At 56.6% G+C, this 48,699-nt stretch carries 48 protein-coding genes and 4 pseudogenes; 27 read left to right on the forward strand and 25 right to left on the reverse strand.

Annotated elements, in window-relative coordinates:
* Together GA0061101_RS31460 and GA0061101_RS31465 are read left to right on the forward strand one after the other, a co-directional pair.
* Nucleotides 1–231, forward strand: a 231-nt coding sequence (locus GA0061101_RS31460) for a transposase (RefSeq protein WP_208865046.1), incomplete at its 5' end; no start/stop codon positions are given.
* Between the two features lie 546 nt (nt 232–777).
* Nucleotides 778–1,095: an integration host factor subunit beta gene (locus GA0061101_RS31465; RefSeq protein ID WP_004119995.1), complete on the forward strand. Its 318-nt coding sequence runs from the start codon at nt 778–780 to the stop codon at nt 1,093–1,095.
* A 743-nt stretch (nt 1,096–1,838) separates the two neighbouring features.
* Here the strand turns inward: GA0061101_RS31465 and GA0061101_RS31475 are convergent.
* The gene (locus GA0061101_RS31475; RefSeq protein WP_120764172.1) at nt 1,839–2,090 is read right to left on the reverse strand and encodes a hypothetical protein; all 252 of its coding nucleotides are present in this window, start codon (nt 2,088–2,090) and stop codon (nt 1,839–1,841) included.
* A gap of 327 nt (nt 2,091–2,417) precedes the next feature.
* Between GA0061101_RS31475 and GA0061101_RS31480 the strand changes: the two genes are divergently transcribed.
* Nucleotides 2,418–3,800, forward strand: a complete 1,383-nt coding sequence (locus GA0061101_RS31480) for an IS701 family transposase (RefSeq protein ID WP_004126092.1) — start codon at nt 2,418–2,420, stop codon at nt 3,798–3,800.
* A 50-nt stretch (nt 3,801–3,850) separates the two neighbouring features.
* Here GA0061101_RS31480 and GA0061101_RS31485 read toward each other — a convergent pair whose 3' ends face one another.
* The 5 genes from GA0061101_RS31485 to GA0061101_RS31505 form a co-directional block, all read right to left on the reverse strand.
* Nucleotides 3,851–4,672: an IS5-like element ISRtr3 family transposase gene (locus tag GA0061101_RS31485; protein ID WP_004126090.1), complete on the reverse strand. Its 822-nt coding sequence runs from the start codon at nt 4,670–4,672 to the stop codon at nt 3,851–3,853.
* A 213-nt stretch (nt 4,673–4,885) separates the two neighbouring features.
* Nucleotides 4,886–5,941, reverse strand: a complete 1,056-nt coding sequence (locus GA0061101_RS31490) for an LLM class flavin-dependent oxidoreductase (RefSeq protein WP_004126087.1) — start codon at nt 5,939–5,941, stop codon at nt 4,886–4,888.
* 246 nt (nt 5,942–6,187) lie between these two features.
* Nucleotides 6,188–7,690 carry an SDR family oxidoreductase gene (locus tag GA0061101_RS31495; RefSeq protein ID WP_004126084.1) on the reverse strand — a complete coding sequence of 501 codons (1,503 nt, stop codon included), beginning with the start codon at nt 7,688–7,690 and terminating at the stop codon, nt 6,188–6,190.
* Between the two features lie 115 nt (nt 7,691–7,805).
* Nucleotides 7,806–8,372, reverse strand: coding sequence for a nuclear transport factor 2 family protein (locus GA0061101_RS31500; protein WP_004126081.1), 567 nt, complete (start codon nt 8,370–8,372; stop codon nt 7,806–7,808).
* A gap of 967 nt (nt 8,373–9,339) precedes the next feature.
* Nucleotides 9,340–10,539 (reverse strand): IS256 family transposase, encoded by a 1,200-nt coding sequence (locus GA0061101_RS31505; RefSeq protein WP_028755414.1) that lies wholly within the window; start codon nt 10,537–10,539, stop codon nt 9,340–9,342.
* A 56-nt stretch (nt 10,540–10,595) separates the two neighbouring features.
* Here GA0061101_RS31505 and GA0061101_RS31510 point away from each other — a divergent pair, with 56 nt between their 5' ends.
* Complete coding sequence (locus tag GA0061101_RS31510) at nt 10,596–11,474, forward strand: amino acid kinase family protein (RefSeq protein WP_245297614.1); 879 nt, start codon at nt 10,596–10,598, stop codon at nt 11,472–11,474.
* 76 nt (nt 11,475–11,550) lie between these two features.
* Here GA0061101_RS31510 and GA0061101_RS40445 read toward each other — a convergent pair.
* Both GA0061101_RS40445 and GA0061101_RS31520 read right to left on the reverse strand, forming a co-directional pair.
* Nucleotides 11,551–11,698 (reverse strand): annotated as a pseudogene (locus GA0061101_RS40445) (SOS response-associated peptidase); the annotation flags it as partial.
* A gap of 77 nt (nt 11,699–11,775) precedes the next feature.
* A complete protein-coding gene (locus GA0061101_RS31520; RefSeq protein ID WP_240535520.1) occupies nt 11,776–12,639 on the reverse strand; it encodes an isocitrate lyase/phosphoenolpyruvate mutase family protein in 864 nt (287 codons plus the stop codon).
* Between the two features lie 733 nt (nt 12,640–13,372).
* On the opposite strand from GA0061101_RS31520, the gene GA0061101_RS31525 reads away from it, so the two are divergent.
* Nucleotides 13,373–13,912 carry a peroxiredoxin gene (locus GA0061101_RS31525; protein WP_004126073.1) on the forward strand — a complete coding sequence of 180 codons (540 nt, stop codon included), beginning with the start codon at nt 13,373–13,375 and terminating at the stop codon, nt 13,910–13,912.
* 79 nt (nt 13,913–13,991) lie between these two features.
* The gene (rpoN, locus tag GA0061101_RS31530) at nt 13,992–15,434 is read left to right on the forward strand and encodes an RNA polymerase factor sigma-54 (protein ID WP_004126070.1); all 1,443 of its coding nucleotides are present in this window, start codon (nt 13,992–13,994) and stop codon (nt 15,432–15,434) included.
* 45 nt (nt 15,435–15,479) lie between these two features.
* Here the strand turns inward: rpoN and GA0061101_RS31535 are convergent, their stop codons facing one another.
* Nucleotides 15,480–16,136, reverse strand: a complete 657-nt coding sequence (locus GA0061101_RS31535; protein WP_004126068.1) for a nitrogen fixation protein NifQ — start codon at nt 16,134–16,136, stop codon at nt 15,480–15,482.
* Between the two features lie 484 nt (nt 16,137–16,620).
* Here GA0061101_RS31535 and GA0061101_RS31540 point away from each other — a divergent pair, with 484 nt between their 5' ends.
* The 14 genes from GA0061101_RS31540 to GA0061101_RS31605 all read left to right on the forward strand — a co-directional run bounded on the left by GA0061101_RS31540 (nt 16,621) and on the right by GA0061101_RS31605 (nt 28,658).
* Nucleotides 16,621–16,941, forward strand: a complete 321-nt coding sequence (locus tag GA0061101_RS31540; protein WP_004126065.1) for an iron-sulfur cluster assembly accessory protein — start codon at nt 16,621–16,623, stop codon at nt 16,939–16,941.
* A 25-nt stretch (nt 16,942–16,966) separates the two neighbouring features.
* Complete coding sequence (locus GA0061101_RS31545) at nt 16,967–17,608, forward strand: iron-sulfur cluster assembly scaffold protein (protein ID WP_004126062.1); 642 nt, start codon at nt 16,967–16,969, stop codon at nt 17,606–17,608.
* Nucleotides 17,609–17,655: 47 nt separating this feature from the next.
* On the forward strand, nt 17,656–18,882 hold the full coding sequence (gene nifS, locus GA0061101_RS31550; protein WP_004126059.1) for a cysteine desulfurase NifS: 1,227 nt from the start codon (nt 17,656–17,658) through the stop codon (nt 18,880–18,882).
* 195 nt (nt 18,883–19,077) lie between these two features.
* A complete protein-coding gene (gene nifW, locus GA0061101_RS31555) occupies nt 19,078–19,461 on the forward strand; it encodes a nitrogenase stabilizing/protective protein NifW (RefSeq protein WP_004126055.1) in 384 nt (127 codons plus the stop codon).
* A 181-nt stretch (nt 19,462–19,642) separates the two neighbouring features.
* Nucleotides 19,643–20,494 carry an electron transfer flavoprotein subunit beta/FixA family protein gene (locus GA0061101_RS31560; protein WP_004126051.1) on the forward strand — a complete coding sequence of 284 codons (852 nt, stop codon included), beginning with the start codon at nt 19,643–19,645 and terminating at the stop codon, nt 20,492–20,494.
* 12 nt (nt 20,495–20,506) lie between these two features.
* Nucleotides 20,507–21,619 (forward strand): electron transfer flavoprotein subunit alpha/FixB family protein, encoded by a 1,113-nt coding sequence (locus tag GA0061101_RS31565; protein ID WP_004126048.1) that lies wholly within the window; start codon nt 20,507–20,509, stop codon nt 21,617–21,619.
* 12 nt (nt 21,620–21,631) lie between these two features.
* The gene (locus GA0061101_RS31570; RefSeq protein ID WP_004126038.1) at nt 21,632–22,936 is read left to right on the forward strand and encodes an FAD-dependent oxidoreductase; all 1,305 of its coding nucleotides are present in this window, start codon (nt 21,632–21,634) and stop codon (nt 22,934–22,936) included.
* 12 nt (nt 22,937–22,948) lie between these two features.
* Nucleotides 22,949–23,248: a ferredoxin family protein gene (locus GA0061101_RS31575; RefSeq protein ID WP_004126035.1), complete on the forward strand. Its 300-nt coding sequence runs from the start codon at nt 22,949–22,951 to the stop codon at nt 23,246–23,248.
* Nucleotides 23,249–23,424: 176 nt separating this feature from the next.
* The gene (gene nifA / locus GA0061101_RS31580; protein ID WP_004126033.1) at nt 23,425–25,173 is read left to right on the forward strand and encodes a nif-specific transcriptional activator NifA; all 1,749 of its coding nucleotides are present in this window, start codon (nt 23,425–23,427) and stop codon (nt 25,171–25,173) included.
* Nucleotides 25,174–25,405: 232 nt separating this feature from the next.
* On the forward strand, nt 25,406–26,887 hold the full coding sequence (nifB, locus tag GA0061101_RS31585) for a nitrogenase cofactor biosynthesis protein NifB (protein ID WP_004126030.1): 1,482 nt from the start codon (nt 25,406–25,408) through the stop codon (nt 26,885–26,887).
* 34 nt (nt 26,888–26,921) lie between these two features.
* Nucleotides 26,922–27,116, forward strand: coding sequence for a 4Fe-4S binding protein (locus GA0061101_RS31590; RefSeq protein ID WP_004126027.1), 195 nt, complete (start codon nt 26,922–26,924; stop codon nt 27,114–27,116).
* A gap of 93 nt (nt 27,117–27,209) precedes the next feature.
* Complete coding sequence (locus GA0061101_RS31595; RefSeq protein WP_004126025.1) at nt 27,210–27,533, forward strand: nitrogen fixation protein NifZ; 324 nt, start codon at nt 27,210–27,212, stop codon at nt 27,531–27,533.
* Nucleotides 27,530–27,742, forward strand: a complete 213-nt coding sequence (gene nifT / locus GA0061101_RS31600; protein WP_004126022.1) for a putative nitrogen fixation protein NifT — start codon at nt 27,530–27,532, stop codon at nt 27,740–27,742. The genes GA0061101_RS31595 and nifT overlap by 4 nt, the downstream gene beginning before the upstream one ends.
* A 34-nt stretch (nt 27,743–27,776) precedes the next feature.
* Nucleotides 27,777–28,658 (forward strand): SIR2 family NAD-dependent protein deacylase, encoded by an 882-nt coding sequence (locus GA0061101_RS31605; RefSeq protein WP_004126018.1) that lies wholly within the window; start codon nt 27,777–27,779, stop codon nt 28,656–28,658.
* 198 nt (nt 28,659–28,856) lie between these two features.
* Here GA0061101_RS31605 and GA0061101_RS40810 read toward each other — a convergent pair whose 3' ends face one another.
* Nucleotides 28,857–28,985, reverse strand: a complete 129-nt coding sequence (locus GA0061101_RS40810; RefSeq protein WP_276307846.1) for a hypothetical protein — start codon at nt 28,983–28,985, stop codon at nt 28,857–28,859.
* 289 nt (nt 28,986–29,274) lie between these two features.
* Between GA0061101_RS40810 and GA0061101_RS31610 the strand changes: the two genes are divergently transcribed.
* The 4 genes and pseudogenes from GA0061101_RS31610 to GA0061101_RS31625 all read left to right on the forward strand — a co-directional run bounded on the left by GA0061101_RS31610 (nt 29,275) and on the right by GA0061101_RS31625 (nt 31,342).
* A complete protein-coding gene (locus GA0061101_RS31610) occupies nt 29,275–29,574 on the forward strand; it encodes a hypothetical protein (RefSeq protein WP_037136675.1) in 300 nt (99 codons plus the stop codon).
* Nucleotides 29,575–29,625: 51 nt separating this feature from the next.
* A complete protein-coding gene (locus tag GA0061101_RS31615) occupies nt 29,626–30,126 on the forward strand; it encodes a hypothetical protein (RefSeq protein ID WP_240535519.1) in 501 nt (166 codons plus the stop codon).
* A gap of 425 nt (nt 30,127–30,551) precedes the next feature.
* Nucleotides 30,552–30,881, forward strand: a complete 330-nt coding sequence (locus GA0061101_RS31620; protein WP_240535518.1) for a hypothetical protein — start codon at nt 30,552–30,554, stop codon at nt 30,879–30,881.
* A 250-nt stretch (nt 30,882–31,131) separates the two neighbouring features.
* A pseudogene (locus GA0061101_RS31625) lies at nt 31,132–31,342 on the forward strand (CsbD family protein).
* 492 nt (nt 31,343–31,834) lie between these two features.
* Here the strand turns inward: GA0061101_RS31625 and GA0061101_RS39615 are convergent.
* Complete coding sequence (locus tag GA0061101_RS39615) at nt 31,835–32,008, reverse strand: ribonuclease H family protein (RefSeq protein ID WP_154660803.1); 174 nt, start codon at nt 32,006–32,008, stop codon at nt 31,835–31,837.
* 267 nt (nt 32,009–32,275) lie between these two features.
* Between GA0061101_RS39615 and GA0061101_RS31630 the strand changes: the two genes are divergently transcribed.
* Both GA0061101_RS31630 and GA0061101_RS31635 read left to right on the forward strand, forming a co-directional pair.
* The gene (locus tag GA0061101_RS31630) at nt 32,276–33,613 is read left to right on the forward strand and encodes an ISNCY-like element ISRtr6 family transposase (RefSeq protein WP_004126005.1); all 1,338 of its coding nucleotides are present in this window, start codon (nt 32,276–32,278) and stop codon (nt 33,611–33,613) included.
* Between the two features lie 597 nt (nt 33,614–34,210).
* On the forward strand, nt 34,211–34,465 hold the full coding sequence (locus GA0061101_RS31635) for a DUF982 domain-containing protein (protein WP_004126001.1): 255 nt from the start codon (nt 34,211–34,213) through the stop codon (nt 34,463–34,465).
* A 50-nt stretch (nt 34,466–34,515) separates the two neighbouring features.
* Here GA0061101_RS31635 and GA0061101_RS31640 read toward each other — a convergent pair whose 3' ends face one another.
* From GA0061101_RS31640 to GA0061101_RS31695, 13 genes and pseudogenes are all read right to left on the reverse strand, one after another.
* Entirely contained in the window at nt 34,516–34,836 is a 321-nt protein-coding gene (locus tag GA0061101_RS31640; protein WP_004125998.1) for a hypothetical protein, read from the reverse strand.
* Between the two features lie 144 nt (nt 34,837–34,980).
* A pseudogene (gene nodQ, locus GA0061101_RS31645) lies at nt 34,981–36,878 on the reverse strand (bifunctional sulfate adenylyltransferase/adenylyl-sulfate kinase NodQ).
* Complete coding sequence (gene cysD, locus GA0061101_RS31650; protein WP_004125988.1) at nt 36,878–37,777, reverse strand: sulfate adenylyltransferase subunit CysD; 900 nt, start codon at nt 37,775–37,777, stop codon at nt 36,878–36,880. Before cysD ends, nodQ begins: the two are co-directional and overlap by 1 nt.
* 5 nt (nt 37,778–37,782) lie before the next feature.
* Nucleotides 37,783–38,532 (reverse strand): sulfotransferase domain-containing protein, encoded by a 750-nt coding sequence (locus tag GA0061101_RS31655; RefSeq protein WP_004125985.1) that lies wholly within the window; start codon nt 38,530–38,532, stop codon nt 37,783–37,785.
* A 112-nt stretch (nt 38,533–38,644) separates the two neighbouring features.
* Nucleotides 38,645–38,842, reverse strand: a complete 198-nt coding sequence (locus GA0061101_RS40815; protein WP_331384342.1) for an aldo/keto reductase — start codon at nt 38,840–38,842, stop codon at nt 38,645–38,647.
* Nucleotides 38,843–38,976: 134 nt separating this feature from the next.
* Nucleotides 38,977–39,084: pseudogene (locus tag GA0061101_RS40970) on the reverse strand (aldo/keto reductase); the annotation flags it as partial.
* Nucleotides 39,085–39,116: 32 nt separating this feature from the next.
* On the reverse strand, nt 39,117–39,902 hold the full coding sequence (locus GA0061101_RS31665) for an ABC transporter permease (RefSeq protein WP_004125979.1): 786 nt from the start codon (nt 39,900–39,902) through the stop codon (nt 39,117–39,119).
* Between the two features lie 3 nt (nt 39,903–39,905).
* On the reverse strand, nt 39,906–40,820 hold the full coding sequence (gene nodI / locus GA0061101_RS31670) for a nodulation factor ABC transporter ATP-binding protein NodI (protein ID WP_004125976.1): 915 nt from the start codon (nt 40,818–40,820) through the stop codon (nt 39,906–39,908).
* Nucleotides 40,808–42,535, reverse strand: a complete 1,728-nt coding sequence (gene nodU, locus GA0061101_RS31675; protein WP_004125972.1) for a nodulation protein NodU — start codon at nt 42,533–42,535, stop codon at nt 40,808–40,810. Before nodU ends, nodI begins: the two co-directional genes overlap by 13 nt.
* A 35-nt stretch (nt 42,536–42,570) precedes the next feature.
* The gene (gene nodS, locus GA0061101_RS31680; RefSeq protein ID WP_004125970.1) at nt 42,571–43,287 is read right to left on the reverse strand and encodes a nodulation methyltransferase NodS; all 717 of its coding nucleotides are present in this window, start codon (nt 43,285–43,287) and stop codon (nt 42,571–42,573) included.
* Nucleotides 43,205–44,563: a chitooligosaccharide synthase NodC gene (gene nodC, locus GA0061101_RS31685; protein WP_004125966.1), complete on the reverse strand. Its 1,359-nt coding sequence runs from the start codon at nt 44,561–44,563 to the stop codon at nt 43,205–43,207. Before nodC ends, nodS begins: the two co-directional genes overlap by 83 nt.
* Before the next feature lie 11 nt (nt 44,564–44,574).
* A complete protein-coding gene (gene nodB, locus GA0061101_RS31690; protein ID WP_004125963.1) occupies nt 44,575–45,234 on the reverse strand; it encodes a chitooligosaccharide deacetylase NodB in 660 nt (219 codons plus the stop codon).
* The gene (locus tag GA0061101_RS31695) at nt 45,231–45,821 is read right to left on the reverse strand and encodes a NodA family N-acyltransferase (protein WP_004125955.1); all 591 of its coding nucleotides are present in this window, start codon (nt 45,819–45,821) and stop codon (nt 45,231–45,233) included. Before GA0061101_RS31695 ends, nodB begins: the two co-directional genes overlap by 4 nt.
* A 327-nt stretch (nt 45,822–46,148) precedes the next feature.
* Between GA0061101_RS31695 and GA0061101_RS31700 the strand changes: the two genes are divergently transcribed.
* Nucleotides 46,149–47,075: a LysR family transcriptional regulator gene (locus tag GA0061101_RS31700; RefSeq protein ID WP_004125953.1), complete on the forward strand. Its 927-nt coding sequence runs from the start codon at nt 46,149–46,151 to the stop codon at nt 47,073–47,075.
* A 359-nt stretch (nt 47,076–47,434) separates the two neighbouring features.
* On the opposite strand, the gene GA0061101_RS31710 is transcribed toward GA0061101_RS31700, so the two are convergent.
* Nucleotides 47,435–48,631, reverse strand: a complete 1,197-nt coding sequence (locus GA0061101_RS31710) for an IS256 family transposase (RefSeq protein ID WP_004110519.1) — start codon at nt 48,629–48,631, stop codon at nt 47,435–47,437.
* Between the last annotated feature and the right edge of the window lie 68 nt (nt 48,632–48,699).

Below are 48,699 nucleotides of genomic sequence, written 5' to 3' on the forward strand. Positions count from 1 at the left end.
TGGGCCAAACTTCACTCGACCAACCCCATTGAGCGATTGAACGGTGAGATCAAGCGGCGCACAGAGGTCGTCGGCATTTTCCCCAACGACGACGCCATCGTGCGCCTGGTCGGTGCGCTGCTGCTCGAACAGAACGATGAATGGGCCGTCCAGCGATCCCGCTACATGACACTTGAGACAATCGCCACAATGAGCGATGATCCGCTCATCAGCCTGCCAGCAGCAAGCTGATACTCATCCGACCCTCTGGGATGAGCCGTGGTCGTCTAAGCTACACCACGTCCTGGGACATGATCAGCGGTCCTCGCCGCACGAGCATGAAAACACTCCTTGCTATGGCTGCCGTCCCATCATGACGGAATGGAAAAGCACGGGCGATAAACTCCAGTACAACGGCACTCGCAGCCCACATGTTCAGCGCGATGACCGATGGCGCTTCTTCCGCCGCGCACTCGTCACGACAGTCAGGCTAATATGTTCACATCATTTCTGACTGCGTGCATATCGTGGGTCATCTAGAAGCTCTGGCGAGGACGGCTGGGCCTACGTGCAGGCTGATGTCTGCCCACACTCGCTCGATAGCCACAGTAGGGAAAATCCGCCTGCAAGGCTCGCAGCAAGTAAGCATATCTGCCCATGACGGTGCTTCGTCTCTTGCAAAATTCTCACGCAAGAGGGACTTTCGACAAAGTGCCGTGCCGCTTCGCAGTTCCGCCCGGTACCGGCTAGGTTGCCTGTTTTAACGAACGTCAAGTTTTCCGTACATGAGATTGGAACATGATCAAATCCGAACTTATCGAAATTGTCGCTCATCGCAGACCCTTTCTGCATTTGAAGGATGCGGAAAGGATCGTTGATGCGATCCTCGAGGAAATGGCTGAAGCGCTGATGCGTGGCGACAGGGTTGAGCTAAGAGGGTTCGGCGCGTTCAGTGTCCGCCATCGCTTGTCGAAATCAGGCAGAAACCCAAAGACGAACACATCGATATTCGTCGAGGAGAAGTGGGTTCCCTTTTTCAAGGCGGGAAAAGACATACAGTATCGCCTGAACGCCGCGAGCAACCTCGATGCCCGAAGAATTGCTTCAAGAGGTTAGCTGCGATAGCGCTCGCACTCCAACCAATAAAGCCAACATGGGGAAGGTTATGGCAAGGAAAGTCAAATGGTTTGACGCGAACAAGAAGTACGGCTTTATAAAACTGACGATGGTGGCCCGGATATTTTCGTGCATCTCAGTGAAGCTATAAAGGCGAAGCTGCCTCATCTGACTCCAGGCGTACCCATTTCCTATACTCTTGAGATTGAAGACGGCAAAAGGTCGGCAAAAGAGCTCTCGCCAGTGACTATCAGCGCTGATCCAAAGTCCCCCGCCCGAACGATGAAGGAGCCGCCGAACGATTTTACGGACGAATTCGAAAGGGAATGGGGATTACGGCAAGCCTGAAGCTGGCTCGGTTGTTTTCCGGCCTTTAAATTCGGGCGTTGCCTTGTCTTTTCGCTTGGCCTTACAACGAAAGGCCAAGTCGATTTCTCTTGGCCGGTCCCGCTTGCAACCATTATCTGTAGCCCAGACCTTTTTGTTTCGCGCGCGAGGTTCTACGTGGCATATGATTGGAACGGCGCCAGAACACGGCGTATCAAGATATTGAAGTTCGTTGTTTCGCTCTTGATTGGTCTGACGCTCTTGGCCGGCCCTGCTATAATGCTTGTCCGTGCTCATCCCTAGGACAAACACCATGGGCCTCGAATATACCGAGATCTGGCGATGGATATCCACGACTCGCCATTGTCTCGCCAATTGCGGTGGAAAACAAAGCCCGATCGGCCCTGCCCTGTGGATCACTTGGGCATTTCCCTGTGGCGATCCAGCGCCTCAAGCACCGGGATGATTCCTTCAGCTACTTGCGGAGACAGATGCTCAAGTATGATACCGGATCGCACAACTGTTTCGAAGGAACGAGCGTCGACGACGGCGTAGGTATGATCTTCATCTTCAACTAGCGAGTAACTTTGCATGGCATGGATCTCCATAAACCTGTGCCTGACGATCAAGATGCCGGACACCGTACCGAATGATGCACTGGCCGTCACGTCTCCCGAGCGACATTAATCGAACATCGTTATCAAAGAAGACGAATTGGCCGGTCTGCCGAATTTTCGCAATATGGTGAGACCTCAATGCAACGACGCCTGCTCAGACACGCGCAGTTCATTCACGGCTGCATCGGCGATCTCTCAGCTTGACTTTGTACAAAATCTCTTTGGAGTTTCGGGTTTGTAGCGGCGGCGCTGATCTTCCGCGTACTGGCAGCGTGGCGCGCGCGGCACTCTCATTTTGAGGCAATTTGAGCGGGGTGAATCAATTCGCCGCAGTCTCTCTGACTTGCCTGTTTCGCGTGACCGGATTCGAACCGGTGGATGACCGATCATAATGAGAACTGCGTCGGGTCGGGTGATCCTGTTCCGCAAATCCTTCGCCAGTGGCTGTCGTCGTTTCGTCCCTGGTTCACGGCACCCAGCTGGGAGCATCTCCTGGTCCTGGTGATGGGTGCGATCCTGTCTCCAGGCAAACGAACAGTGACGTCCTGTTTGCGGATCACCGGCCGCGCCGAGGCTGGCAATTTTTCCCTCTACCATCAGCTCCTCAATCGCGCGCGTTGGAACCCGCGTACGTTGGCTTCGCGGCTGTTATCGGTCGTTGTCGCCAGCCTCGTACCCGATGGTCCCATTGTGATCGGTATGGATGACACCATCGAACGCCGATGGGGACCAAAGATTGCCGCGCGTGGCATTTATCGCGATCCAGTGCGCTCCAGTCACGGTCACTTCGTCAAAGCCAGCGGCTTGCGCTGGTTGAGCTTCATGGTTCTTGCCCCGGTCCCATGGGCCAAATGCATCAAGGCCCTACCAGTCTTAACGCTTTTATGCCCCTCAGAGCGCTACGACAAAAAGAGGGGACGAAGGCACAAACTGCTGACGGATTGGGCAAGACAGGGCGTGATGCAGCTTTGCCGCTGGCTGCCTGGACGCGATCTCATCTTTGTTGGCGACAGCAGTTTTGCTGTCCACACATTGGCTGCAGCGCTACCAGGCAGAGCCACCCTCATCACACGCCTGCGTCTCGACGCCAGTCTGTTCACCCCGCCAGATCCGCGACACGAACATACGCTCGGGCGGCCCGCACAAAAAGGCATGCCCTTGCCCAAGCTCAAGGCGGTCCTCAACAATCCCAAGACCGTCTGGCAACGCGTCATCGCGTCAACCTGGTATGGCAGACAAACCGATAAACACCTTGATATCACGACAGGCACTGGCTTGTGGTATCGGCGGGGAACCCCACCAAGGCCAATTCGCTGGGTCCTGGTTCGAGACCCGACCGGCCGCCGCGAACCGCAGGCGTTTATGAGCACCAATACCGAGCTCGAGCCGACCCAGATCATCGCCTATTTCGTTCGGCGCTGGCAGATCGAAGTGACGTTCGCCGAAACACGCGCCCATCTCGGTGTGGAGACCCAGCGCCAGTGGAATGGCAACGCCATCATCCGCACAACACCTTCGCTCCTGGCCCTCTATAGTCTCGTGACGCTGTGGGCGGGAGATGTTCTCAGCCAAAGCACGCGCCCTTACGCCGCCGCATGGTACAGGAAAACCGATCTGACATTCACAGATGCGATTGGCGCTGTGCGTCTCGTTTTGTGGAGCGACGATCTTTATCGACACTCACCGTCAAACCTGGAAATGCATAAAATACCGCCAGGGCGACTTGTCCGTATGGCGCAGGCGCTTTGCTTCGCCGCATAATGCACAAAGTCGAGCTAAGAGGCTGACTCAAAAAGACCTCAGCAATATCTTTATCTTGCGAGCCGCCGTGTAAGGATGCGGATGTGGGCGATTGTGATCCATGCCTCGGCGGAGGCGATCGTTTTCTCCCAATCCTTGGCCAGTCTACGGCAACGACCGAGCCAGGCGAAGGTCCGTTCCACCACCCAGCGGCGCGGCAGGACAGTGAAGCCCTTGGCCTTGTCGGAACGCTTGACGATTTCAATTGTCCACTGGCCGAACTTCGCCAATCTCCCCTTCAGCTTGTCGCCCGCATAGCCGCCATCGGCGAAAACATGTCGGAGCCAGGGCCAGCGGTGGCGGATCGATTTCAGGAGACCGAATGCCCCATCACGGTCCTGAATGTCCGCGCCATGCACTATCAGGCCGACCATCAGCCCCAGCGTGTCGACAATGATGTGGCGCTTTCGCCCCTTGAGCTTCTTGCCGGCGTCATAGCCCGAAATCCCGCCGCTTTCTGTGGTTTTCACGCTCTGACTGTCGATCACGCCAGCGGACGGCGAGGCTTGCCGACCTTCCAGCTCGCGCGTCTCCATCACAAGACGATGGTTGATCCGGCCCCATAAACCCATTGCCCGCCATTCGTAGAAATAGGCTTGAACTGTCGTAAACGGTGGAAAGTCCTTTGGCAGCATTCGCCACTGACAACCCGTCGAAGCAATATAAAGCAGCGCATTCACGACCTCGCGAAGATCGGTTCTCCGTGGCCTGCCCAAACGCCTTGGCCCAGGTAGGCAAGGCGAGATCAACCCCCACTCCCGGTCCGTCAGATCACTTGCATAACGACTCGCGCGTCGGGCATATTGCCGACGGGTGAAATCAGTCCAACCCATTGTGGTCTCCGTTCGTCCTAAGCAAACAAACAGAATCACAAATGACTGATTTCACTCAACTCTTTTTCGGTCAGGCTCTAAATCGCCGTCTCTTCTGGCCAGAGATCCGGATCGTCAGCGAGGGCCGTTCGCCGTGAACCGAGACCGACTTCAGTGATATCCAGACGGTTCATCATCAAAAATTGCTCTGTGATCTCGGAAGGGGTTATCCGGTCATGGCTGCGCATGACCGAGCGACTTGTTGACAGCCGGGATGATCTTGTCTCCCCAGAGTTCGATTTGCCGCAGCATCGCCTGATGATCGAAATCGCCCAATTGGCAGTGAATTGCGATCTGGGACGGCTTCAGCACACTGATCTCTTCGAGCAGGCGATCGATCACCCGATTCACACTGCCGATTGGTAGATTGTCGCGCATCGTCTGAAACGACAGGTCCTGCTTGGTCGGGGTTTCCTGCAGAAGATAGCCGTCCTCGGTTTGTTGGCGGCGCTGATGAAGCGCTTCCGATAGCCGGCGCTGGAAACGGGCGTTGTCGAGATAGCTGTTGATCTCCGTTTCGTTATCGCTGGCATAACAACAACGCAACAGCGAAATCTTGGCATCCGCGGCATCCTTACCTTTTGCGAGTGCCGCGTTCTCGACGCTCTCGCGAAGCTTGCTTAAAGCGCCCAAGCCATCGTGGAATGCCGTGACGAAAAGATTGTGTCCTTCCCGATAGGCCCGGCCCATGTTGTATCCGGACGCCGTAGCGATCCAGATTGGGGGGGCCGGCTTCTGGATAGTCCGCACCGAAATCGCCGTCGGTGGTACCTTTAAATATTGGCCATTGTGCTCAAAAATCTTTTGCGTGAGGCCCTTGAGAAGGACGTCCAGATATTCCGAAAAGACAGCGGGCGCCTCATCGATATCGACACCAAAGCGGTCAAACTCAAACTGCTGATATCCAGAGCCGACGCCAAGCTCCAGGCGGCCGCTCGAAACGATATCGGCGAAACCTATCTCGGAAAGCAGGCGCTGCGGTTGATAAAGCGGCAATACGCAAACACCAGTGCCGAGGCGGATGGAGTTCGTCCGGCCGGCGCAATGGGCCACCATCATCAACGGCGATGGAACGAGGCTATAGTTGTTGAAGTGGTGTTCGGCAAACCATGCGGTGTTGAAGCCAGCTTGCTCCGAAAGGACTGCCTGTTCGATTGAGTTGCGGATGATTCTGTCGGCCGATTGATGATAGCCCCGCTGGGAGGCAAGGATGAAGGTCGCAAATTCCATAACGTTTCCTCATTCACGTTGGGTCCATTCGCGAATGGTCAGCGGGCATGTATCCGTGGCTACTGATCCAATCGGCTTTTTTGATATTCGGGGCTTTGAAACAAAATCGCTTGCCGTTCCCCGGCCGCAAGTGCTCCTTAAAACTGTCAAATTCGATGACGCTCCGGATGCCGTTTGGCACACAGTGTCGTTTTCGATTTCCCGTGAATGCTTCCGATCGTGGGTAGAATACAACATTGTCCGAAGTCAGCCGGCGCCGACGTAGAGGGTCGATCCGTTGATGTATGAAGCATCTGGCGAAGCTAGGAAGAACGCGGCGTTTGCCATGCCTTCGAACTGCCCCCCGCCAAGGGCTGGGTTGCGGCGGCTGATCGCGTTCTGTGCGCTATCAGGTGTGTGAATGAAGCCAAGAGCAATCGTCGCAGTCCGAATGCCAACCGGCCCGAGTTCGGCCGCCATGCAGCGGGTCAGCATTTCCAAGCCCGCCTTTGATGCGCCATATGCATGGCGCTGGGCAATCGTCAGGGAGCGGTTGATGGATCCGATATTCAGGATTACCCCGTCGGGCCGCATCATTTTGATAGCCTCACGCGCGCAGGTGAAGGCACCGGTGAGGTTGACATCAATGACGCGCGCGATCTCGGCAGGCGTTTGCTCAACTCCCGACTTGCAACTGTCGGGCCAAGCGGCACTGTTGACGAGGACATCAAGCCCCCCGAACCGCTCCCGCAAATCGTCGAACAGTGCTACCACCTGCATTTCGCTTGCAATGTCCACGGATTTTCCAATGTGCTCGCCGCCGAGGGATTTTGCGAACTTCGCCGCCGCGGCGCCGTTTATGTCGGCAAGTACGACGGTATCGCCATTTGCTGCAAAGCGGCGAGCAACGGCCGCGCCTATGCTGGTCGCGCCGCCCGTGACGAGGACAATCCGCTTATTGGTTGATTGTGGCGGACGGGAAAGTTCGGCTTGTGGTATTTCGCTTACTCGCGGGTGCGCGTCGCCAGGCTGGTTGAAGGACATCCACCCGCCATCAATTGTCAGCACCGTGCCGTTGATACAGTGCGCATCCGGGCTGGCGAGAAACCGCACGGCTCGTGCAATTTCGTCCGGACGCGCCATGCGCCCCATCGGCACACGGCTGCGCACCGCCTCTAAGTTCGTCTGGCCAGCGTGTTCCAATTGCGCGACCATCGGCGTTCGCACATAGCCCGGCGCCACTGCCATCACGCGGATGCCAAGTGAAGCCAACTCGCAGGCGAGCGACTTCGTAATCGAGATAAGGCCCGCTTTCGAAGCAGCGTAGGCGTTGCGTTTTGGATTGCCAATTATCCCGGCCATCGAGGCGACGTTGATAATCGCAGCACCTGGCTGCATCCGCCGTGCGGCTTCGCGAGCCATGAGGAAGGGCCCGATCAGATTTACCGCCAATACGCGTCGGAAGTCGTCGATGGGGGTCTGCGTGGTCGCGGCCATGCTGGGCCCCATCGCCGCGTTATTGACAAGAACGTCGATGTGGTCGAACTGCGCGTCGATCCGCTCATAAAGGACAAGGATGTCCTCTTCCCGTGAGACATCGAATTCAAGTCCGAGATCCGCAGCGCCGAAACCGCGAGCCAGTTCAAGCACACCGCTGTCCGGGAGGTCCGCGGCAACAACAATGTCCCCGACATTGAGATGAGCGTCGACGAGTGCGCGGCCGATCCCGCCTGCAGCGCCTGTAATGATGACGACGCGTTGCTTTCTCATGAGGAATTCTCCTGACCGTTTCCCGGACCTTTTTTCCGGACAACCATCCCGACATGGCGGTAGACAGAAAGGTCACGTTTCCATTTCGCCGCCGACGAAGATCTGAAACCGCTCATCACCGAGGCGTTTTCGCCATGTGGCCTTCACGTTTCTGAAGAAAACGACGGTTCAAGAGCGCATAGACCGGATCGATTGGATATGATGCCCCGATCGGCTGCCGGAGACCGAAACGCTCCGTCTCGGAGGTCACTGGCGCGGGCTGTTCCTCGAACCAATCGTAGACGACAGTCCGCTCGGCGATGCGCCACTCACCTTCCCTTTTCTGAAACAGATCGCAATAACGGCCGCACAAGAGAACCTGACGTAGTGTCCTTGCCCCGTCCGGTCCGCGTTGCAGCGCAGTGAAGTAACTCTCGACGGCAGCCTCCGCCGGGTCGATGAACTCGATCAGAATGTTCGTGATCTGATGGATGTTGCGCTGTTCGGTCTTGAAGACACCGCGCGCGAACTCTATGAACCCCTCTGCCGAGCCCGAATAAGCGCCGTGATTGTCATGCGCATCCGGCCAGTACGCACTGCGCAGCGCCGCCTCGTCTGCCCGATCTATCCCGCGACAGTATCGATAAAGACAATCACGGATCGCCTCCCGATCAAGTAATTCGGTAATTTGTTCGTGGCGCATCGCTTTGTCGCTAATTTCAAGATGGGAAGAGGCATTCGTACATTGAGCGACGCCGCAACGGCGCCAGGATATTCGGAGCCGGCGGATCATCGAGGAGATGCTACACTTTGCACCTGGCACGGGGCGGCCCGCCAATATGCTTCTCATCTGTCAAACCGTCGTTTGGTTCGACGTCCGTAAGTTCGCTCAGCCGCGGCTTAAAGTTGTCGGGAATATGGCACGTCAGACCGTTCGCTCTTTTGGCTTCCATTGTTCTCTTCTTTGACAAAATCCGATTGGACGATTTGATACGGTCCGCCTTTTCTCCTGCCGACCGGATCGAATAATCGTTTACAGGTCAGCATCGCCATTCCAGCACCCATCCCATTCAAATCTCACGCCAACGCGACCCGTGTCGCCGGACGGAATGGTTTCGTTCGTCAATTTCAAATGTTTAGCGTGGGACGGCGAGAAATTGACTTAACAAAACCCGTGTCGGTTATCTGACGAATTGGACAGTGTGTGCGTTTGAATCTTCACGACGCCGCCTCTGAGGTGTTCGCTATCTTCAGCCCTAAGTCGGTAGGAAACATTGAGAAAACTTTTCGCGGGCTCGCTCTGCAAAGTTGGCATGGTTTTTGAGGTTGTTGCGACGCAGTGAGAGCCGCCGAGACATATTTCTCTCGTTGGTCGCTGCGTGGAACACTGGATCATGTAGGCCTACAGCTAAATGAAAGGCCCGTCAGCTTGAGCATCCCGGACAAAGAGCCGTAGCACGTTCGAGACGTCTCCAACATCGTTCGGTGAAGAATTGCGGAGAAATGGAGGAAGAGCGACTTTTCAAACGCGACGAAACTTCTCGACATTAGGTTCAACGTAATCGAGCTTGCTCTCCCAAATGGCGTTGAACGGATGCAGTTGGATGATGTCCCAGGGAGTGGTGTAGCTCGGTCGATCGTCGAGCTTTCCGGACAGGGCCGGGAACGGGTCAGCTTGCCGCAGCAGGCAAGTTGATGAGCGGATCATCGCTCATTGTCGCGATGGTTTCCAGTGTCATGTACCGCGAGCGCTGAACAGCCCACTCATCATTTTGCTCCAGAAGCAAAGCGCCGACGAGCCTGACGATGGCATCGTCGTTTGGAAAGATGCCGACGACCTCGGTCCTTCGCTTGATTTCTCCATTCAATCGCTCAATCGGGTTCGTGCTGTGAAGCTTGGTCCAGTGCTGCTTGGGAAAGGTCATGTAGGCGAGGACATCTTCCTCGGCGTTGTCCATGAGACCAGCAAGTTTCGGCACTTTCGGCCTGATCTGATCGGCGACATTGCGCCACTGTTGGCTGGCGGCTTCCGGGGTGTCTTGGGCAAAGGCCGTTGCAATGAAGGCTGAGACCACGCGTCGGCCACTCTTGCCGGCATGAGCCAGGGCATTGCGCATGAAGTGAACTCGACATCTTTGCCAAGTGGCGGAAAGGACTTTGGAGACGGCCGCCTTGATGCCTTCATGCGCATCGGAGACGGCGAGCTTGACGCCGCGCAGACCGCGCCGGGTGAGTTTGCGCAGGAACTCCGTCCAGATTGGCTCGGCCTCAGAGGTGCCGATTTCCATACCGAGTACCTCGCGACGACCATCGGTGTTGACACCGACGGCGATGATGACAGCGACGGAGACGATGCGTCCGCCACGCCGGACTTTGAGGTAGGTCGCATCGATCCAAAGATAGGGCCAGTCGCCTTCGATCGGACGTTCAAGGAAGGCTTTGACCTTATCATCGATCTCCTCACAAAGCCGCGAGACCTGGCTCTTGGAGATGCCACTCATGCCCATCGCCTTGACCAGATCGTCCACCGAGCGGGTCGAGACGCCCTGGATGTAAGCCTCCTGGATCACGGCGGTCAGAGCCTTCTCGGCCATGCGGCGCGGCTCCAGAAAGCTCGGGAAATAGCTGCCGGTGCGCAGCTTTGGAATCCGAAGTTCGACGGTGCCAGCTCGGGTCTCCCAGTCGCGGTCGCGATAGCCGTTACGCTGAGCAAGTCGAAAGTCATTCTTCTCGCCGTAGGCCGCACCGGTCTTCGTGCCAACCTCTAGCTCCATCAACTTCTCGGCGGCAAAGCCAATCATCTCGCGCAGCAAATCCGCATCAGCGCTCTTCTCAACAAGCGAGCGGAGGTCCATCATGTCATTGGTCATCGGTGGTCTTTCCATCAGGTTGTGCTTGAACAACCCAACCCTACCGGAAAAAGCCGATGACCACCGCTATCCTGCTACACCACTTCTCGGGACGTCATCTGCAGTTGTACGCTGCGGCTTTTCAGAAGGTCTCAGTTCTCCATCTGACATCGAGAAGCCCGCAAAACCTACATGGCGCCTTCACAGTGGCAGGGCGAGGTTCAGGCATGTTCACCCAAAGTCTTCCCCCATGCGGCTTTTCAATAGTTGTCAAGTTCCACGGAAGCCTCATGCATGATCTGTCGGTTTTTAGGACGGCTGTCGCCGAACTCGAGCGCTTGGTCGAGCGTGGACATCGAATTTTGGTCGTTCCTGGCGGAGACTTAAACGACAAGGCGATTGAGCGTGTTGAAGACCTATATCCTCCCCCATCGGTGATGACCCATCACGCGTGCGCTCTTGTCCAAGATGAGACAGGATATTTGCTGGCGAATCGTGCCTTCTCTTCGAAACTTGTTCCGTCTGCAACGTTGAGCGAATGTCGGAGCCTGGCAAAGGTTGGCAAAATTCCGGTTCTGCTTGCCTCGCGCATGCTCTTCACAACGGATTCGGTCGAATGGAGTTTGGACATAACGTCTAACGCTGTGGCGGCGTGGATTGCGTGGGTAACCAATGCTCCGCTACTGGCAATTCTGACCGATGTAGACGGCGTCTATCGCAATGCGGCAACTCACGATCCGGGGGCGTTGATCGAGGAAATAGATGCCCACGATCTTGCCGAGCTTGGTCATGCGTCAGTCGATGCTTGTGCAGCTCATTTCATGTCATTGCGGGGTGCTGCGGGGGTCGTTATCAACGGCACCCATCCAAACCGGCTGCGTGATTGGACCGAGGGAAAGCATGTGAGAGCGACCTACATCACCACAAATGAAAGGGTCCCATCATGTTCTGCTTAGTTAACGATAATGCCGACTTCAAACGGACGATCGTGGTACCTTTCTGCGGCACGTTCTTTCAAAATCTCGTCACCGATCACAGTGACGGCGGCTCCGCATCCTCGATAGGCTCGATGATATCGGGGCGGTCATTCAAAGCCCACATCCTTGCCGATCGGCCACATTGTCATCAGCTCGGCGGGAAAGTGTCTCATTAAGTCGTCCGGATCGGGCTCCGCAGACACCGTACCGAGGCTGACCGCTTCAGCTTACAAATGCTAATCACGCGCGCAGAGAGATACCGATTTTCGCCGAAGACGGTTCACCATAACGCAGCGGGTCCGTCGTCGAGCTTCGCGACCTCCTGCCCAATCGGCCCGGCGCTTGCTTCGGCGATGATCCAGTTGTACGCGGCCCGCATACCTGCAATCGCTGCACGCATCGCATGGTTGACCCAGACGACATTCGAGATGCCAGCCTCATGATGCGCTGAAATGACTGTGCGATAGTAATTCGAAGGCGCAATCATGATAGGAAGCCGTTTCCATTGCTTCGCAAAGGTGAGAACCTCGTGCGTCTTCGCTTCCCCCGAGTGGATCAGGATTGCATCGGCGCCGGCGTTCGCGTAGGCGTCCGCGCGCAATAGTGCCGCCTTGAGACCGTAACCGGCGATCAAGGCTTCGGTGCGAGCGACAAGCACGAGGTCGTTTCCCGTGGCATCCTTAATCGCCTTTAGGCGGCCGGAAAACTTTTCGATATCGTCCAGCGGAGGACGATTGCCGACAGAGGAATTCATTTTCGGGAAGCTCTTATCATCGATGCACACACCAGAGGCACCATGCTGCAAGAGCCTTGCTGTCATTAACCGCGCGCCATTCATGTTCCCGAAGCCGGAATCACCGTCAGCGAGGATCGGCAGGCCGCTGGCGTCCGCCATTCGTTCCATCACCTCTATCAAATGTGTCCAGCTTGCCTCCTTGACGTCGCGATAGCCGAGGCTCTTCGAAATGCACGGGCCAGACGCCCAAATGGCCTTGAAGCCCGCCTGCATGGCGACCGCCGCGGAAAGCCCATCATGCGCTCCCATCAGGTGCGTCAGGTCTGGGGAGGAAATCAGATCGCGGAGCGATTTCGTCGGATCCTCAATCGCCCCGATGCTCTTTGGAACGAAAACCTTTTGATCCATGTCATGCTCCATCAAAAATCGGAAAGTTCCAAGCGCAGCGAACAATCAAAGACGCAAGTTGCATGCCGGATGAGCGCGGGCGGCCGCACTGCACGACTTGCCCCGGCCGGCGGCCAGGCCTTGTAATCCAATCGTCGGTCTCCCGACATTCTTGTCCCGTTTCGCACATCAAAAGGTTGGCGAATGACCCCGCGAGGGAGAACCTAATCATTCAATAGCGATGACACGGCACGAACTTTTAATCTCATTGCGACCGGACACGCGGGCGCCTTGCCGAAGAGCTGGAGGGTGGCGCACGTCCCGATCTGGATATGATCGAGAGCAACAACAGCGGCACATCAGTCGGTGCAATGAGAAGAGCTGTCTCGGCAAATCGCTATGCCTAAGAACGCGAGCACGGCGGCCACGTCAAAGCCTGCCGGCGGTGCTCGTTCAAGGATCTGACATGACTATCCGAAACGGTTCCGTCTTTTGCGAACATCGGACGCTTGCCGATAACAAGCGACCCAACCGATGTCACCGCGGCGGAGGTCATTCGAGGTGAGAAGGTTGGGTCAGCGCCCTTGTCGGAGGCGCTCCTACTCAAACCCAGGCTCCTTCCGGCAGTACAATGATTTTCTGCATTTAAGGCAAATGGCATGGCGCTTGCTTGATCAATATATATCGACCGAGATCGGATATGCAGCCGCAATCGCCAAACATCGCGTCAATTGTCGGTATGAGGAACAGTTAGATGAACATCAAAAAGAAGGTTCCCTTCGTCACATTCCGGACGCGTGTTCGCGATGAGGCCCTACCAGGGCCGAACCCTTATCGGTGGAAAGACAAGACATCCGACGACTATTTCCGCGGCAAGCGCGTCATCTTGTTTTCGCTGCCAGGCGCCTTCACCCCCACCTGCACCAACCAACAGCTACCGGATTTCGAAAGGCTTTATGGGGAGTTTCAAAAGAAGGGCATCGATGAGATTTACTGTCTCTCCGTAAACGATGCATTCGTCATGAACGCCTGGGGCAAGTCCGTAGGGCTTCTCAACGTCAAGCTCATCCCTGACGGGTCGGGAGAATTTACTCGCAAGATGGGCATGCTCGTTGCCAAGCACAATCTCGGTTTCGGAATGCGCTCCTGGCGCTACGCGGCGCTGGTCGATAACGGCGTGGTAGAGCAGTGGTTTGAGGAAGAAGGCTTCTCGGACAACTGTCAAACCGATCCCTACGGCATTTCATCGCCGCAAAACGTCCTGGAAACGCTGAAGGCCACGGCCGCAGCATAACCACCGGAGGACTGAAGCCTCATAAAATGAAAAATTCGCGCGACGAAGTACCAAGATCGATAGGGGTTTCTCTCTTAGGATGCAGTATTTAGCAAACCTTCTCCAGCGCCAAAAGCAATCGCTGGTTATTACGCCTCAGCTCATCCAATCTATTCGCTTGCTGCAACTGGCGCATGGCGAACTGCATCAGTTCATCGAGCAGGAATTGGAGAAGAACCCGTTTCTAGAACTGGCTTCAAGTGACGGCATCGCCTCTGACGATGTCGTCTCGACCTCGGAGAACAGGCCCGATAGTGCCACACACGATGGCAAGGTTGATGCGCCGACAAGGCTCGAGGCTCCCGAGCCACTTGGAGAATGGAAATCAATTCGAAGTTCCGCCAACGCGTCGTCAGAGCACCCGCCGGGCTTCGAGGAGTTTGCTGCTTCTACTGAAACATTGCACGACGATGTCGCCCGGCAGATCGCCCTCACAGCATTCAGCTCACGAGATCGGCTGATTGCCGGTGCGCTTGCCAATCATCTGGAAAGCACTGGATATCTTCAGGTGCACCTATCAGAGCTGGCGGCAAGGCTGGGTGTCCACGAGGCTGACGTCGAGCGAGTCCTCGCGACCTTGCAGGATTTCGATCCACCTGGAATCTTTGCACGAACTCTTAGGGAATGCCTCGAGATACAGTTACGGCAGCAAGATCGGTTCGACCCTGCTATGGAAGCGCTGGTCGCAAATCTTGAGTTGGTTGCACAACGTGACTTTCGCGCATTGAAGCGGCGCTGCGGTGTCGACGACGACGACCTTCTCGACATGTTGCATGAGATCCGGACACTCGATCCGAGGCCCGGAAACCGGTTCCAATCGGGACGGCCGGAGGCCATCATACCGGACGTTCGAGTTCTGCCCTCGACCGCAGGCGGGTGGCAGATCGAACTCAATCCCGAGATGTTGCCCAAGGTGCTCATCAACCAAACCTATTTTGCCGAAGTCTCTCGTCTGACCGCGCATGATACCGGTGATCAGGCATTCCTCAACGAATGCTTCCAGAACGCGAACTGGTTGGTTCGCAGCCTCGATCAGCGGGCCAAGACGATCCTTAAGGTAGCAACTGAAATCGTCCGCCAGCAGGATGTCTTTCTGGAACGCGGCACTGCCTATCTTCGGCCTCTCAATCTTAAGACTGTCGCCGACGCGATCGAGATGCATGAGTCGACGGTGAGCCGTGTGACTTCGAACAAATACATGCTCACCCCTCGCGGCGTGTTCGAACTGAAGTATTTTTTCACGGTCGCGATTGCATCCTCGGAAGGCGGCGAGGCACACTCGGCCGAAGCGATCCGCCATCGCATCAGGGCAATGATCGCCGCGGAAACGGAGGACAGTGTGCTCTCCGACGACAATATGGTCGCCCAACTTCGGGAAAGCGGGATCGATATTGCGCGCCGCACCGTCGCAAAATACCGGGAAGCAATGAATATCCCCTCTTCCGTTCAACGTCGTCGAGAGATCCGTGCGGGATTTGTATAGGCGCCGACCAAGCGCTGACGATCTTGCACTGCTCGCGAAAGCGACTTAACGACGGGCTTCATCCGTTTCGGGGCCGAAGCACGCGTTAAAATCACTGCATTCCTGACAGCTGGGAGCGGCGCAGAGCGAGAAACCTTCAGCCTCGCAGAGCTTGCGGTAAAGGTACTTCTTCCACCTCATATTGTTGGTATTGCCTGCCGCTAGCGTCGGAAAATGCATGGCAAACAACCGACCAAGCTCGGCTCGGTCAAATAGACCAAGGTCCTGCCATAGATGGTCGTCGCGCAGGGCACGGCGGGCAATGATTTTAGCAAACCGGGCGCTGAATGGATCGTTTGGACGGGCATGCGAAAGTAGCAAGTCACGCAGGAGCTCTTCCTCCGTGCCGAGCTCTGGATCGCTCGCCTCTTCCGGAAAAAAGGCGTCGATGAGCTTGGCATGAAAACTTCGTGTCAGGATGTCCCGCAGCTCGGCGCGAGAAAGCCCGGTCGCCTCGGTCGCCGACGCCTGGCCAGCTTCAATCTCCTGAAGCGCTCGCGAAAAGACACAGGTAAGTACATAGTCGTCAAAGTCTATCTCCAAGCCCATTCGCAGCCATAGCCTGGCATTGGATGACTGTGAATGTCGCCACCGATCAGACATTAGTATCCTGGGACTGATGCTCTTTCCCTTTAAGATCTGGAATTGATGCTGATCTGACACGGCGCTTTTGCTCCTTCGTTTCATTGATCAAGGTCGCCTGCAGCTATAGCGGCCATGACGAGAAAGCTTCAAAAATTATGCCAGCCTGGCGATAAACAGCGTCGGCACAACTCTCCGGGAGTTTCTCAACAACGTGATGAGCGTGCAAATACAGATTGGCCAACGCAAAATGTCGGCTAATCGACAAACCAGACAATCGTTGTTGGTACCCAGGGCCTTTCCCGGTGCGCCTGCTACAAACCTTTTCCCAGCTACGATGACGGCAACGGCGTGAAAATGGCGCAGTGATGTCTTTGGCGGGCGTCCCCAAATCACGGGTGACTGCTCCTTTTTGATGTTGGACGTTCAGTGATGTCGGGCATTGTCGGGCATGCGCATGCATATTGCCAGCGGAAGATCCGACGCCTGCTCAATGCTTTTCTCTTTGGCACGGCACATGCAAGGTCATTTGCAAATTTCCCGACGACCAATGAGAACCATATTTATGATCACGCTCACAGAGAACGCCGTTGCCGCCATGAAGATTGCGCTCAGCCGAGCGGACGAGCCGGCCGAAGGCCTGCGCATCGCGGTCGAGACCGGCGGCTGCGCCGGGCTCAAATACCTGATGGGACCGGAGAGCGGCCCACGCGAGGGCGATGCGATCATCGAAACAGGCGGGATTACACTGTTCGTGGACGTAGGCTCTCAACCACACGTCAACGGCATGACGGTGGACTTCGTTACACGGCTGGAGTCCTCAGGATTTGTCTTCGACAACCCCAACGCGGCAGAGATGTGCGCTTGTGGCAAGTCCTTTGCCTGACCATCCGGGGTTGGTGTGAAAAGTCATGCGGAAGTATCGCGGCAAGCTCAAGACATCATTTTGCGATCACAAGGGCGCCCGCATTCTGCAAACAGCCAAATCTGAAAACAAGGTCGCATCTGGGGATGCGGTTGAATTAATGATGGGATTCGATCGGCCGACGGAAGCGATCAGTGCCGCAACACTGCAGTCGCTCCGAACCCGTTTCGCGATCGCCTGCTCGTCCGAGTTCATCGAATTTATTGTGGGCAAGAGCGCCTATGAAGCCATTCGAAACATCAATTGCGACTTAACGTATGTTGTCGACCGGCCGCCATCCACCTCGCCGTCGCCGTTTGCCTCATGTGTGGCGCAAAGTCGCGCGATCCGGTCACATGCTTCACAGCTGTCGAAGAAGCGACTGTTACGGTCCCTGCGGCGCTGTTCATTGAAGGCCTCGTTAGGTCAGAGACGAGTTTGTCGGCAGGCACAAAGGAAGGCAGCGTACTCGAGGTCCAAGAAATATCTTTGTAACCGACGGGGTTTTTCGGCGGCATGTCGCCGCGGATCGAGGATGCTTGGAGCTCGCCTGAACAAAGTTCACCGGAGCCTGAAATTGCCAGATAACGTTCCTGCAGCCAATTCGACCAATCGAACGCTGCGGCGATTGTTCTTGCCCGAGCAGTGAACGACGGAGCCTACCCGAGGTCACTCCGCCAACTGAGGATCGCTTCCATGAGATCTGTCTATCTCGACAACAATGCAACGACGCGAGTTGATCCTGAAGTCGTACAAGCGATGTTGCCGTTCTTTACTGATCAATTTGCCAATCCTTCGTCCAGTCACAGTTTTGGTGCCTCGGCAAGTGCCGCGATAATGACCGCGCGCAAACGATTGCAAGCTTTGATCGGTGCAGAGTTCGAGCATGAGATCGTCTTTACCTCCGGCGGCACGGAAAGCGATAATGCAGCGATCCTGTCAGCGCTCGAAATCATGCCCGATCGCACACAGATCGTGACGTCCGCAGTCGAGCATCCGGCCGTGCTAACGCTCTGCGCGCACCTTGAGAGGACGCGTGGCATAAAGGTGCACAGGATTCCAGTCGATCGGCATGGTCGCCTCGACCTGCGCACATACCGGGCTGCCCTCACCCCACATGTTGCACTCGTCTCGATCATGTGGGCAAACAATGAAACGGGCGCGATTTTTCCTGTCGCTGACCTCGCTAAGTTGGCCAAGGAAGTTGGCGCTTTTTTCCATACAGACGCAGTGCAGGCGGTCGGCAAGCTGCCGATGGACCTGAAATCGAGTGCGATCGACATGTTGTCGCTCTCGGGCCACAAGCTGCACGGACCCAAAGGGATTGGTGCGCTTTGGGTAAAGCGCGGCGTGCGCTTCGATCCGATGATCAAGGGGGGACATCAGGAGCGCGACCGGCGCGCCGGCACGGAAAATACCGCTGGCATCGTCGGGCTCGGCAAGGCCGCTGAACTTGCGTCGAGCTTCATGAAGGAAGAGAACGGACGAGTAAGATCGCTGCGAGATCGCCTGGAAAGAGGGCTTCTGCAGCGCATCCCAGATGCGTTCGTCACCGGCGATAAGCAAAAGCGGTTGCCGAACACCTCCAACATCGCCTTCGACCAAGTCGACGGTGATGGCTTACTGCTTCTCCTCGACCGCTATGGCATCGCCTGTTCTTCCGGCTCGGCTTGCACTTCTCAGTCGCCGCAGCCGAGCCATGTCCTGACCGCGATGAACATTCCCGATATCTCGAGCCACGGGGTCATTCGCTTCTCCCTGTCGCGTGATAATTGCGAGGAGGATATAGATCGCGTGCTCGATGTCTTACCCGGAATCGTCGGCAGTTTACGAGATGGTTCTTCGTTTAAGCCGACGCCGGCAAAGCGGCGAAGACCTTTGGCTTTTATGAAGCCTACGGAGACGGACGGAAACACCTCATGAAGCGGTTCACTTTCTGAAGACTCGATCTGGCTTGACGGAACCAGGCGATGTTCGTCGCTGTTGCGAGGCAGAAGAGCTCGGACTGGCAAAGCCACTTGTAGCCGTAAGAGCGAGCACTTTTCCTGCGGGGCTTTCGCGACCGCGGGTCATCGCACCGGAGCACCACAGAGCATCGTTCCAAACGGGGAGAATGTTATGAACAGTTTTTGCAACGCCAGTCGAACCAGCGATACGGCCGAAATCCTCGCGCGGTTGAAAAATCTGTCTGCCGCGGAGGAGTTTTTCGCGCTGCTTGACGTCGCCTATGATCCGAAGGTGCTTGACGTCTCGCGGCTTCACATCATGAAGCGGATGGGACAATACCTCGCCGAAGAGGATTTCGCCGATCTCCCGGAACAGGTGATTGCTGCCAGAGCACGCGCCATGCTTGAACGCGCCTACGAAGATTTTGCGACGTCCTCGCCACTTGCGCACCGGGTCTTCAAGGTGCTCAACGATCACAATCCGGCCAAGCCTGCCCAACCGGGTCACACGTTCGTGCCATTCGATTCTATCTTGAAGCGTTTCGGCAGGGAGTGAATGCGACATGGTTCCGGCTTGAACGATGTCGCGAAGCCGACAATGGCGAGTCCAGTGTCGGCACCTCAGCATAAATCATTGAAATTTCAAAGGGATGCCACATTCAAAAACCTTGGCACAGATAGTGCTTTAGAGGACACGAAGCGCCAAACCCGCCATTTAACAGCAGCTAGGAGACCACATGCACGTCGTAGTCTGTATCAAGCAGGTGCCGGACTCCGCACAGATTCGCGTCCATCCTGTAACGAACACGATCATGCGCCAGGGTGTGCCGACCATCATAAATCCTTACGATCTATTCGCCCTTGAAGAAGCACTGCGGTTGCGTGACGTGCATGGCGGCGAGGTCACCGTGCTCACGATGGGGCCGCCCATGGCAGAGGATTCGTTGCGCAAGGCGCTCACTTACGGTGCGGATCGGGCGGTATTGTTGACCGACCGCTATTTTGCGGGATCCGATACCCTGGCGACTTCCTTTGCTTTGTCGCAGGCGATTGCAAAAATCGGCGAGACCTTCGGCGCCCCCGACATCGTTTTCACGGGCAAGCAGACCATCGACGGCGACACTGCCCAAGTCGGGCCGGGCATTGCTAAGCGCCTCGACCTCCTGCAACTCACTTACGTTTCGAAGATTTGCTCCCTCGATCTTGATGCACGCGAAATTAAGGTCGACCGCCGTTCGGAAGGCGGTACCCAGATGCTGCATGGCAGGCTTCCCTGCCTCATCACTATGCTGGAAGGCACCAACGAAATCCGCCGCGGCTCGCTTGATGACGCGCTACGTGCCGCACGCAGTCAGATCGTAAAATGGAGCGCGGGCGACGCCGGCATCGAGGACCTCAGCAAGTGTGGACTGCGTGGTTCGCCGACGGTCGTCAAACGCGTCTTTGCCCCGACAGTAAGGACGGAAAAGGCAGAGCAAATCACCACCACCGATAAGGCGCTCGGCGATCTTGCTGATGAGTTGATTGTCGAAATCTTCGCCCGTCAGCCGGCGCTCGAACACGAACTCGCCTTCGACGCCAGCGCATAACGGCAAGGAGCCATGACGTTGACCGCAAATCAAGAAATACCGCGCCCAGCCGTCGGCCGCGCGGGAATGAAGAAAGAACTGCCCGATCATTTCAAAGACTACCGCCATGTTTGGGTCTTCATCGAAGTGGAGCGCGGAAATGTCCATCCCGTCTCCTTCGAACTGCTGGGAGAAGGCCGCAAGCTGGCGGACAAGCTTGGCGTCAAACTCGCAGGTGTCGTGCTCGGACCTCCGGGGGACGCCACGCAGCTGGCCATCGCAGAGGCGTTTGCCTATGGCGCCGACGTTGCGTATCTGGTGGAGAACCCCCTGCTCGAAGACTATAGGAACGAGCCCTTCACCAAAGCTCTGACAAATCTCGTCGCCACTTACCAACCCGAGATCCTGCTTCTCGGTGCGACGACGCTTGGTCGCGACCTTGCCGGTTCCGTGGCGACGACCTTGTTGACGGGGCTCACCGCGGACTGCACCGAACTCGATGTGGATGCGGACGGTTCGCTTGCCGCAACGCGGCCGACTTTCGGCGGCTCTCTACTATGCACAATCTACACGCTCAACTGCAGACCGCAGATGGCGACAGTGCGGCCAAGGGTCATGGCGATGCCGCAGCGCACGAACAAGCCTATCGGCTGCGTCATTCAGCATGGGGTCCTGATGGTCGAGGAGGAGATCGTCACCAAAGTCCTCGGGTTCATTTCCGACGTGCAATCGACAAATTCCAATCTCGCCTATGCCGATGTGGTGGTGGGCGGCGGCCTCGGTCTTGGAACATCGGAGAACCTGAAGCTGGCGAAGAATCTCGCGCGGGTAATTGGAGCCGAATACGGCTGTTCACGGCCGCTGGTCCAGAAAGGCTGGATGCCGGCTGATCGGCAGATCGGGCAAACGGGTAAGACTATCCGGCCGAAGCTCTATATAGCGGCCGGGATTTCCGGCGCCATTCAGCACCGGGTTGGCGTCGAGGGCGCTGATCTCATTGTGGCGATCAACACCGATCCGAACGCGCCGATTTTCGACTTCGCCCACGTTGGCGTCGTGACGGATGCGATCCGCTTCTTGCCGGCCCTCACTGATGTTTTCACCCAACGGCTGTCGCCGCACAGTCGCGATAAGCTTGCGAATTAGGGGGCACGGGTTATGAGCGGGGAAAAGTTTGACGCCATCGTGATTGGCGCGGGCATGGCCGGGAATGCGGCTGCTTACACCATGGCGAGCCGTGGCTTGAAAGTCCTGCAATTGGAGCGTGGCGAGTATCCGGGCTCAAAGAACGTCCAGGGCGCAATCATGTACGCGAACATGCTGGAGAAAATCATCCCGAATTTTCGAGATGATGCGCCTCTTGAGCGGCATCTCGTCGAGCAGCGCTTCTGGATGATGGATGACACATCCCACGTTGGGATCCAATACCGATCGGATGATTTCAACGAGTCGACGCCAGAGCGCTATACAATCATTCGCGCTCAGTTCGACCGTTGGTTTTCGCGTAAGGTGCGTGAGGCGGGAGCGACAGTCCTTTGCGAGACGACGGCGACAGAACTTGCCCAGGAAGGGGGCAAGGTGATCGGCGTGCGCACTGACCGTACTGGCGATGTCATACTTGCGGACACGGTCGTTCTTGCGGAAGGCGCCAATGGGTTGCTCGGCGCCCGGGCCGGTTTGCGTCAGACGCCGACTTCGGAGAGCGTGGCTCTCGCTGTCAAGGAAATACATTTTCTGCCAGAAGACGTGATCGATCAGCGCTTCGGTCTTCATGGCAACGAGGGTTGTGTGATCGAGGCGGCCGGCACCATCTCCCGCGGCATGGCCGGGCTCGCCTTCCTTTATACCAATAAGGAGTCGATCTCTCTTGGCATCGGTTGCCTCGTCTCCGACTTCGCCGCAACGTGCGAAAGCCCTTACGAGTTGCTCGAAGCGTTCAAGAACCATCCGTCGATCAAACATCTGATCGCGGATTCGGAAGTCAAGGAATATGCAGCTCATCTCATTCCCGAAGGTGGGTACAAGGCAATTCCCGCGCTCTTCGGCGATGGCTGGGTCGTTGTCGGCGACGCAGCACAGCTCAACAATGCCGTTCACCGCGAAGGTTCCAATCTCGCCATGACGTCAGGTCGCATCGCCGGGGAGGCTATTTTCGAGGTCAAGAGCCGCGGAGGTCGAATGACCAAAAGAAACCTCGCACTATACAAGACGATGCTGGACGATTCCTTTGTCATTAAAGATCTTAGGAAATACAAAGACATGCCGGCCCTACTTCATACCAATTCCCGCAATTTCTTCATGACATACCCGAAGTTGATGTCTGAAGCTTCGAAAAATTTCATGCGTGTCGATGGTACGCCGAAGATCGAAAATGAAAGGGCGACAACGGCCGCTTTCATAAAGGCGCGTTCGCGCTGGGGGCTGGTCAGCGACGCGGTGCGTCTGGCATTGGCTTGGCGTTGAAGGAGAAATAGGATGACCGTTGCAGTGACGAAGTTGCGTGTTGAGGACAAGCTTTTCCAGAATCGCTATCTGGTTGATCAGGGACGCCCGCACATTAAGGTGCGGCCGCACGAGCATCCGAGTGCAAACCTTTTGGCGCTAACACGCATCTGCCCGGCAAAATGCTATGAACTGAATGACAAAGGCCAAGTGGAGATTGCCGCCGACGGCTGCATGGAGTGCGGCACATGCAGGGTGCTGTGTGAGGCAAGTGGGGACATCACGTGGAACTATCCACGAGGCGGCTTTGGTGTTCTCTTCAAGTTCGGGTGAACAATTTATTGTTAAACTTTTGAAAAACACATTATGTCGTCACAGCCAGGCGCTGCATCAATTTTGACAGGAACCAGCTTGCAATTTCAGAAACTACCATTAGAGTTTCCGCTTATACAAATAAGCACAAACAGTGGTTGGAATGGGGGCATTCTACACAGCTAGGGGTGTTGAAAATGACCCGCATTCTACGCGATTGCGTCGATGAAGTTGGACCTTTGCCCGGGGTATCCAGCAAAACGCCTGAAGTCGGAATCTCCTGCAGCGGGATCTACGAAATATCGAAGCTCCTAACGGCCGCTGCCCCGCTGGAGATCACGCTTGTCAAGGTCGCCAATATCCTCCCCACGTTTTTGCGAATGCGTCATGGGGCAATCGTTATATGGGCGAGCGAAGGGGAGCCGGAAATTACCGCGTCGGCCGGCGTCGCCGATTCTCGTCAATCCGGCGCACGCCACACCATCCCACCGGCTGCAATGGATCAGATCGTGACGACCGGACAGCCGCTGGTGATAAGGGAGACCAGTAAATCCGAACTTTTTCGGGCTGACCCTCAGCCGTCTTTGAGCAGCGACACGATCCCCATCACATTTATCGGGGTTCCTTTGAGGGCTGCGCACAAACTGGTCGGGACGTTATGGATCGACCGCTTCAGGGACAGCGCCACTGAACTGCGTCACAACGAGGATATTCGCTTCCTTACCATGGTCGCCGATCTTATCGGCCAGACGATCGCGTTCCACCGAGCCCTGAGCACGTCCGGTCCGCAAATCATCCAGCTGCACCGGAAATCCGCCGAAGGGGGACGGAATGATCCGAGCCAAAACTCAAGAGCCAAAGTCGACTGGATCGTCGGAGAAAGCCCTGCAGTCAGGCGGGTGTTGGAAATCGTCTCTGCGGTGGCTATGACGAATACCACAGTGCTTCTGCGGGGTGAAAGCGGCACTGGCAAGGAATTTTTCGCACAGGCCATTCATGAGCTTTCCCCTCGCCGCAAGAAGTCTTTTGTCAAATTGAACTGCGCCGCACTGCCTGAAGGTGTCCTGGAATCGGAACTCTTCGGACATGAAAAGGGCGCTTTCACCGGTGCTGTATCGCAGCGCGCGGGGCGTTTCGAATTGGCAAATGGCGGAACGCTGCTCCTTGATGAAATTGGCGAAATTTCGCCTGCCTTTCAAGCCAAGCTTTTGCGCGTGCTGCAGGAAGGCGAGCTGGAGCGGGTTGGCGGAACCAAGACCCTCAAAGTCGACATCAGACTCGTATGCGCAACCAACAAGGACCTCGAGGCGGCTGTTGCAAATGGCGAGTTCAGAGCCGACCTTTACTATCGCATCAATGTCGTGCCGATCGTCTTGCCACCACTCAGAGAGCGGCCCGGAGACATTTCGCGCCTTTCAAAAGTCTTTCTCGACCGTTTCAACCGGGAGAACAATCGCGAGCACGCCTTCACGGCGCAGGCGCTAGACCTGATTTCGCAATGCTATTTTCCTGGGAACGTCCGCGAGCTGGAAAATTGCGTGCGTAGGACGGCGACGTTGGCGCGCTCGAAGACGATCGTTCCCTCGGATTTTGCGTGCCAGAACAACCAATGTCTTTCGGCTCGTCTTTGGAAAGGCGACGGCGGCGGCCGCGAGGGTAAGCCTATCGATGAGCTCACTCGGGGTGGAACAACGCCGGCAGTATCGCCGCTCTCTACCCAACCAGGCAGCGTCTCGCATCCCGAGGTAGCGCCCTTCAAGGCCTGCGACCCCAATGGTCCGGCTTGCCCAGCCCTATCACCGCGCCTCACAGAGCGGGACCGGCTGATCGAGGCAATGGAGAAAGTCGGATGGGTTCAGGCCAAAGCGGCTCGTATGCTCGGCCTCACGCCCCGTCAGGTCGGCTATGCTCTGCGCCGGCACAATATCGAGATGAAAAAGTTCTAAGCCTATGTCGTTCGTCAGGTCGGAAATGCGCTCTCGGCACTCTACGTGACAGAGGCGCGTCGCATTCGCGACGAGATCCATGTGCCGATTGTCATGAACGAACGAAATCGTGCGGGAGCAAGTGTATGCAATCCAACGCGAAACACTAAAACGCCGGACATAAGACAATCCCGGGCCCTGGCATAGGTCTTGCAGTTTGAACTGCAATCTTCACCAGCAACGGAATTGCTAGATGACCGCATCGATGATTTCGCTTGATCGCTCGGCCAGCGCCAAAACGTCCGACAATAGGCTGACCAATGCGAAGTCCGACAGCTGCAAATCCTCATCCTGCGGCTCAACCGCAAAACCGGATGACATGGATCCAGCGACATGGGAGAAGATAAAGGATCATCCCTGCTACTCGGAAGAAGCACACCACTATTTCGCGCGCATGCACGTCGCCGTCGCACCGGCTTGCAATATCCAGTGCAACTACTGCAATCGGAAATATGACTGCGCAAACGAAAGCCGGCCCGGTGTCGTCTCGGAAAAGCTGACGCCAGAGCAGGCGCTGCGCAAAGTTATTTCGGTCGCCAACGAAGTGCCGCAGCTTTCGGTCGTCGGAATCGCCGGTCCGGGCGATGCCTGTTACGACTGGAGGAGAACCAAGGCGACCTTCGAAAAAGTTGCCGCGGAAATTCCCGACGTCAAGCTGTGTATCTCCACCAACGGGCTAGCATTGCCAGATCATGTCGATGAGCTTGCACGCATGAATGTCGATCACGTGACCATCACAATCAACATGGTCGACCCGCAAATCGGCGCAAAGATATATCCCTGGGTCTTTTACAATCACCGGCGCTACACCGGCATCGAAGCCGCCGAAATCCTGCACAAGCGACAGATGTTGGGTTTGGAAATGCTGGCGGCGCGGGGCATCCTCGTCAAGGTCAATTCGGTCATGATACCCGGGGTCAATGACGAGCACCTGATCGAGGTGAACAGATGGGTGAAAGAGCGCGGCGCGTTCTTGCATAATGTGATGCCCCTGATTTCGGACCCAGCGCACGGCACTTACTATGGCCTGACCGGACAGCGCGCTCCGCGGGCAATCGAATTGAAGGCGCTTCAAGGTCGTCTCGAAAAAGGCGCCAAGCTGATGCGTCATTGTCGGCAATGCCGGGCCGATGCCGTCGGTCTGCTCGGCGAGGATCGTGGCAAAGAATTCACGCTCGACCACATTCCCGATGCAGTCTCGTACGACGAGCGCAATCGCGAGGCATACCGGGAAGTAGTGGCGCGGGAGAGAGGCAATCACGCAGCAGCCAAGAGCGAGGCGATCGAAATGGTCAAAGCAGCCGGCCCCGACGGGTCGCTTCACGTCGCGGTGGCGACCAAGGGCGGCGGCCGCATAAACGAACATTTCGGCCATGCGAAAGAGTTCCAGATTTATGAAGCCTCTCCGAGAGGAATCGCCTTCGTGGGGCATCGCAAGGTCGAGCAATATTGCCGCGGCGGTTGGGGTGACGACGCTACACTCGACGGTGTGATAGTTGCGCTCGAGGGGATCGACATCGTGCTCTGCGCAAAGATCGGAGATTGCCCTAAAAAGCGGTTGGCGGACGCGGGCATTCGAGCAGTGGACTCTTATACCTATGAGTACATCGAAACCGCCATCAGCATGGTTTATGCCACCGAGTTTGGAGTCGACCTGCTGACAGGGACGGCGTGAATTTTTTTTAGTTTAACCTCCTCAGGAGTTGAAAATGGCCTTCAAGATCATCGCATCCCAATGCACCCAGTGCGGAGCCTGCGAGTTCGAATGTCCATCAGGTGCGATAGAACTGAAGGGCGAGAACTACGTGATCGATCCGAAGAAGTGCACAGAATGCGAGGGAGCTTTCGAGACGCAGCAATGCGCATCGGTATGTCCGGTACCGAAGACCTGCGTTCCAGCCTGATCGCCTGTTCGCTGGCCGCCGAAGGCAATATCTCGTCCAAAGGTTTGACCTCCGCGGTTAAGCCGAGCAGTCTCAAGAAAGTGAGGCACCACCGTGGGCATAGGACGCGAACAAGAAGTGGAAATCGGCTGTTCACCGCAATTTCTACCAGGCGAGCGGGTTCGTGCCACGCGCCACATAAAGAATGACGGCACCTATCCCGGCAAAGACGTTGGCGAAAACCTGGTGCGAAAGGGCGATGAGGGTTATGTGCGCGACATCGGCACCTTTCTCCAGCAGTTCTATATCTATGCGGTCGAATGGGTGGATCGCGGCACCATCGTCGGCATGCGCGCGCGTGAACTGACGAGCCTCGACAAAGCCGCAGCAAGCATTGCCGAAACGACTACCAGCGCCAGGGAAGGAATAGCCCCGTGAAAGTGATGATCCGCAGAACCGGAACCGGCTTATCGGCATATGTTTCCAAGAAGGATCTCGAAGAGCCGATCATTGCTATGGAAAATGAAAATCTATGGGGCGGCTGCGTGCTGCTTAGGAATGGATGGAGGCTAGCCCTGCCCGATCTGCCAAAGGACACGCGCCTGCCCATTACGGTCGAGGCAAAGAAGATATCTGAGGAGGACTAAACGCTGCTAACGAACGACAAAAAGCGACAGCGGCATGCCCGTGCTTCCTAAATCCGATCATCTTTTGGTCTGCCGGGGCGATTACGCCGAAAAGCAACTTTATTTGCTGAAGGAAGCGCTCGCCGCAGACGCAATAATCCCATATCTCGGTCCCGGGCTTCTCCGGCAAAGTTCGGCGGCACCGCCTGTACCTGATGGTCCAGAAGGCGTTGCAGCAGCTCTTAACACACGGGCGACAGCACCTTCCAAGATACGCAGCAACATGTGGTCGGTCGCACAGTTTATCGAGCAGCGCAGGCATCGTCGGACGCTTCAAGCCTGGATGGCGGAGATATTCGCCTCATCCGCGCCGCTGACCGGCCTCCATGCCTGGCTTGCAACGCTGCCACTCTCGCTCATCATCGACAGCTGGTACGACGGGACGATGCGCGCGGCTCTCGTGGCGAATGGCCGAACAGACGTGGTCGAGATACAAGGCGTTACGCGGGCAAATGAGAACCGCGATATATGGACGAGAACCTACGATTTGTCCGGAAAGGAACTCAGGCCCGGTCCGGCAGCAAAAACGGTGTTGTATACGCCTCATGGAAGCGTTCGGCCCGCTGCTAATTTTCTCGTGTCAGATGCGGACTATGTCGAAGTTCTGACAGAGATCGATATCCAGACGCCGATCCCCGAAGCCGTCAAAGCACGGCGCACCAACCGCGGCTTTTTCTTTCTGGGCTGCCGCTTCGACGATCAGATGTTGCGCATCTTTGCCCGCCAGATCATGAAGCGCTCCAACGGCCCACACTTCGCTGTGATTGATGCCAAAACCATGACCAAGAACGAACGCCGCTTCTGCACGGAATGCGGCATCACCCTGATTGACCTGCCGATTGGTGAAGTTGCGGCTGCTCTTGTCAATCCGGCATAGCCGCAAGCGTGAGCCAGGGAGCGCTTCGCAGCGGCACCGATCGCTTGCTCAAACTGAGAGCGAGTGACGAAGAGCGTGATTTATGGGCACGAGAGACTGCACCATCATTGTTGGGACGACGGCTAGAATCCCCAAAATCAACATCCCGACAACCGTCTTGGCCAGGCCCGAGCGTTAGGTCAGGCGGGGGCTTAATCGCTACACGAAGAACTTACAGCAAAGCGCAATGGCAAAAACCCCAAACGGCCATGCAATGACTAGCATGGCGCTGGCCCACTCCTGCTCGACGGGCGGCAGATTTTCTTTGTCGTTTGCCGCTGATTTCATGGTCCCCTCCACGATTAAGCTCAAATCCTATCAGGCATTTTAGCCTTGTCGCATCAAAGATGATGTCAGCGCGTCACACGGCCGGCATCTCCTAAATCACCTCCATCATTCCACCTTTCCGGGCCCGCCTTGCGTGGGCTTTTATGGGTGCGGCGACGATATCGTTAGCCGTCTGGAGGCCCGCGGTTTCGTCCCCAGAGATTGTATCGACAATATCGAATATTTTTGGATTACCGAACACGGTCTCGAAGCATATAAGGCTACAGCCACATCCCTCGGAGACGCCCAAATGATCGACGAGACGAGAGAATACCTACTGGATCACCGCGGCAAGCTGTTGTTCCAGATCGAGCGGGCGAAGCACCACCTTGCCGGTCTTGAAGCTGACGAGATCAAGATTATCAACAGCAGGGCGTCCCTGCCGGCGGCCGATATCGCCAGTATCACCGGGGACTTGGCCGAGCACCTGAGAAGCGAGATCGAGGCGCTCTGTTGGGCGATCGACCACATTGACCATGAGCTGGAATATCTGCACGGCGACGATGAATTTGAGCCGTTCACAGGGCGCCACGCTCGCACGCATAGTTGACTCGACTCTTAGATCATTCCCGATAATCATTGCGGTAATTGGGGGATTGCTATGCATCACGCCGTCGTCGTTGCCGCACTGTCGCTCATCATGGTCCCTTCTGCCTTTGCGGCCAGCGACAACGATCTGACGCTCGCGATAACCATGAGCAAAGGAAATCCACCGTCTTTTAACGGGATAACCAACCTGGTGGACGGCACATTGATCTCATTCACAGTCAGGGGTGATTTGCCAGGTTGCATCCAGCGATGTGGCTACGAGGGCGATGCCAGGACGGAAGGTGGCCGGTTCCATGTGGAGATCATCTCAGATCGATACCTTGAAGACGATAGCTATACCATTGATGTGGTCACAACTGATCAAAGCCGTCGCCTCAAGTTTCCGACGTTGGACCCGACCGACAACAACCACATGATTAGATGGACAGCTCGCCTCGAGGTCGACGCCGACGAGTCCAAGATTGTGCCCGGAACGGCTCGGCTTCTTCCATTCTTATACGATGCCAAATACTTGCGAGATGAATCCGATCACGGACATCAACCAACCCAATGAACTGCGCGCAATATTAGCGCAACTTCACCGCAACGCCTCGTGGTCAGGAACCTTTGCTGCAGCTAAAGGTTACGTCCCAGAGGAGTACTCAGATGAGCAACGACATCAACAAGCGTGCCCCAGATCTCAGAACGACACCGGTACGTCGCCAACCTTGGATGCCATGGGTTGTCATTCTCGGGATTATTGTAGTCGCAGCTCTCGCCTGGGCTTTCTGGCCCCACACCAGCACGACAAATCCCAACGCCCCAGCCCAGACGACAACGACACAGCCGACCACCACAACGCCGCCCGCGAAAACGCCCGCTCAGCAGTAAAGTGGCGGCGCCGAGAAGATGCTCAAAGAAATGATGCCTCAGGTTGCGAGAATGTTGCCTGGAGTGTAAACGTGCGTTGTATACTCATGCACGATCGGAGAGCAGCGGATGGTTTCGGATTCTCCCGAGATGGGGTCACCGGTATCCAGCCCGGCGGAGCGGCATGATGAGGATGGTTCGACGTTTTCCCAATATATTCGAAACCATGAGGCAATCTTTGGTCTGCGTGACCTAGAGATTTGTCAGCTTGCTTTCGAGCAGATTTTCTCAAGATTGAACCTAATGAAAGATGTAAATGAAGCCCAGCGACTGGCACCAATCGTTGTCACTCTTTATAAGCAAGGCATTCATGACGAACGCCACCTCGCCAGACTTGCTGGTGCATGGCCACTTTTAGCGAACCCCTTCTTGGTAAAATACTTTGCCATTGATCCGTAGTCGGACGATTGGGGCAAGAAGCCCTTGATTATGAAATTTCCAGATAGCGAAGCGATAGGAAGCATTGGCAGAATCTATCGTTCAGGGCTTGATTCCACTTCTGCATGCTTGAAAAAAAGCGGAGGCCTAACCCCAGCTTCCGCGCGCTCGCTTTGCCCAGCTTCGCGCGGCGGCCCCTCCAACTATTTGGCGAACAAAGATAGCCGATCTACATTACCGCTGCAGGGACAACCCTTACGATGAGAACATCATGGATGGGAATAGAGTTGAAGGAAATTGGAAGCAGATCAAGGGCAAGGTGAAAGAGCAGTGGGGACAGCTCACGGATGACGACCTTGGATCTAATCGACGGACGCCGAGATCAGCTCGAAGGCAAGATCCAAGAACAACGCTACGGCTTGGAAAAAGATCGGGCGCGGCGCGACATCGACGATTGGTACAATCGACAGACCTGGGAGTAACAGGCCGCGTTGTACCATCGGACTGCATGACAACGGTATTTCGTACAGCAATGCCCAAGCACACCCACAAAAAGCCCCTATCCGAATAGGGATAGGGGCAGAGTTTCCATCAAGTGCTCGTTTCAATTACGGTCGTGGGCACGGCCGACTGTTGAATTAGAACATGGTAATGTCATCAATGATATACGCCCTTTGAGGAGGCACTCCTCGACAAATTTCCTTGTATAATCGACCGTATTGTAGATCGGCGGTGACCTGCCACTCTGCGGTCTATGACAACAAACCTTAAAGACTTGTCGGTTTGCCTGCGTTGGGCGGCTTCATCCTCGCGGGTTCTGGCGCCACCGGTCTTGATGATGTCCTCGCGCCGACGGGCGAAGTTTTCCGCGGCGGAATGGAGGTATTGCGGCATGCTGCTTCCGAATGCCTTCGGCCCGACCCTTACGGGCTACGCGATATCCGTCTCCATCGCCTCGATCAGGCGCTCCAAAATCATCTCTCCCAGGAGTTACGCCATTCATTGCATCCGTTCACGACGTACATGGCGTCACGCCAGATCGTTGCCGGCTCGTCCTTCTTGAAATAATCGATGATCCATTGGGTAGCGTGCAGCATGCCGGTAAGCTCGATGACATTGTTCGCGGTCTCACCGAAGCCTGCGGACAATGCAGCGATTTCCCGGCCGTCCTTGTAGACGACGACCTAACCGCCGCTTCCAGGATTCGGTTCGCAGGCCCCATCACGCCGAATGGTATTCGAATGGGCTATTAAGTTCTGCCTGGCGACTCTAGCTAGTTTCCGTCCACGAACATCAAGTTATTGATATTATTAAGTGAATCTGAATTTTGCGCAAGCAAGGCCCGGCGGTTTCAGGTATACTTTGGGCTCATGCCACTGATTCCGAAGCACAATCTGCAACCGCCGGAGCCGACAATGCGCCAGGAACGCACCGTCCAAGCCAGTATATTCGATCTTTTCGCCACGCACGAGATCGGCCACGAACTGAAGTCGATGTCGCAGTGGCTGGACGAGCACCACGATCTGTTTGGCTTGGTGGGGCGGGATCTGGGTCGGCACGGCGTCAAGGCCACCGGACGGCAAGGGCTGCCGGCCGAGGCAGTGCTGCGTTGCGCATTGCTCAAGCAATACCGGCAGCTGAGCTACCAGGAACTGGCGTTCCATCTCGAGGACTCCGCGTCGTTTCGGGCCTTTGCGCGCCTGCCGTGGTCATGGAGCCCGCAAAAGTCAGTGCTGCAAAAGACGATCAGCGCGATCCGACCCGAGACCTGGGAAGTGATCAATCGGGCGCTGCTGTCGAGCGCTCGGCAGGCGAAGCTGGAAGACGGCACGGTCGTGCGGCTGGACAGTACAGTGACCTCGGCACTCATGCACGAACCGAGCGACAGCAGCCTGCTGTGGGATGCCGTGCGGGTCATGGTGCGCCTGCTGAAGAAGGCAGATACCTTGGTCGGCGCCGGCCTGGCATGGCGCGATCATTGCCGCGCGGCCAAGAAGCGTGCCCGCGAGATCCAGTTCACACGCGGTCAGCCCAATCGGGTCCGGCTCTACCGTGAGCTGATCGCGATCGCCTGCGCGACCTTGGCATACCTGAAGCAGGCAACCGAGCGACTGGCAGCGGCGAGCAATCCGCTCGTCCAACTCTGGCAGGCCCAGGTTTGCCGCTATCGACCGCTGATCGAACGCATCATCAAACAGAGCGAGCGGCGAGTACTGGCGGGCGAGAAGCTGCCGGCGGGCGAGAAGCTGGTAAGCCTGTTCGAACCCCATGCCGATATCATCGTCAAAGGTAGCCGCGAGACCGAATACGGCCACAAGCTCAACCTGACCACCGGCAGAAGCGGCATGATCCTCGATCTGGTGATCGAGGCAGGTAATCCGCCCGACAGCGAGCGGCTGCTGCCGATGCTGGAGCGCCACATCGCCGTCTATGGAAACGCGCCGCGGCAGGCGGCGGCCGACGGCGGCTTTGCCAGTCGCGGCAACCTGGCCACAGCCAAGACCTGGGGCGTTCGCGACATGGCATTCCACAAGAAAGCTGGCCTCAAGGTCGAGGACATGGTCAGAAGCAATTGGGTCTATCGCAAGTTGCGCAACTTCCGCGCCGGTATCGAAGCCGGAATATCATGCCTCAAGCGTGCCTACGGCCTGGCACGCTGCACCTGGCGGGGCCTTGACCACTTCAAGACCTACGTCTGGTCCTCCGTCGTGGCTTACAACCTCGTCCTCTTCATCCGCCTCAAACCGACCTGAACTCCGACCAGCTTTTAGAATTGCGCCGTCGCTACAATGCCGGCCTCGTGGCGTACGCCTCAGCGCCGCCAACTGTATACTGCCCAATCACAAGCGTTCATGATCCTGTCCGTCGCCCCAAAACCACTCTCACCGCAAAGGACAAACCCTTGTAAACGCGCTTAAATACGCCTGTTTGTGGACGGAAACTAGCTACGGGGAGCCCTGGGCGCTTTGCGGCGGACCGAGCATGGCGGGCGGATGATGAATTTCCGCGCTCGTCGTTCTTGCGGAACCGACTGCCGCCTTCTAGATCATGAACAATGTCGACGCCATGTCGGATCCCTGCGAACGGAACTTGACGCGGCTGCCAATCAACTGTTGCGCATGAAAGCCGCCTCTCGATCAGTCTTGAAAGCCTGACGTCGGCGCCAAGGCCTCGCAGATAGTCGCGTAGCGGACAAAAAGAGATTCTGGAAACACGTAGGCGATAAGCGAACCCTGCATGTGCGAGGGGTACCCGAATGCGAATACAGGATCTTTCGAAGATGAGCATCACGCCGCCCTCCTTGGAACCAAGCATCTGATCGCCAGTTTTGATTGCGGAGGAATAATGCCATGACCACACAATGGTGGGATAAAACTCTGATGCTGGAAACGAGACAGGCCGGCAGAGCGGTCGCGATCAACAGCGCCGAGCGCGCTGCCGATTTCCTGCTCAACGAATGGCCGGCAGAGAATACCGGCGAAGCCTATGAAGACGCCAAGAGAGCGGTTCTTGCAGCCCATGAGGGCAGAATAACTGCCGAAGAAGTGCGAGAGGCGATCATTAAGGCGGCCCGAGAGGATGGGGTCTTTGTGTACGGCCGGTGAGGTCATGCCTGCCTCCCGAATATATGTGGGAGGCAGCGATAGGTTTTTCTTCAGCGTCTTCGCGTCTTCCCCTCTGCGCGCGCTGCGAACTTATCAACGCGCCGATACATCTCCTTTTCGATAGTCTTGCCCGTATCGACTCGTATGGCGAAGAACCGATCGCGTAAGGCGAGCGCATCAGCTTCCGACTTGCAATCAGCGATGATGTGAGATCGGGGAAGCCTCTCCCCTTCCTCCACGTACCGGCAGGAGCCAAATGCAACGAAGGTTTTTGGCATAACCTTCTGGACCTGCAGGACGAAGAAGATTTCCTCGCTGCGATGAGTGTCCATCCAGTATTTGAAGGTGTATTCTCGGTAGGCTGCCGTCATATGGTCCGTAAAGCTGGTGAAACGCCAGCACCCGCTGGCCTGGCCGGCTACTCTTCTCAGCGAAGCAGCTGCAGGAGATTTTCGGCCCTCCCCTGTTGACAGGCTCTCAGTTGCTAAAATTCCTGTCTGCACTGGGCCAGTGAGCTATTTCTCCTCCATTCGGCTTCGAAGGAACTCTTCTATCTGAAGCGCTAACCTCGCTGGCTCCTGGCCCATGGTTTTGAGGTGAAGTTCCGGATTCTCCGGAGCCTCATAGGGAGACGAGACGCCGGTGAAATTGGCAATGTTTCCGGCAAAGGCCTTCTTATAAAGCCCTTTCGGATCTCGGCGCGCACATTCGTCTAAAGGCGTGTCAACAAAGATTTCGATGAACTCGCCTTCGCCCATGAGCTCGCGCGCCATACGCCGCTCGTCTCGGAAGGGCGAGATGAAGGAGCAAATTACGATCAGCCCTGCGTCCGCCATCAACTTGGCGACCTCAGCGACGCGGCGTATGTTCTCGACCCGATCAACTGCGGTAAAGCCAAGGTCACGATTAAGCCCGTGGCGTACGTTATCTCCGTCCAATAGATAGGTATGCTTGCCGCAAGTATGCAGAAGCGCTTCGAGTGCATTGGCGATCGTCGACTTGCCCGAACCGGACAGACCGGTGAGCCAAAGGACAGCAGGCTTTTGGTTCTTGAGAGCCGACCGCGCGGCCTTGTCGACGTCGAGCGCCTGCCAATGAACGTTGTCGGCACGACGAAGCGGGAAATCAATCATGCCGGCGCCGACGGTCGCGCTGCTTACCCTATCGACGATGATGAAATTGCCGGTTGACCTATTTTCCTTGTAGGCGTCAAAGACGATCGGTCGTTGCGTCATGATGTTGCAGACGCCCACCTCGTTCATCTGAAGCAGTTTGGCCGGTTCGCGAACGAAGCTGTCGACATTTAGTTGGTGCTTGAGCACAGTCACCGTGGCGCTGACACTGTCCGTCTCCGTCCGCAAGAGATAGCTTCGTCCGGGGAGCATCGGATTGGCATCGAACCAAATAAGATGCGCCTGAAATTGGTCCGAGACAAAAGGTCTTGAGGCGGGGTCAACCAGCATGTCGCCCCTCGAGACATCTACCTCGTCGGCAAGAACCAAGGTTACCGGTTCCCCTTCTGCGGCAGATATCTGGTTGCCATCAGGGGCAATGATCGCCCTGACCGACGATCGCAGACCTGATTTTGCAACGATCACCGGATCGCCGACCGCAATTTTTCCGGATGCGATCCGGCCCGCGTAGCTCGAAAATCCGCATTCGGCCGCATGACGAGCTGAACAGGAAAACGAAAGGGTTCTTGCCTGTCAGGTGCGTCGAGTTCCACCGTTTCCAGATATTCAAGAAGCGGGGAGCCTTGATACCAGGGTAATTTCCCCGATTTCGAAACAACATTGTCTCCGAAGCGGGCGGACATCGGAATGGCCATTACGCTGGCAAAACCCAGCTTCGCCGAGAAGCGCACGTATTCGGCCACAATGGCATCAAATATCGGCTCGCTGAAATCGATGAGATCGATCTTGTTCACAGCCAGGACGACATGGCGAATGCCGAGAAGCGAGGCGAGATAGGAATGCCTGCGTGTTTGCTGGAGTATGCCTTGGCGGCTGTCGACGAGGATGACGGCAAGGTCGGCAGTTGATGCGCCCGTCGCCATGTTGCGCGTATATTCGAAGTGGCCTGGCGTGTCGGCAACGATGAACTTGCGCTTCGACGTGGAGAAATAGCGATAGGCAACATCTATGGTGATGCCCTGTTCGCGCTCCGCCTCAAGGCCGTCGAGCACCAGAGAGAAATCGATTTCCTCGCCATTGCCGCCGCGGATGCCCCCGTGGCGAAGGTCTGCCAATTGGTCTTCGAAGACCAGTTGCGCATCGCAGAGCAGTCGCCCGATCAAGGTCGATTTGCCGTCATCGACCGAACCGCAGGTAATGAATCGAAGAACCGGTCCTTTGTCCTCTTGGACCAGATGCTCTTCCATGTCATGCGGCGATATCGAAAAAGGATATGGCATCAGAAGTACCCTTCCCGCTTCTTCTTCTCCATTGCGCCGGCCTCGTCGAAATCGATCAGCCGGCTCTGTCTTTCGGAGGTGCGTGCCTCCACGATCTCGCGCAGGATTTCCGGCACCGTCTCCGCACTGGATTCGATCGCGCCCGTCAAAGGGTAGCAGCCGAGCGTACGGAAACGGATCATGCGCTGCGTGACCGTTTCGTCGGGCTCAAGCGGCATGCGCTCGTCATCGACCATGATCATCCCCGCACCGCGCTGAACGACGGGCCGCGGCGCCGCGAAATAGAGTGGCACGACCGGGATGTTTTCCTTTTGGTTGTATTCCCAGACGTCGAGTTCCGTCCAGTTGGAAAGCGGAAAGACGCGCATCGTTTCGCCTGCGCTGACACGCGTATTGTAGGTTCTCCACATCTCCGGACGCTGGCGTTTCGGATCCCAAGCATGCTGTGCGTTGCGAATGGAAAAGATCCGCTCTTTGGCTCGCGATTTTTCCTCCTCGCGGCGTGCGCCTGCGAGCGCAGCATCGAAACTGAATTTGTCCAACGCCTGGCGCAGCGCCATGGTCTTCATCATGTGCGTGTGCACGTTGGAGCCGTCTCGAAACGGGCTGATACCCTGATCGATGCCATCCTGATTGACGTGGACAATCAATTTCAGGTCCATTTCCCGCATCATGCGGTCGCGGAAATCGATCATCTCCCGAAACTTCCACCGGGTGTCCACATGAAGAAAGGGAAAGGGCGGTTTTCCCGGGAAGAACGCCTTCATTGCGAGATGCAATAAAACGGAGGAGTCCTTTCCGATGGAATAGAGCACTACCGGATTGGAAAAGGTCGCAGCGACCTCCCGAATGATATGGATGGCTTCGGATTCGAGGTATCGCAGATTGTCGAAAGACATCTCATTTATCCTTGCGGAGCCGATGCGTCGTCAAGCTCGAAGAACTTCGCGTAGGGGCCGCCTGCAAAGTGCCGCCGTAGCTCTACAAAATTCCGCAGCGAGCGAGCGAGCGAGCGTGTTTCCTGCCGTTGAATGGTGGCGCGATTGGAAAACCGATGCGCGGGAGCTCCCAGGAAGGCCAAAACGGCTGCCAGGCATGCGCTCGGTTTAAGAAGAAGATCCTGGTATTCGATCATCAGCAGTTTGCTCGGATCAAACGCATCCTTGACCCGCGCATGGAAATCGTCGGCAGCTTTGAAATAGGCTTCGCATTCGTTCACTGACAGCGAGACACTTGGGGGCTCATTACGGTCCGGGCTGAATTTCAGCCACTGACCCGTTTGCCTTGCCTGCACCAGCGATCGTAGGGATTCCAATGTATTGCGAGTAAGCAAAATGACTTTGAGGCCTTGCCAGCGAGCCAATTCGTCGAAAAAGCCTGGACGCTCATAAAATTGAGGCTCGTTAATTTTACAGCCGACATGCGTCACCTTCTTCTTGGCTGGTGGATAGCGCATGTAGGCGAGCTCGAGAAGCTCGCGATCGCTGTGCCTCAGGCGATCCTTATCGGGCCAATTTTCATCATAGCTGTTGAGCAACTCACCGTTGCTCAAGATATTTGGATGATCGTTCAGCAACGCTTCGAGATAGTGCGTCCCAGTTCGCGGCATCGCAAGGATTACAAATGGCTCCGGCGACGGTAGGGAATGGATCATTGCGCATGTTTCCAACTGTTATTGATCACAAAGGTGGGGATGGCGCCCGCACAAGAACTTCGCCGTTGCGCCGACGAGCGTAAGGGCTCTCCGGCTGGTTCTTTACGCCAGGCTATTGAAAGACGTTCGTACTGCGGTCTGGCCAGTGCAGCTGAAACAGATCGGTATGATCCGTCTGCAGCCTTTGAAGGCTGGCATCGACTGCTTCGAAAAGGTTTGCGCGCGTGTAGCTGACGCGGCCGTCCAGGATATAGGGCAGGTTTGCTTTGGCTGGCCGGACGGGACCGACCGCTTTGGTCGAAAGCACCACATCCTGCCTGCGGCCGGTTTTGCGCAGCCAACTGTCGATATAGCGCGCCGAGAGACCGTCGTCCCGACGCGCGGTGGTACAGGATACATCTCCGCCGTGTCGACAAAGTTTACGCCTACATCGAGAGCCGCCCCGAGTTGCGCGCGTGCCTCGGCTTCCGTGTTCTGCTCTCCCCAGCCCATCGTACCCAAGCCGAACGCGCTTACTTTCAGGCCGCTGCGGCCGAGTCCGCGATACTGCATTTCATCACTCCGTTTCGTAAGCGGTCACGGCTTCAGGGCATCAGACGGCGCCGCAGAAGCGTTGCCGAAAGGAAGAACGGCAATGCCGCGTAAAGGCAGAGCGCACCGACATGCAGGCCGACGCTTTCCGCCGGCCGGCCGAGCATTGCTGGACGAATGAGGTCGATCGCATGTGCGAGCGGCAGCAACTGCGCCATTTCCTGAAATCCGCCCGGCAGTTGCGCGACCGGAAAGACCGCGCCGCAGAGGAACAACATCGGCGTGAGGACGAGCGTCTGGTAGAAAATGAAATAGTCGTAACTGGGTGCGAGTGCCACGACGACCATGGCCACGCTCGCGAATGCAAACCCTGTTAGCGCAATAACCGGCAGCACGCAGGGGATCGACGTCCACGCCGCATAGCCGAGCATAGTGGCGACGATCAAAATTCCCGTCCCGGCCAGAAACGCCTTGGTGGCCGCCCATGCCAATTCGCCGAGAATGACATCGCCGAGCGTCAGTTGTGTGTATAGGATTGCTTCCCAGCGGTGAGATTGCATGCGAGCGAAAGCCGCATAAATCGTTTCGAAGGTAGCAGATGTCATGGAACTTGCCGCAACCATGCCGCCCGTCAGAAACGCGATATATGGAGCCCCGTCCACGCGACCGACCATTATGCCGAGGCCGTAACCGAGACCGAACAGGTAGATCATGGGATCGGCGAGATTCCCGAGTATCGACGCAAGCGCAACCTTCTTCCATGCCAGATAGTTGCGGCGCCAAACCGCAATCCAGTTCCAAGCGTTAGCCGGCAGCGTTGTCGCATAACCTTCACCCATCATTCATTTCTCCATCTCGCGCCCGGTCAGCCGCAAAAAAACATCCTCCAGATTCGGTGGCCGCTGCAAAAGACGCAGGCCCGTTCGCCCGCGCAGTTGCGCCAAGACCGGCTCCGGATCGGACGCGTAACAAAAGAGCGTCTCGCCGCTCACCTCGAACCGTTGCGCATATGGCCGGATCGCTGAATGCAGTTCATGCGGATTGCCGCCGTATATTTCGATCACCTGGCAGCCGATCTGCTCGTCGACAAGCGCATGCGGGCGGCCCTCGGCGATGATGCGTCCCTTCTCGATGACGCACAGGCGATCGCACAAACGCTCAGCTTCTTCCATGAAGTGGGTGGTCAAGATAATTGTCTTGCCGCGCGCCAGAAGTGCCCGCAGGCGCTCCCAGATCAAGTGGCGCGCATGCGGATCAAGGCCCGTCGTCGGCTCATCCATGACAAGCAGCTGCGGGTCGTTGATCAGCGCACGCGCCAGTGTCAGGCGCCGCTTCATGCCGCCGGACAGCTCGGAAACGCGTGCATGCGCCTTGCTCTCAAGGCGCGCGAACTCGAGCAGTGACGGGATAACCTTTTCGACCTCGCGTGTGCTCATGCCGAAATAGCGTCCGAACACCACAAGATTTTCGCGCACAGTGAATTCGGCGTCGAGGTTGTCGAACTGAGGGACGACGCCGATGCGCCTGCGTGCCAAGCGGGCGCGCGCCGGCACGGGTACACCGAGCACGCTGATCTTGCCGGAATCAGGAAGAGTCATGCCGAGAACCATTCGCGCGATTGTGCTTTTTCCCGCGCCGTTCGGCCCGAGCAGGCCAAAGCATTCTCCCGCTCCAACGGAAAACGACAGCCCGTCGACGACGGTCCTTTCGCCGTAAGACTTCGTGACACCGGCAAGTTCGATTGCTACCGTGGACATGTGCTCATCTTCATGTTGTCTGCGACGCCAACTGGCGCCAATTCGGCGACCCGCTCCTTGGTGAAGAGCACGCCGTTGCACCATACATGGTCGATGCGTCCCCATTCGCAGGCTGCGGCAGCATCCGGGAAGAAGCCCCGTCCATGGAGGTTGGCACTCGTGTTGCAAAGCAGCGGAATGCCTGTGAGTTTTTCATACTCGATGAGGAGTTCGGTAACTGCGTGTTCAGAGCTCCTGGAAATGGTTTGCAAACGTGCAGATCCGTCGAGATGGACGACAGCGGGAATCTTGTCCTTCCACTCCGGGCGCGTCTGGTGGTCGAACAGCATGTAGGGATCGGGCGTTCCGGGACTGAATATATCCGGCGCGAGGTCCTCCAGGCATATTGGCGCCACCGGCCGGAAGTGTTCGCGAAATTTGACTTCGTTGAGATAGTCTTTCATTTGCGGCGACGTCGCGGCTGCGAGAATGCTTCTGCCTCCGAGCGCCCGGGGTCCGAGCTCGGCGCGCCCGGCAAGAAAGACAACGGGCTTATTGCTGGCGAGGATCGTGGCGAGTTCTAATATGCTGCACGGGGCAGCCTCCCATCCGGGCGGCGCATCGCCGTTTTTCAAAGCCGGGCCGCTGTAGACCGACCACTCCAGCGGCACAAAGCCTTCATGCGCCGCCATGGCGCTGCAGGCGGCACCGATTGCAGAACCACTGTCGTTCGGAAATGGCGGAACCCAGACGGCATCGAACAGGCCCGTCTCGCGCAGTGCACTGTTCCATTTGATGTTGAGACCACAGCCGCCGGCTATGCATAAATTACGCGGCCCTGGCAGTGAGTGGCGCTGCATGGCAAGCGCCATTTCACGGACTAAGAGAAGCTCCAGGAAAGAATGGAATGATGCAAGCACGTTTTCGGGCGCCTTATCCTCCAATCGGACCACGCTGGCATCGAAGAAGTCATGTACGGCTATAAGGGAAGATTCAGCGTCGTTGATGTTTGCGCGATAGCGACAGGCTCGCTCGGCATCGCCTGAAAAGTGCTCCTCGTAGAGCTCTTCGAACACCGCGACGATGTCTTCATCAATCGAGCTAAGCGCGATATAGGCCATCAGCTTGCCGGCGACACCGAGGTCCCAGCCCGCGCGGCTTGGCTGCTTATATGGCCCGAAGTAATGGCCCGCGGCAGCGTAAGCTTGCCCTATCATCGGGAATAAGGACTCAAGGAACCGCGCTCCGTGGCCATCGACGTGATAGAGGCGCGGGAAGATGCAGCCACCCCATACCAGGCAGAACGCGGCTTCACCAGCCTTGGCGAATGGACTGGTGCAGTATGCGGAGGCCACATGGCCGGTAACATGCGGATAGCTCTTATAAGAAAGAACCCGGTCGTCGAGAATAAGGCCGGAGCCGTCGAGCGAATCGAGAAGACCGTCGGGGTGGCGTTCAACGTAGGGCGCCCCCGTGAGAGTGACGGGAGCCGCGCCGCTGAGGACCTGGAAACGCGACTCGATCTCACCATCCCATCCGTCGATGACGAACTGATCGACGTCGCTTGGATTAAGACCGTGTTCCGCCAACGCGGTGACAATTGCGTCGAGATTGTCGATGGTTTGGTATCGGCGATTGTTGTCTTGCTTCTCCTGCTCAATGCAGAAGACTAGCCGTCCGTCCTCGATAAGGGCGATCGCCCCGTCATGGGTCAGCTTTATACCACAGATGCGCATAGTGTCTCCATGTCTAAGCTCGAAACTTCAATTGATTAGGAAGAGGAAACCGGATTGCGGAAACGGACGAGCAAGCAGTCTTCGTTGTCCGAGTCCCCCTGTAACTCAAGACGCTCTACCTCGACCAACATTTCGGTGAGAATGGCAATGACCGTCTCAGCGCCGGTAACATGACCCCAGCGCTGGCAGTTCGCATCGCGAGCCGAGCCGAAGACCAGATGCCCGCCCGGCGCAAGCATGCGAAGCAGGTTCCCAACTGCCATTCGCATCTCGGCAATGTCTCCGAGGTAATAAAGAACTTCTGCAACCACGATCAGATCGAAAAGCTCTTCAGAGGAAAACTGTTGTACGTCTGAGACAACCCAGCTGATATGTGCCGGCTTGTTCATGCGCCGGCGTGTTCGATCAATCGCTTCTGGCACGACATCGATAACGGTGAGGCGCTGGCAATGGGGCGCCAGTTTTTCCGTGAAGGCGCCGGCCGCACACCCGACTTCGAGTGCATTTGCGATGGGCCCCTGGGCAAGCGACAGCAGGAGCATTTGCGCGTGACGCTTGCGTTCGAACGGATTTCCGTCGAGGCGCCACGGATCATCTGCAGCCAGTTCGCGATTTAAAAGTTGATAATTGTCGTGCGTTTTCAAGCCGTCTACCTTGATAGAGCGATCATTACTGGTCGGTGCAAATGCCGTCATATGCCATCGATCTGGTAGCATCTCTCGCAAGATTGTGCCGGCGAAGCGGAGCTTCATTTTCTTGCGATTCTCTCGGGCTTGATGCAGCAACCGGGTCTTGGATGGCGTCCAGCTTTCCACCCTTGCCTGTTGCCTTGGCAGCAGAGCCGCGCGACAGCCAATCGCTATTGCTCAACGTACAGAGCGCGTAGGCCTTCAAGGGCAGCAGGAAAAAGATGTTGATGAAGGTATGCAGGGAGAAGCCGATAAATCGAAATTGGCGAGCACGAACCGCTGCGACGCTGCAGCGGATCATGGTCATCGATGCGATCATCAGGCATGTCCACCAGGGCACGGTCCCGGTGAGCGCGAACTGCGCTAGTCCGGTTAGCACCGATAGGGCGAGCAAGAGCGGTCCGAGGTTCTGACCAATGACGTCCAACGTGAGAAAACGGTCAAGACCAGGCAGAAGGTTCATTGCAAGCAACGTGTCACGGAAAGTGCTGCGTGCCCAGCGAAGTTGTTGACGCAGATAAGGGCGCAGCTTGTTTGGAACAACAGTTGCCGCGATGGCGGTTGGAACATATTCGGTTCGAAATCCGGCCTTCAACATGAGAATCGTAAGATGACGATCTTCGCCGAAATCGCTTCGCTTTCCCCGGAACATTTGCGTTTCGTACTGGTCGAGTAGCATGGTAAGCGCAGTCCGGCGGTACATGGCGCATGGGCCACAGCAGCACATGACAGCACCGAAACGAGCCTGTGCCGCGCGCTCCTCATTACAGGCCAGCCAGTATTCCATGTCGATCAAACGGGTCAACCAGGTCTCGTGGCGGTTGCTGGCGGCAAGCTGGCCCATAGCCGCGCCAATTGCCGGATCTTGCATCTTGAGTGCAAGTTTCACGACGACGTCTGGGGCGAGAATGGTGTCGGAGTCGACGTTGAGGACCAAATCCCCAGAGGAACGGCGTATCGCTGCTATCTGCGCCTTGCGCTTTCCAACATTCTCCCTGAGCAGAATGAATGTGAATCTTGGATCGCGTGCAAACGCCGTGTGGACGGGCGTGATGGCGTCGCGATTGCTGGAACCGTCATCAACCACATAGACATTCAAATCCCCAGCGTATTCTTGCTGCGCGATGGACTCCAGGCAGTCCCAGAGTGTGCCCGGATCCTCATTGAAGGAGGGTATGATGACATCGACGCTCGGCCATTGCGCCGAAGCAATGGGCTCTGCAGAGGTCGATGGCTCCTCGATTGGCCGAGCATAAACGACCTGCATGCTTTTATAAGCCGTCGAGAGCATCGCATAAAGCGAGATAGCGGCAGTGCTGGTTGCGTCGAGCAGATTCATGAATATCGCTTTCAGTGATGTTGAGGAAGCGAGCGGATTAAAAATCCGCGGTCGCGCACGACTGGGATGATGCGAGAGAGTGCCATGATGGTATGACGGCGCAGACTGCTATCTACGCTCGGCTTCGCCTCGCTTGGAGGGCATCCGTCGTGCAACAGAACGATTGCCCCGGGACGGATAGAGGCGAGCACTGCATCGACAATGGCATCGACGCCAGGACGAGACCAGTCTCGCGGGTCCACAGACCAATGGACGGCCGCCAGCCCTGCGCTCGCCGACACGGAAAGAACGTCTTGGGTCCAGCTCCCGTAGGGAGCGCGCATATATTGCACCGACGCCTGCGGGCATGCAGTCTTGATAGCCCTGCTCGCCTCAGATATCTCATGTTCTATTTCGCCGGGACCGCAATTGGACAGGTCCGGATGGGTCATCGTGTGATTGGCGACCTTGTGCCCTTCGGCGATCATTCGTTGGATGAGTTTCGGCCGCTCGGCTGCGTAAGTTCCGATAACGAAGAAGGTTGCGGGCGCCTGATGTTGCGCCAGCACGTCTAGAATCTCAGGCGTACAGAAGGGATGAGGTCCGTCGTCAAATGTCAGATAGATGCTCGGCCGGTCGGTGGCGTCATCGCACGCATTGGGCATTTCGTATAAGCAATCGAGTTGCGTCATAGCTCTGGCCCGTTCCGATCGATTACCGTGCCGGCAGGCCAATCGGAGATGGATCTTCCAATCGGCAGGACGATGACAAGCGCGTCGTCAATGCGTGTGGGCGGCTTGTCGAGGCGCGCCTCCGGTAGAGTGGACGACACACGAATCCCCGATAAGATCGTTACCGGACCGTAACGGCCGAACCTTTCGATATGCTTTTGCAATGCGGGCCGAACGGTGCCGAAAGCAAATGGAACGGCGAGTTCGCGCAATACAGGAAGCATGGCGTGAACTGAATGCCCGATCCCCAATCCCTCGAGATCCGGACGTACGCCATATAGTCCGAGCTCACCCACCAACTGATCAATTGCGCCAATTTTAATAAATCGGCGCAGCAAGCCCAGATGAGCCGCGACACCATTAGCATCATAGGCGATGAGACGAAGTTCGGGCCTTGCTCCCGCCCAGCTTCGACTGCCCTCGAATGGTTTTGCATTAAAGGGCCCGGTTGGCCCATAGGTCATCCGAAAGAAGTCGGCGAGCTCGATATGCTCGGCGAGTTCCAACTCGTTTTCCCAGCACAGTCTCCACCGCACCTTTGAGCGCATGCAAAGACCTCCTTTTTCCTGCTGTAGTTCTGAGGGAAACATCGTGTGATTGCAGCAACTGCTCGTCTACCCACGTCATACGCCCCAGGCGGTCGCAACGGCATACAATCGTTATAGTAGAACCTTTCTATTTCGCTCGCGTCTGAGATGATCAACTCTCTGAATACTTCCGACCGTCGTCGGTCGTTCGTAAGCTTACGCCGATGTACTCGTCTGCTAATCGACATACTTGTCAGGTTATCGACATTTTCCTCATGCACCATCATGCCGAATCGGTAAAATTGATTGTTTGGATGGCAACCATCCACATCTTGAATGAAGGAAAAGATGCGCTTCAAAGGACTGGACTTAAATCTTCTCGTCGCGCTCGACGCATTGATGACCGAGCGTAACCTGACGGCCGCGGCACGCAGCATCAATCTCAGCCAGCCTGCGATGAGCGCTGCTGTGGGCCGATTGCGTGTCTATTTCGAGGATGAACTGTTTACGATGAATGGTCGCGAACTTGTCCTGACGCCGCGTGCGAAGGGCCTTGTTTCGGCCGTACGTGAAGCCTTACTCCATATCCAGCTTTCGATCATTTCCTGGGAGCCGTTTGATCCCTTTCAGTCGGATCGCCGTTTCAGGATCATTCTTTCCGATTTCCTCACACTCGTGTTTATGGAAAAGGTCGTGAAGCGTGCTGCGCGGGAAGCCCCAGGCGTGAGCTTCGAATTCCTGCCCCTCGCCGATGATTACGACGAGCTTTTGCGCCGTGGCGAAGTCGATTTTATCATTCTCCCGGACGTGTTCATGCCAACTGGACATCCTCGAGCGAAACTGTTTGAGGAAAGGCTCGTATGCGTGGGCTGTGGCAGGAACCAAGAGCTATCACAGCCGCTTACATTCGACAGATACATGTCCATGGGGCACGTCGCGGCCAAATTCGGGAATTCACGAAGACCATCAATCGAAGAATGGTATTTGCTCGAACACGGTTTTAAGAGACGTATCGAGGTCGTCGTGCAGGGCTTCAGCATGATCCTGCCCGTTCTGTCCAATACCAATCGCATAGCGACCGTGCCGTTGCGACTGGCGCAACATTTCGCAGAAGTTTTGCCCCTTCGGATCATGGACCTTCCACTGCCGCTTCCCCCATTCACAGAGGCCGTTCAATGGCCTGCGCTTCAAAACAGTGATCCGGCGAGCCTATGGATGCGCGGGATTTTATTACAGGAAGCATCGCGCCTTGCCCTCCCGTCGGCAGAGCATTGAGTGGATGCCAGCAATGTTGCTGGAGCCCATCTCATGCGGATACTCGCAAGATCGGCTTAGAGTTTATAGGGAAGAGAGGCCATCGAAGCACCTGGCTTTCAACGGATCTGGCAAGTCGGCGAACGGTGCAAGGCAGATTGGCAGGAATGTCTTTGATGCCGTCGATAGAACGCCAGTTTAAAATAACAATGTGTGTGAACTTGTACCGCCAGCAGGTAAACATTCTGGTCAGCGGTAATGTGCTTGGTGGTGCAAAAGGGGTGGAATACACGCATATCGAAAAGTACCGGTACGGATCATGTCCCAGGACGTGGTGTAGCTTAGACGACCACGGCTCATCCCAGAGGGTCGGATGAGTATCAGCTTGCTGCTGGCAGGCTGATGAGCGGATCATCGCTCATTGTGGCGATTGTCTCAAGTGTCATGTAGCGGGATCGCTGGACGGCCCATTCATCGTTCTGTTCGAGCAGCAGCGCACCGACCAGGCGCACGATGGCGTCGTCGTTGGGGAAAATGCCGACGACCTCTGTGCGCCGCTTGATCTCACCGTTCAATCGCTCAATGGGGTTGGTCGAGTGAAGTTTGGCCCAATGCTGCTTGGGAAAGGTCATGTAGGCGAGCACGTCTTGCTCGGCACTGTCCATGAGACTGGCGAGCTTCGGTACCTTTGGCCTGATCTGGTCGGCGACGTTGCGCCACTGAGTGCTTGCGGCCTCCGGCGTGTCCTGAGCGAAGGCCGTTGCAATGAACGCGGAGACAACCCGGCGTCCGCTCTTTCCAGCATGGGCCAAGGCATTGCGCATAAAGTGCACCCTGCAGCGCTGCCAGGTGGCGGAAAGCACTTTCGATACTGCGGCCTTGATGCCCTCATGGGCATCGGAGACGACGAGCTTGACGCCGCGCAGCCCCCGCCTGATCAGCTTTCGAAGAAACTCGGTCCAGATCGCCTCGGCCTCGGACGTGCCGATCTCCATGCCGAGCACTTCGCGTCGGCCATCGGTGTTGACGCCGACGGCGATGATTACGGCGACGGAGACAATACGACCACCGCGCCGAACCTTGAGGTAGGTCGCATCGATCCACAGGTAGGGCCATTCTCCTTCGATGGGCCTGTCGAGGAAGGCCTTCACCTTCTCATCGATCTCCTCGCAGAGCCGGGACACCTGACTTTTGGAGATGCCCGACATGCCCATGGCCTTGACGAGGTCATCAACAGAGCGGGTCGAAACACCCTGGATATAAGCCTCCTGGATGACCGCCGTCAGAGCCTTCTCGGCCATGCGGCGCGGCTCCAGGAAGCTCGGGAAGTAGCTGCCGGTGCGAAGCTTGGGAATGCGCAGCTCGACGGTGCCCGCCCGTGTCTCCCAATCCCGGTCGCGATAGCCGTTACGCTGGGCCAGCCGGAAGCCATTCTTCTCGCCATAGGCCGCGCCGGTCTTCGTGCCGACCTCCAGCGCCATCAGCTTCTCGGCAGCAAAGCCGATCATCTCCCGCAGCAAATCGGCATCAGCGCTCTTCTCAACGAGTGAGCGCAGGTTCATCATGTCGTCGGTCATCGGTGGTGTCCCTCAGGTTGGCTCTAAGCAACCCGACCCTACCGGAAATCACCGATGGCTATGAAATC

The sequence above is a fragment of the Martinezella lusitana genome (assembly GCF_900094565.1).
GTDB classification, from domain to species: domain Bacteria; phylum Pseudomonadota; class Alphaproteobacteria; order Rhizobiales; family Rhizobiaceae; genus Rhizobium; species Rhizobium lusitanum.

Coding starts and splice junctions, on each gene's coding strand:
- GA0061101_RS31465 (WP_004119995.1), top strand. CDS start 778: ATGATCAAATCCGAACTTATCGAAATTGTCGCTCATCGCAGACCCTTT.
- GA0061101_RS31480 (WP_004126092.1), top strand. CDS start 2,418: ATGACCGATCATAATGAGAACTGCGTCGGGTCGGGTGATCCTGTTCCG.
- GA0061101_RS31485 (WP_004126090.1), bottom strand. CDS start 4,672: ATGGGTTGGACTGATTTCACCCGTCGGCAATATGCCCGACGCGCGAGT.
- GA0061101_RS31490 (WP_004126087.1), bottom strand. CDS start 5,941: ATGGAATTTGCGACCTTCATCCTTGCCTCCCAGCGGGGCTATCATCAA.
- GA0061101_RS31495 (WP_004126084.1), bottom strand. CDS start 7,690: ATGAGAAAGCAACGCGTCGTCATCATTACAGGCGCTGCAGGCGGGATC.
- GA0061101_RS31500 (WP_004126081.1), bottom strand. CDS start 8,372: ATGCGCCACGAACAAATTACCGAATTACTTGATCGGGAGGCGATCCGT.
- GA0061101_RS31505 (WP_028755414.1), bottom strand. CDS start 10,539: ATGACCAATGACATGATGGACCTCCGCTCGCTTGTTGAGAAGAGCGCT.
- GA0061101_RS31510 (WP_245297614.1), top strand. CDS start 10,596: ATGACCACCGCTATCCTGCTACACCACTTCTCGGGACGTCATCTGCAG.
- GA0061101_RS31520 (WP_240535520.1), bottom strand. CDS start 12,639: ATGGATCAAAAGGTTTTCGTTCCAAAGAGCATCGGGGCGATTGAGGAT.
- GA0061101_RS31525 (WP_004126073.1), top strand. CDS start 13,373: ATGAACATCAAAAAGAAGGTTCCCTTCGTCACATTCCGGACGCGTGTT.
- rpoN (WP_004126070.1), top strand. CDS start 13,992: ATGCAGTATTTAGCAAACCTTCTCCAGCGCCAAAAGCAATCGCTGGTT.
- GA0061101_RS31540 (WP_004126065.1), top strand. CDS start 16,621: ATGATCACGCTCACAGAGAACGCCGTTGCCGCCATGAAGATTGCGCTC.
- GA0061101_RS31545 (WP_004126062.1), top strand. CDS start 16,967: ATGCGGAAGTATCGCGGCAAGCTCAAGACATCATTTTGCGATCACAAG.
- nifS (WP_004126059.1), top strand. CDS start 17,656: ATGAGATCTGTCTATCTCGACAACAATGCAACGACGCGAGTTGATCCT.
- nifW (WP_004126055.1), top strand. CDS start 19,078: ATGAACAGTTTTTGCAACGCCAGTCGAACCAGCGATACGGCCGAAATC.
- GA0061101_RS31560 (WP_004126051.1), top strand. CDS start 19,643: ATGCACGTCGTAGTCTGTATCAAGCAGGTGCCGGACTCCGCACAGATT.
- GA0061101_RS31565 (WP_004126048.1), top strand. CDS start 20,507: ATGACGTTGACCGCAAATCAAGAAATACCGCGCCCAGCCGTCGGCCGC.
- GA0061101_RS31570 (WP_004126038.1), top strand. CDS start 21,632: ATGAGCGGGGAAAAGTTTGACGCCATCGTGATTGGCGCGGGCATGGCC.
- GA0061101_RS31575 (WP_004126035.1), top strand. CDS start 22,949: ATGACCGTTGCAGTGACGAAGTTGCGTGTTGAGGACAAGCTTTTCCAG.
- nifA (WP_004126033.1), top strand. CDS start 23,425: ATGACCCGCATTCTACGCGATTGCGTCGATGAAGTTGGACCTTTGCCC.
- nifB (WP_004126030.1), top strand. CDS start 25,406: ATGACCGCATCGATGATTTCGCTTGATCGCTCGGCCAGCGCCAAAACG.
- GA0061101_RS31590 (WP_004126027.1), top strand. CDS start 26,922: ATGGCCTTCAAGATCATCGCATCCCAATGCACCCAGTGCGGAGCCTGC.
- GA0061101_RS31605 (WP_004126018.1), top strand. CDS start 27,777: ATGCCCGTGCTTCCTAAATCCGATCATCTTTTGGTCTGCCGGGGCGAT.
- GA0061101_RS40810 (WP_276307846.1), bottom strand. CDS start 28,985: ATGAAATCAGCGGCAAACGACAAAGAAAATCTGCCGCCCGTCGAGCAG.
- GA0061101_RS31610 (WP_037136675.1), top strand. CDS start 29,275: ATGATCGACGAGACGAGAGAATACCTACTGGATCACCGCGGCAAGCTG.
- GA0061101_RS31615 (WP_240535519.1), top strand. CDS start 29,626: ATGCATCACGCCGTCGTCGTTGCCGCACTGTCGCTCATCATGGTCCCT.
- GA0061101_RS31620 (WP_240535518.1), top strand. CDS start 30,552: ATGGTTTCGGATTCTCCCGAGATGGGGTCACCGGTATCCAGCCCGGCG.
- GA0061101_RS31630 (WP_004126005.1), top strand. CDS start 32,276: ATGCGCCAGGAACGCACCGTCCAAGCCAGTATATTCGATCTTTTCGCC.
- GA0061101_RS31635 (WP_004126001.1), top strand. CDS start 34,211: ATGACCACACAATGGTGGGATAAAACTCTGATGCTGGAAACGAGACAG.
- GA0061101_RS31640 (WP_004125998.1), bottom strand. CDS start 34,836: ATGACGGCAGCCTACCGAGAATACACCTTCAAATACTGGATGGACACT.
- cysD (WP_004125988.1), bottom strand. CDS start 37,777: ATGTCTTTCGACAATCTGCGATACCTCGAATCCGAAGCCATCCATATC.
- GA0061101_RS31655 (WP_004125985.1), bottom strand. CDS start 38,532: ATGATCCATTCCCTACCGTCGCCGGAGCCATTTGTAATCCTTGCGATG.
- GA0061101_RS31665 (WP_004125979.1), bottom strand. CDS start 39,902: ATGGGTGAAGGTTATGCGACAACGCTGCCGGCTAACGCTTGGAACTGG.
- nodI (WP_004125976.1), bottom strand. CDS start 40,820: ATGTCCACGGTAGCAATCGAACTTGCCGGTGTCACGAAGTCTTACGGC.
- nodU (WP_004125972.1), bottom strand. CDS start 42,535: ATGCGCATCTGTGGTATAAAGCTGACCCATGACGGGGCGATCGCCCTT.
- nodS (WP_004125970.1), bottom strand. CDS start 43,287: ATGAAGCTCCGCTTCGCCGGCACAATCTTGCGAGAGATGCTACCAGAT.
- nodC (WP_004125966.1), bottom strand. CDS start 44,563: ATGAATCTGCTCGACGCAACCAGCACTGCCGCTATCTCGCTTTATGCG.
- nodB (WP_004125963.1), bottom strand. CDS start 45,234: ATGACGCAACTCGATTGCTTATACGAAATGCCCAATGCGTGCGATGAC.
- GA0061101_RS31695 (WP_004125955.1), bottom strand. CDS start 45,821: ATGCGCTCAAAGGTGCGGTGGAGACTGTGCTGGGAAAACGAGTTGGAA.
- GA0061101_RS31700 (WP_004125953.1), top strand. CDS start 46,149: ATGCGCTTCAAAGGACTGGACTTAAATCTTCTCGTCGCGCTCGACGCA.
- GA0061101_RS31710 (WP_004110519.1), bottom strand. CDS start 48,631: ATGACCGACGACATGATGAACCTGCGCTCACTCGTTGAGAAGAGCGCT.